General features: G+C 68.3%; 43 protein-coding genes and 1 tRNA gene (1 of these 44 running past the window's edge). 25 read left to right on the forward strand and 19 right to left on the reverse strand.

Annotation, left to right across the window (positions count from 1 at the left end):
* Positions 1-1,658, forward strand: a 1,658-nt coding sequence (locus tag ACFUTU_RS05140) for a DUF5719 family protein (protein WP_377961463.1), incomplete at its 5' end; no start/stop codon positions are given.
* Between the two features lie 6 nt (positions 1,659-1,664).
* Here the strand turns inward: ACFUTU_RS05140 and ACFUTU_RS05145 are convergent.
* Complete coding sequence (locus tag ACFUTU_RS05145; protein ID WP_377961466.1) at positions 1,665-2,177, reverse strand: metallopeptidase family protein; 513 nt, start codon at positions 2,175-2,177, stop codon at positions 1,665-1,667.
* A 122-nt stretch (positions 2,178-2,299) separates the two neighbouring features.
* Between ACFUTU_RS05145 and ACFUTU_RS05150 the strand changes: the two genes are divergently transcribed.
* The 4 genes from ACFUTU_RS05150 (at position 2,300) to ACFUTU_RS05165 (ending at position 6,022) form a co-directional block, all read left to right on the forward strand.
* On the forward strand, positions 2,300-2,683 hold the full coding sequence (locus ACFUTU_RS05150) for a DUF3499 domain-containing protein (protein ID WP_377961470.1): 384 nt from the start codon (positions 2,300-2,302) through the stop codon (positions 2,681-2,683).
* A 113-nt stretch (positions 2,684-2,796) separates the two neighbouring features.
* Positions 2,797-3,036: a Trm112 family protein gene (locus tag ACFUTU_RS05155; protein WP_377961472.1), complete on the forward strand. Its 240-nt coding sequence runs from the start codon at positions 2,797-2,799 to the stop codon at positions 3,034-3,036.
* Positions 3,037-3,088: 52 nt separating this feature from the next.
* Positions 3,089-4,570, forward strand: coding sequence for an adenosylhomocysteinase (gene ahcY, locus ACFUTU_RS05160; RefSeq protein WP_377961475.1), 1,482 nt, complete (start codon positions 3,089-3,091; stop codon positions 4,568-4,570).
* A gap of 219 nt (positions 4,571-4,789) precedes the next feature.
* Positions 4,790-6,022 (forward strand): Ig-like domain-containing protein, encoded by a 1,233-nt coding sequence (locus ACFUTU_RS05165; protein WP_377961478.1) that lies wholly within the window; start codon positions 4,790-4,792, stop codon positions 6,020-6,022.
* A 5-nt stretch (positions 6,023-6,027) separates the two neighbouring features.
* Here the strand turns inward: ACFUTU_RS05165 and ACFUTU_RS05170 are convergent, their stop codons facing one another.
* Positions 6,028-6,843, reverse strand: coding sequence for an RDD family protein (locus ACFUTU_RS05170; RefSeq protein ID WP_377961480.1), 816 nt, complete (start codon positions 6,841-6,843; stop codon positions 6,028-6,030).
* Positions 6,844-6,910: 67 nt separating this feature from the next.
* Between ACFUTU_RS05170 and ACFUTU_RS05175 the strand changes: the two genes are divergently transcribed.
* Together ACFUTU_RS05175 and ACFUTU_RS05180 are read left to right on the forward strand one after the other, a co-directional pair.
* The gene (locus ACFUTU_RS05175) at positions 6,911-7,903 is read left to right on the forward strand and encodes a stage II sporulation protein M (RefSeq protein ID WP_377961483.1); all 993 of its coding nucleotides are present in this window, start codon (positions 6,911-6,913) and stop codon (positions 7,901-7,903) included.
* Positions 7,904-8,058: 155 nt separating this feature from the next.
* On the forward strand, positions 8,059-9,333 hold the full coding sequence (locus ACFUTU_RS05180; protein WP_377961485.1) for a TIGR01906 family membrane protein: 1,275 nt from the start codon (positions 8,059-8,061) through the stop codon (positions 9,331-9,333).
* A 39-nt stretch (positions 9,334-9,372) separates the two neighbouring features.
* On the opposite strand, the gene ACFUTU_RS05185 is transcribed toward ACFUTU_RS05180, so the two are convergent.
* Positions 9,373-11,202 carry an AMP-dependent synthetase/ligase gene (locus tag ACFUTU_RS05185; RefSeq protein WP_377961488.1) on the reverse strand — a complete coding sequence of 610 codons (1,830 nt, stop codon included), beginning with the start codon at positions 11,200-11,202 and terminating at the stop codon, positions 9,373-9,375.
* Positions 11,203-11,257: 55 nt separating this feature from the next.
* Complete coding sequence (locus ACFUTU_RS05190; protein WP_377961491.1) at positions 11,258-12,964, reverse strand: dolichyl-phosphate-mannose--protein mannosyltransferase; 1,707 nt, start codon at positions 12,962-12,964, stop codon at positions 11,258-11,260.
* A gap of 194 nt (positions 12,965-13,158) precedes the next feature.
* Between ACFUTU_RS05190 and rsmI the strand changes: the two genes are divergently transcribed.
* Together rsmI and ACFUTU_RS05200 are read left to right on the forward strand one after the other, a co-directional pair.
* On the forward strand, positions 13,159-13,980 hold the full coding sequence (rsmI, locus tag ACFUTU_RS05195) for a 16S rRNA (cytidine(1402)-2'-O)-methyltransferase (protein ID WP_377961732.1): 822 nt from the start codon (positions 13,159-13,161) through the stop codon (positions 13,978-13,980).
* Positions 13,981-14,210: 230 nt separating this feature from the next.
* On the forward strand, positions 14,211-15,710 hold the full coding sequence (locus ACFUTU_RS05200; protein ID WP_377961493.1) for an NAD-dependent succinate-semialdehyde dehydrogenase: 1,500 nt from the start codon (positions 14,211-14,213) through the stop codon (positions 15,708-15,710).
* A 90-nt stretch (positions 15,711-15,800) separates the two neighbouring features.
* On the opposite strand, the gene ACFUTU_RS05205 is transcribed toward ACFUTU_RS05200, so the two are convergent.
* The 4 genes from ACFUTU_RS05205 to ACFUTU_RS05220 all read right to left on the reverse strand — a co-directional run bounded on the left by ACFUTU_RS05205 (position 15,801) and on the right by ACFUTU_RS05220 (position 22,482).
* Entirely contained in the window at positions 15,801-17,210 is a 1,410-nt protein-coding gene (locus ACFUTU_RS05205) for an MFS transporter (RefSeq protein WP_377961496.1), read from the reverse strand.
* 243 nt (positions 17,211-17,453) lie between these two features.
* Entirely contained in the window at positions 17,454-19,937 is a 2,484-nt protein-coding gene (locus tag ACFUTU_RS05210; RefSeq protein ID WP_377961498.1) for a DUF3488 and DUF4129 domain-containing transglutaminase family protein, read from the reverse strand.
* Positions 19,934-21,358, reverse strand: a complete 1,425-nt coding sequence (locus tag ACFUTU_RS05215) for a DUF58 domain-containing protein (protein ID WP_377961501.1) — start codon at positions 21,356-21,358, stop codon at positions 19,934-19,936. The genes ACFUTU_RS05210 and ACFUTU_RS05215 overlap by 4 nt, the downstream gene beginning before the upstream one ends.
* 14 nt (positions 21,359-21,372) lie before the next feature.
* A complete protein-coding gene (locus ACFUTU_RS05220; protein ID WP_377961504.1) occupies positions 21,373-22,482 on the reverse strand; it encodes an AAA family ATPase in 1,110 nt (369 codons plus the stop codon).
* A 294-nt stretch (positions 22,483-22,776) separates the two neighbouring features.
* On the opposite strand from ACFUTU_RS05220, the gene ACFUTU_RS05225 reads away from it, so the two are divergent.
* From ACFUTU_RS05225 to ACFUTU_RS05245, 5 genes are all read left to right on the forward strand, one after another.
* Complete coding sequence (locus tag ACFUTU_RS05225; protein ID WP_377961506.1) at positions 22,777-23,664, forward strand: TatD family hydrolase; 888 nt, start codon at positions 22,777-22,779, stop codon at positions 23,662-23,664.
* A gap of 294 nt (positions 23,665-23,958) precedes the next feature.
* Complete coding sequence (locus tag ACFUTU_RS05230) at positions 23,959-25,122, forward strand: ubiquitin-like domain-containing protein (RefSeq protein ID WP_377961509.1); 1,164 nt, start codon at positions 23,959-23,961, stop codon at positions 25,120-25,122.
* A gap of 179 nt (positions 25,123-25,301) precedes the next feature.
* The gene (gene rsmA / locus ACFUTU_RS05235; protein WP_377961512.1) at positions 25,302-26,183 is read left to right on the forward strand and encodes a 16S rRNA (adenine(1518)-N(6)/adenine(1519)-N(6))-dimethyltransferase RsmA; all 882 of its coding nucleotides are present in this window, start codon (positions 25,302-25,304) and stop codon (positions 26,181-26,183) included.
* Positions 26,183-27,151 carry a 4-(cytidine 5'-diphospho)-2-C-methyl-D-erythritol kinase gene (locus ACFUTU_RS05240; protein WP_377961514.1) on the forward strand — a complete coding sequence of 323 codons (969 nt, stop codon included), beginning with the start codon at positions 26,183-26,185 and terminating at the stop codon, positions 27,149-27,151. Before rsmA ends, ACFUTU_RS05240 begins: the two co-directional genes overlap by 1 nt.
* Positions 27,152-27,182: 31 nt before the next feature.
* The gene (locus ACFUTU_RS05245) at positions 27,183-29,024 is read left to right on the forward strand and encodes an ATP-binding cassette domain-containing protein (RefSeq protein WP_377961517.1); all 1,842 of its coding nucleotides are present in this window, start codon (positions 27,183-27,185) and stop codon (positions 29,022-29,024) included.
* A 224-nt stretch (positions 29,025-29,248) separates the two neighbouring features.
* Here the strand turns inward: ACFUTU_RS05245 and ACFUTU_RS05250 are convergent, their stop codons facing one another.
* The gene (locus ACFUTU_RS05250; RefSeq protein WP_377961735.1) at positions 29,249-29,848 is read right to left on the reverse strand and encodes a TetR/AcrR family transcriptional regulator; all 600 of its coding nucleotides are present in this window, start codon (positions 29,846-29,848) and stop codon (positions 29,249-29,251) included.
* Positions 29,849-30,094: 246 nt separating this feature from the next.
* Here ACFUTU_RS05250 and ACFUTU_RS05255 point away from each other — a divergent pair.
* The 9 genes from ACFUTU_RS05255 (at position 30,095) to sufU (ending at position 42,394) form a co-directional block, all read left to right on the forward strand.
* Positions 30,095-30,166, forward strand: a tRNA-Gln gene (locus ACFUTU_RS05255).
* A 122-nt stretch (positions 30,167-30,288) separates the two neighbouring features.
* A complete protein-coding gene (gene glmU, locus ACFUTU_RS05260; protein WP_377961519.1) occupies positions 30,289-31,779 on the forward strand; it encodes a bifunctional UDP-N-acetylglucosamine diphosphorylase/glucosamine-1-phosphate N-acetyltransferase GlmU in 1,491 nt (496 codons plus the stop codon).
* Between the two features lie 5 nt (positions 31,780-31,784).
* A complete protein-coding gene (locus ACFUTU_RS05265) occupies positions 31,785-32,765 on the forward strand; it encodes a ribose-phosphate diphosphokinase (RefSeq protein WP_377961522.1) in 981 nt (326 codons plus the stop codon).
* 292 nt (positions 32,766-33,057) lie between these two features.
* Positions 33,058-33,672, forward strand: a complete 615-nt coding sequence (locus tag ACFUTU_RS05270) for a 50S ribosomal protein L25/general stress protein Ctc (protein WP_377961524.1) — start codon at positions 33,058-33,060, stop codon at positions 33,670-33,672.
* A 118-nt stretch (positions 33,673-33,790) separates the two neighbouring features.
* Positions 33,791-34,375, forward strand: a complete 585-nt coding sequence (gene pth, locus ACFUTU_RS05275) for an aminoacyl-tRNA hydrolase (protein ID WP_377961527.1) — start codon at positions 33,791-33,793, stop codon at positions 34,373-34,375.
* A 174-nt stretch (positions 34,376-34,549) separates the two neighbouring features.
* Complete coding sequence (locus tag ACFUTU_RS05280) at positions 34,550-37,288, forward strand: LuxR C-terminal-related transcriptional regulator (protein WP_377961529.1); 2,739 nt, start codon at positions 34,550-34,552, stop codon at positions 37,286-37,288.
* Positions 37,266-40,004, forward strand: coding sequence for a LuxR C-terminal-related transcriptional regulator (locus ACFUTU_RS05285; RefSeq protein WP_377961532.1), 2,739 nt, complete (start codon positions 37,266-37,268; stop codon positions 40,002-40,004). Before ACFUTU_RS05280 ends, ACFUTU_RS05285 begins: the two co-directional genes overlap by 23 nt.
* Positions 40,005-40,580: 576 nt before the next feature.
* Positions 40,581-41,906, forward strand: a complete 1,326-nt coding sequence (locus tag ACFUTU_RS05290; protein ID WP_377961534.1) for a SufS family cysteine desulfurase — start codon at positions 40,581-40,583, stop codon at positions 41,904-41,906.
* Positions 41,907-41,944: 38 nt separating this feature from the next.
* Positions 41,945-42,394, forward strand: a complete 450-nt coding sequence (gene sufU / locus ACFUTU_RS05295; protein WP_377961537.1) for a Fe-S cluster assembly sulfur transfer protein SufU — start codon at positions 41,945-41,947, stop codon at positions 42,392-42,394.
* Between the two features lie 27 nt (positions 42,395-42,421).
* Here the strand turns inward: sufU and nhaA are convergent, their stop codons facing one another.
* From nhaA to ACFUTU_RS05315, 4 genes are all read right to left on the reverse strand, one after another.
* Positions 42,422-43,798 (reverse strand): Na+/H+ antiporter NhaA, encoded by a 1,377-nt coding sequence (gene nhaA, locus ACFUTU_RS05300; protein ID WP_377961540.1) that lies wholly within the window; start codon positions 43,796-43,798, stop codon positions 42,422-42,424.
* Between the two features lie 155 nt (positions 43,799-43,953).
* Entirely contained in the window at positions 43,954-44,175 is a 222-nt protein-coding gene (locus ACFUTU_RS05305; protein ID WP_377961542.1) for an SCO4848 family membrane protein, read from the reverse strand.
* Positions 44,176-44,179: 4 nt separating this feature from the next.
* Positions 44,180-44,677 (reverse strand): DUF2505 domain-containing protein, encoded by a 498-nt coding sequence (locus ACFUTU_RS05310; RefSeq protein ID WP_377961545.1) that lies wholly within the window; start codon positions 44,675-44,677, stop codon positions 44,180-44,182.
* A gap of 83 nt (positions 44,678-44,760) precedes the next feature.
* Positions 44,761-46,239 (reverse strand): SDR family oxidoreductase, encoded by a 1,479-nt coding sequence (locus ACFUTU_RS05315; RefSeq protein ID WP_377961738.1) that lies wholly within the window; start codon positions 46,237-46,239, stop codon positions 44,761-44,763.
* 283 nt (positions 46,240-46,522) lie between these two features.
* Here ACFUTU_RS05315 and mfd point away from each other — a divergent pair, with 283 nt between their 5' ends.
* On the forward strand, positions 46,523-50,272 hold the full coding sequence (mfd, locus tag ACFUTU_RS05320; protein WP_377961547.1) for a transcription-repair coupling factor: 3,750 nt from the start codon (positions 46,523-46,525) through the stop codon (positions 50,270-50,272).
* Between the two features lie 5 nt (positions 50,273-50,277).
* On the forward strand, positions 50,278-51,099 hold the full coding sequence (locus ACFUTU_RS05325; protein ID WP_377961550.1) for a metal-dependent hydrolase: 822 nt from the start codon (positions 50,278-50,280) through the stop codon (positions 51,097-51,099).
* Between the two features lie 63 nt (positions 51,100-51,162).
* On the opposite strand, the gene ACFUTU_RS05330 is transcribed toward ACFUTU_RS05325, so the two are convergent.
* From ACFUTU_RS05330 to nirB, 6 genes are all read right to left on the reverse strand, one after another.
* The gene (locus tag ACFUTU_RS05330) at positions 51,163-51,396 is read right to left on the reverse strand and encodes a hypothetical protein (RefSeq protein ID WP_377961552.1); all 234 of its coding nucleotides are present in this window, start codon (positions 51,394-51,396) and stop codon (positions 51,163-51,165) included.
* Positions 51,397-51,442: 46 nt separating this feature from the next.
* The gene (gene deoC, locus ACFUTU_RS05335; protein WP_377961555.1) at positions 51,443-52,186 is read right to left on the reverse strand and encodes a deoxyribose-phosphate aldolase; all 744 of its coding nucleotides are present in this window, start codon (positions 52,184-52,186) and stop codon (positions 51,443-51,445) included.
* Positions 52,187-52,255: 69 nt separating this feature from the next.
* A complete protein-coding gene (locus ACFUTU_RS05340; RefSeq protein WP_377961557.1) occupies positions 52,256-53,116 on the reverse strand; it encodes an FAD-dependent oxidoreductase in 861 nt (286 codons plus the stop codon).
* 248 nt (positions 53,117-53,364) lie between these two features.
* Positions 53,365-54,525: a uroporphyrinogen-III synthase gene (locus tag ACFUTU_RS05345; RefSeq protein ID WP_377961560.1), complete on the reverse strand. Its 1,161-nt coding sequence runs from the start codon at positions 54,523-54,525 to the stop codon at positions 53,365-53,367.
* An 11-nt stretch (positions 54,526-54,536) separates the two neighbouring features.
* Positions 54,537-55,571 (reverse strand): uroporphyrinogen-III C-methyltransferase, encoded by a 1,035-nt coding sequence (gene cobA / locus ACFUTU_RS05350; RefSeq protein ID WP_377961563.1) that lies wholly within the window; start codon positions 55,569-55,571, stop codon positions 54,537-54,539.
* 2 nt (positions 55,572-55,573) lie between these two features.
* On the reverse strand, positions 55,574-57,671 hold the 3' portion of the coding sequence (gene nirB, locus ACFUTU_RS05355; RefSeq protein WP_377961565.1) for a nitrite reductase large subunit NirB. The gene runs 566 nt beyond the window's last position; 2,098 of the gene's 2,664 nt are visible here — the last part of the coding sequence; its start codon lies off the right edge, out of view; its stop codon occupies positions 55,574-55,576.

A 57,671-nucleotide genomic window follows, 5' to 3' on the forward strand; every position in this document is an offset into this window, starting at 1 on the left:
GTTCCGGAAACGGCGCTTCCGGCGCTTCCGGCGCCCGGTCCGCCGGAAGCACGGCCTCCGGGGTGCGGTCCGGCGGTGCCAGCCGCATTGCCGGCCGCCGTGGCGCTGTGGCCGGGCTGCTCTCCGGCGCCGTCATCCTTGCCGCCGGCGGCGGTCTGGTTGCGGCGGCGGCACTGGCCCCGCAGCCGTCCGCTGCCCGGCCGCTTGACGTCGCGGAAGCGGCTGTGCCGGCCGGAAGCGTCCAGGATGTCTGCCCGGCTCCGGCGCGGCTGCTCGAAGGAACACCGGTAGGGACCGACCCCCAGTTCAGCCCCGAATCCGCGACGGCCAAAAGTTCCGTGTCCGCTCTGGTGGTGAGCGCGGCGGGCGGGAACCTGCCCGGCAGTGCGCTCTCCGCGCTGAAGGGATCCGAGCTGCAGCGGATTGCCAAGGCACCCGGCTCGGCGACGGCACCCGCGGGCTCCTCCGGGTTGCTTGCCGGGGCCCTCGAGGGCCGCAGCGTGGACGACGTCAGCGTGCTGTCCGCGGACGCGCTGGGGAACCGGCAGCCGGCCGCGGCAGGCCTCATGGCTTATACCGCGTCCGACGGTGACCTGCGCGGTTCTGCGGCAGCCGCCTGCCAGCCGCCGTCGAACGACCTCTGGCTTAGCGGTGCCAACACCGCCGTGGGCCGCAGCAGCGTCCTTCACCTCACCAATGCCTCCACCACACCCGCAACGGTGAACCTCGACCTGTTTGGGAAGGCCGGCCAGGTCAAGGCCTCCGGCAGCCGCGGCCTGCTGGTGGGGCCGAAGTCGACGCGCTCCATCATCCTGGCCGGTCTGGCGCCCGGTGAAGAACGGCTGAGCGTGCACGTCCGAAGCTCCGGCGGTCCCGTCAGCGGTTTCATCCAGCAGAGCGTGCTGCGCGGGCTGACCCCGGGCGGCGTGGATTTCATCGCACCCGGAGTATCCGCTGGCGCATCGCAGGTGATGACAGGCCTCGACATCCAGGACGCCGGGGATGTGAAGTCTCTGACCGGGGAGTCCGGTTTTGGCGACGCCGGCCCGGCGCTGCAGATCACCGTTCCCGGCCCGTCCGACGCCGTGGTGGAGGTCAAGCTGTTTGGCCGGGCAGGGCAGCAGGCGCTTCCGGGTGGAGGCGTGGTTACCGCCAAGGCCGGAACCGTCACGGAGATCCCGCTGTCCGGCGTTCCCGCCGGCCAGTACACCGTTTCGGCCACATCTGACGTCAGTATCGTGGCCGCTGCGCGTGTGAGCCGGGGCCTGAAAGCCAGCCAGAGTCTGGACTTCGCCTGGTCGCCCGCCACCGCCCAGCTGGGCAGTCAGCACGTGGTGCCGCTTCCGCAGGGCGGGGAGCGGCGGCTGGTTTTCGGAGCTTTGGACGGCAGGGCAACCATTTCCTATACGCCGGTTACGGCCGACGGGAAGCTCCACGCCGCGGCCACCGCGGACATCGCTGCCGGTACCACCACTGCGCTCAAGGCGGCCGACCGGATCGGGGACACGGCCGTCGTCGGCTACGTGGTGTCAGCTTCCGGCGGAGCGGCCTACGGCGCAGTCCTGCTGGAGCGGGAAGGCGGGAACGACATCTCCACGGTGGGCATCACCGCGGGCGCGGAGGGCCAGGAAAAAGTGGCGGTGACGCTGGGCTACTAGCAGCCTCTAGTAGCGCCGGCGGTACACGGGGTCGAGCGTCTCCGGAGCCACCCCGAGCATCTCGGCGGTGTGCTCCACCACCACGTCGTGCACCAGGTCCTGCAGTTCCTCCTTGACCGGGCAGGCCTGCTCAACCACGCGGCGGTACAGCGTGATGATGGGCCCCTCGTCCTCGGTTCCCGGGGTGTAGCAGCCCAGGGGAGCGGGTGAGCCCTCGGCCAGCAGCTGTTCCAGGTTCGGCGGGATCTCATCGACGGCGAAGCGGACGCCGTCGAGCGGCTTGCCCCAGATGTCGTGGAGCCGCTGCGCGGAGTCCATCACGAACTCATCGAACCGGTCCGAGCGGCTCCGGTAGCCGGGGAGGGTGGGCAGCAGCAGTTCGCCCCGCAGGCCGCGGCCGTGCCGGTTGCGGCGGCGCTGGGCGAAGCTCCGGCCAGCGGGAATCCCGGCGGCGTCCCGGGGCGCATCCGGGTCAGCCAACCGGACCGTGAAACCCGAAGAATGGTGCGATGACTGCATATACAGACTCTAGACCCGCCAAATGATTTGCGCGACATAACCGGACCGGGGCCCGGCTGCCGTGGCGCGGACCGTTCGTCAATGTCGGGAAATCTGCCGGAAGCGGAGTATTCTGTGTTGTCGTGGGTGCAATACGTCAGTGTTCCAGATCAGCCTGCCGCCAGTCCGCGGTGGCCACGTTGACGTACGTCTACGCGGACTCCACTGCTGTTCTTGGACCGCTGGCAACCTACGCGGAGCCGCACTGTTACGACCTCTGCGAGCAGCACGCCGGTTCGCTGACCGTTCCGCGCGGCTGGGAAGTGCTCCGTCTTGCCATGCCCTCGCAGCCGCCCCAGCCCGGTCCTGATGACCTGCTGGCCCTCGCTGACGCCGTCCGTGAGGCGGCGTCCCGCCCGGCGTCCCCGCCTCCGGGGCAGCGCGCCGCCCACTCGGCGCTGGAGGCACCGGCCGCAACGGAAGGCACCCGCCGCGGCCATCTGCGTATCCTGCGCGAACCGTCCTAGCCCCCGCGGCCCCGTTCCATTTGTTCGCAAAGCGTCCCCGTACCGAAGTGGCGGTAGGCTGGAGGCTGAAATCCGTCAGCCACAGCGCTTGTGCCCAGCAGGGAGCATCCACCATGCCAAAGATCAGTCCTGAACTGTTGTCCGTCCTGCGGTGCCCGGTCACCGGATCGGCTCTGACCCAGGAGGGCGAGGAGCTCGTCTCGACGTCGGCGGCGGAGAACGGCGAACGGCTCCGGTACGCCATCGAGGACGGCATTCCGCTGCTGCTTCCGCCGGAACTCCGCGCCGCAGCCACGGCCGCCCGGTCGGACCAGCACGACGCCGGGCCCGCAGCGGCTGCCCCCACCGCCTAACACCCAGCCAGCACCGCAGAAGGCTAGACGCCGGATACAGCAAAGGATTCCCATGACGTTCGATTACAAGGTTGCCGACATCTCCCTGGCCGAAGCCGGGCGCCACCAGATCCGCCTCGCCGAGCACGAGATGCCGGGCCTGATGTCACTGCGCCGGGAATTCGGACCGAGCCAGCCCCTCAAGGGCGCCCGGATCGCAGGTTCGCTGCACATGACGGTGCAGACCGCAGTCCTGATCGAGACTCTCACGGCACTTGGCGCTGAGGTCCGCTGGGCCTCCTGCAACATCTTCTCCACGCAGGACGAGGCCGCTGCGGCCGTCGTCGTGGGAACCGGAACCGTTGAGGACCCGCAGGGCGTTCCCGTGTTCGCCTGGAAGGGCGAAACCCTGGAGGAATACTGGTGGACCGCCGAGCAGATCCTCACCTGGCCGGGCGCTGACACCAACCCTGAGCTGGGCCCGAACATGATTCTCGACGACGGCGGCGACGCCACGCTGCTGCTGCACCGCGGCGTGGAGTTCGAGGCTGCCGGCGCCGTTCCGGCGGCCGGGGCCAACGATCCCGAAGAGTACGGAATCGTTCTGGACGTCCTGCGCCGGACCCTGGCCGAGGACCCGAAGAAGTGGACCCGCATGGCGGCCGGGATCCATGGCGTCAGCGAGGAAACCACCACGGGTGTGCACCGCCTGTACCAGCTCGCCGAACAGGGCAAGCTGCTCTTCCCGGCGATCAACGTCAACGACTCCGTGACGAAGAGCAAGTTCGACAACAAATACGGCATCCGGCATTCCCTGCCGGACGGCCTCAACCGGGCCACGGACGTCCTCATCGGCGGCAAGGTCGCCGTCGTCTGCGGCTACGGCGACGTCGGCAAGGGTGCCGCAGAGGCCCTCCGCGGCCAGGGCGCCCGCGTGATCGTCACCGAAATCGATCCCATCTGTGCACTGCAGGCAGCCATGGACGGCTACCAGGTGGCGAAGCTGGAGAGCGTGCTGGACCAGGGCGACATCTTCATTACCACCACGGGCAACAAGGACGTCATCATGGCCGAGCACATGGCGGGCATGAAGAACAAGGCCATCGTGGGCAACATCGGGCACTTCGACAACGAAATCGACATGGCCGGCCTGGCCCGGATCCCGGGCATCCGCAAGGTCGAGATCAAGCCCCAGGTGCACGAATGGGTCTTCGGCGGCGACACGGCGGACGACACCAGGTCCATCATCGTCCTGTCCGAGGGGCGCCTGCTGAACCTCGGCAACGCGACCGGCCACCCGTCGTTCGTGATGAGCAACTCCTTCGCCAACCAGACCATCGCCCAGATCGAGCTGTTCACCAAGAAGGACCAGCCCGAGGGTGAGCGGGAATACGAAAACCAGGTTTACGTTCTCCCCAAGATCCTGGACGAGAAGGTGGCACGGCTGCATCTCGATGCCCTCGGCGTCGAACTGACAGAACTGTCCAAGGACCAGGCCGACTACCTGGACGTGGACGTGGCCGGCCCCTTCAAGCCGGAGCATTACCGCTACTGACAGCGGCTGGCCGCTGCCAACAGTGACCGGCCACGGCGTGCCGCAGCACGCCGTGGCCGCCGCCGTCTGATATGGAAAACCCAGGCCGCCACGCCCGGCGCGCCGGGACTCCAAATCAGGGGCAGCACTGCCGTGCGATAAAATCGACTGGTCAGCGTTACCGCTGGGCACACGGACGGATGCCGCTTGGCAGCCCGGTGGGACACGGAGAAACCAGTCATGACGGAAAAGAACAACCGGAAAACCGGCAAAATCATCGCCGTCGTTGCCATTTGCGCGGCGGTTGCTGCCGGCGGAATTGGCGTCGCCACCGCTCCTGGCTGGGCCAACCCAGTGCCCCGGTCTGAGGCCTCCAGCCCCGTCCGCAACGAACCTGGCCTCGCCGCGCCCGTGGTGAAGGCCGTGGAACTGGGGGTGACTCCGCTCGACGGCGCCAAGGGCGTCAACCCTGCGGTGGCGCCCTCGGTTAAGGCGGTTAACGGCCGCGTCAAGGACGTTGTGCTCGTGCCGGCTGCCGGGGGAGAGGCAGTCAAAGGCACTGTCAGCGCGGACGGCAGCACCTGGACGGCCGTGGACCCGCTGGAGTTCAACACACCGTACAAGTACAGCTACACCATCGTTGACGAAGCGGGCCGGGAAACCCAGAAGTCCCAGACCTTCACCACCGTGGAGCCTGCCAATGAGGCGGATGCCGCCGTGTACCCGGAGAACGGCTCCACAGTGGGAGCGGGTCAGCCCATCGACATCGTGTTCAGTGAACCGGTCACCAATAAGGCTGCGGTTGAAAAGGCCGTCAAGATCAGTGTCTCTTCCAAGCAGCCGGTTGCCTGGCACTGGTATTCCGACCAGAAGGTCCGCATCCGGCCAGAGAAGTTCTGGGCGTCCAACAGCCAGGTCACCGTTGACATGAAGCTGTTCGGAGTGGACTTCGGCAATGGCATGATCGGCAATTTCAACGCCAAGGTGCAGTTCAAGGTTGGCCAGCAGCGCCTGGCGGTGGTGGATGACAACACCAAGACCATGAAGGTCTACTTCGACGGCAAGCTGGTCAGGACGGCGCCGGTCACGCTGGGCGGCTCCGACTGGCTGTCCCCGTCCGGTTACGCCGTGATCATGGAGCAGGAACGGCATTCGAAGTTCAACGCGGGAAGCATCGGCCTGAAGCCCGGCGACAAAGGGTACTACCCGCCGCTGACCGTGGAGTACGCCAACAGGCTCACTTCATCGGGTGTCTATGTGCACCAGGCGCTCGAATCGGCATGGGGCTATGTGGGTGTATCCAATGTCTCCCACGGGTGCGTCGGACTGCTCCCCGCGGACGCTGCCTGGTTCTTCAACAACATGAAGTCCGGCGACGTCGTCCAGGTCCTGAACACCGGCGCCGCGCCGGTCGAGCCGCTCGAGGGCTACGGTGACTGGAACATTCCCTGGGCCCAGTACGCCAAACGCTAGAGGCACTACTGGCTGTCCCTGCCCGCCGGGAACGGCAGCCGGTGCAGCCGTTCCCCGATGCGGTCGCTATGTGTTTTGGCCGCACTGAGGCGGCGGAGTTCCCGGGTGCGCCGTTCAGCCAGAACAGCCGCCAGATAGTCATCGGGAGTGGTCCCGGGCGGGGGCGACGGCGCCACATATCCAGACACTTCGGTGGCGAGGGCCGCGGCCATGCCGCTGCGCGACAGCGGGGCCATCCGCGGCGCCTGGCGCATGAACTGCGCGGCCCGCCGCCCCAAGGCATCCGGAATCCGGCCGATGTCCGCAGCCTCCGCCCAGGCGGCGAGGTGCCGGGGAGCGAGCGGGACGATTGTGGGTTCCACCGGGACGCGGCGCCGCAAAGAGTAGGTGCCGGCCACGATGTCACCCAGCCGGCGGGACCTGCCGTCGAAGAGTGCCACCGCGATGGCGACACCGCCGAACGTCAGGTAGATCTCCAGGAACCCGATCAGCGCCCGGATGACGGCGTGGCGGAACCGGATGGCCCCGCCGTCGTCACGCACGATCCTCAGCCCGGCCGCCAGTTTCCCGAGCGAGAGTCCGCGGGTCAGGGTCTCCAGGGTTGCGGGAACAATGACGAAGCACAACACCACGGTGACCAAAGTGAGCGCCCCGGCGGCGGCCTCGTCAAGCTCGTCGAGGGCGGTACCCAGTCCCATCAGCAGGGCTATCAGCAGTGCGGAATGCACCAGGACGTCGAGCAACAGGCCGAGGGCGCGGGCGGCGAAGGATGCCGGGCGGAGTTCCAGGACGACTGCCTCGCCTGTGATGAGTGGACTCAATTCCTGCCCCTTCGTGGTTCCGGCCACCGTTCGCCTAAGTCTATGCTTCGCAGGCTAGGGTAGGAGCGTGGACATGGACGCCTTCTCCGCCGTCAACGCCGACACATGGTCGCGGCTGCATGACCTGGCGAACAAGCGGCGCCTGAGCGGTGCCGACGCGGATGAGCTGCTGCGCCTGTACCAGGTGACGTCCGCCCACCTCTCCCTGCTGCGGTCAACCGGGCCGGAGAGCGGGCTGTCGGCGACCCTGTCTGCCACGCTGGCGCAGGCGCGCACCCGGTTCACCGGCGCCCGGTCCAACTTCATGGCAGACCTCGCGCAGTTCTTCGTCCTGGCCCTTCCGGCCGCCCTGTACCGGATCCGCTGGCTGACCCTGGCCTGCGGCGCCGCGTTCTGCCTTGTTGGCTTCGCCTACGCCTTCTGGATCGGCACCTCGCCCGACGCCCTGCGGGCCGTAGCCTCGGAAGCGGAAGTCCAGCGGTATGTCACGGAAGACTTCATCGACTACTACTCGGAGAATCCGGCGGCGTCGTTTGCAGGCGCCGTCTGGACCAACAACGCCTGGATCAGTGCCCAGGCGGTGGCCCTGGGCATCACCGGATTCTGGGTGCCGATGATTCTGTTCGCCAACGCCCAGGGCGTGGGGGTGGCCGCCGGGATGTTTGCCGCGGTGGGCAAGACGGAGGTCTTCTTCAGCTACATCCTGCCGCACGGGCTGATGGAGCTGACAGCAGTGTTTGTGGCCTGTGCTGCCGGACTGCGGATCTTTTGGGCCATGGTGTCGCCGGGGGCCCGGACGCGGTCCCGCGCCGTTGCGGCAGAGGGCAGGTCCATGATCACGGTGGCGCTTGGCCTGGTCCTGGTGCTGTTTGTTTCGGGCCTCGTCGAGGGTTTCGTGACGCCGAGCACGCTGCCGGTGTGGGCGAAGATCAGTATCGGTGCGGCGGTGCTGGCCGCATACTGGTTGTATGTGCTGGTCTGCGGGGGACGGGCCTACCGCGCCGGCGCCCGCGGCGACCTGGGCAGCCAGGACGCCGGCTATTCAGAACTTGCAGCATGATTGTTACTGCCAGCCGATAATTCCGCAGGTGGCGGGGTGGCACATCGCGGTGCCGGAGTGGCTGACGGTAGGCTCTTGGAGAGATACGAAGCGCTGCCTGGCCCCGGTTCATCCCGGTACGACAGTGCATGGACGCCTACGGAAGTGAAGCTGCAGTGAAAGACAATACTCCGACCCCGTCCGGACGCCTTGACCCGCGCCTGGACCCGGCGGCGGGCCCTGCGCTGGATCCCACGGAGGACACCGACGAGCCGGCGTTTGAATGGATGAAGCCCGCGCCTGCAGCCCGCGCCGCGGAAGGCGACAGCGCCCCCGGTCCTGAAGTCCGTCCGGAAGCAGCTTCGGCCGGAGCCCAGCCGGAAAGCCGCGCCGACCGCAAGGCGGCTGAGGCGGCGGCTGCCGAAAACGCGGGAAAGGACCAGCGCACGCAGGCAGGCCGGAACGCGGAGACTGACGGGAGTGCAGCCGAGGCCGACGTGCCGGCCCGATCGGGATCAACGCTGGCGGGCACCCACTTCAGTGAACCCAAGCCCTTCAGTGAACCCAAGCCTTTCAGTGAACCATCGCCTTTCAGTGAACCATTGCCCACCTCCGCCCTGCAGGTCCGCCCGCCAGAGGAGGAAGTGGAGCGCCGCAATGCCGAGCGCGAGCAGGCCGCCAAGGCCAAGCCCGTGCTGCCGCGGTTTCTCCAGGTCCTGCTGGCTGTTTTCTACCCCATCATCCTCCTGGTCCTGGCCGTGCGTGCCGTGACCAGCCCGCTTTTCCTGTGGGTCGAGTACCACCGGCCCGGCTTCCCGGGCGACGGGTATGGCTTCAACGCGGACGACCGCATGACCTACGGCTCCTACGCCGTGGACTACCTCAGCAACTGGTCCGGTCCGCGCTACCTGGGTGAACTGGTCAACCGCAGCGGCGAAAAGCTGTTCAAGGACGGCGAGGTCAGCCACATGGCGGACGTAAAGCTGGTCATCCTGTCCGCTTTCGGCGCCGGGGCCCTGCTCATCCTGATCAGCATCATTGCCGTCATCTATCTGCGGCGGCGTACCCAGGGCGGAGTGCGCCGGGGACTGTTCGCCGGCTCCATTGTGACGCTGGTGCTCATCATCGGCCTGGGCACGCTGGCCGCCCTCGGCTGGCAGCAGTTCTTCACCGAGTTCCACCGCATCTTTTTCGCCGCCGGCTCCTGGACGTTTGCGCTCGAGGATACCCTCATCCGGCTGTTCCCCGGGCAGTTCTGGATTGACGCCGGCCTGGTCATCGCAGCACTGGTCCTGATTACGGCCATCGTGACGCTGATCCTGACCTGGCCCACCCGCAGGCGCCGTGGGCTGGCCCCGGCACGGAAGGGGCGCAAGGGCGGCAAAACCGAAGAGGCAGCGGATGCCGACGACGCCGCGGAAGCCGGCACCACACGTCCCGCCAACCTGTAGCCGCCCGCCGGCAGCCACTGGTTCTCCGGCAATGCCTGTCTAGCTGTACAGCTGCTCAATCTCGGCGCCGAAATCCCTGACGACGGCGGCCCTCTTGAGCTTGAGGGACGGCGTCAGGTGCCCGGAGTCCACAGTAAACGCGGCATCCAGGACGCGGAACTTGCGGATGGATTCGGCCTTGGAGACGAGGCTGTTGGCCGCGTCCACGGCCTCCTGGACTGCACTGCAGACAGCGCTGTCCGTGCGGGCTTCGGCGGGGCTCAGCAGCGGGACACCCCGTGCCGTGCACCATTGCTCCAGGCCCTGGGGGTCCAGGCTGATCAGGGCAGCAACGAAGGGCTTCCCGTCACCCACCACCACGGCGTGGCCCACAAGCTGGTGTTCCCGGATCTTCTCCTCGAGCGGCCCGGGAGCGACGTTCTTGCCGGCAGCCGTAACCAGCAGGTCCTTCTTGCGCCCGGTGATGGTGAGGAACCCGTCGGGATCGAGGAAACCGAGATCCCCGGTGCGGAAGAAGCCGTCGGTGAACGCCTCGGCGTTGGCAGCTGCGTTGGCGTGGTAGCCCTTGAACACGCCAATGCCCCGGACCAGGATTTCGCCGTCCTCCGCGATGCGGATGGTGGTGCCCGGCGCCGGGATGCCCACCGTCCCAACCCGGGTGCGGCCCGCGGTGTTCACCGTGCAGGGCGCCGTGGTCTCGGTCAGGCCGTAGCCTTCGAGCACAGTGATCCCCGCACCCCTGAAAAAGTGTGCGTCGCGCACATTCAGCGGGCTCGCACCGGAAACGGCGTAGGTCATGCTGCCGCCGAACACCTGCCGCAGCCAGGGGTAGACGAGGCGGTCGAAAAGCGCGTGCTGCGCCCGCAGCGCCAGGCCAGGTCCGCCGCCCTCAGCGCGTGCGGCGGCATCCAGCGCTTCCGAGTACCGGATTGCCGCCCGCGATGCGGCGCTGAACAGCCGGGACTTCCCGGCGTCCTTCGCCTTCTGCTCCGCGCCGGCCCGGATCTTCTCGAAGATGCGGGGCACCGCGAGCAGGAAGGACGGTTTGAAGGTGCCCAGGTCATCGAGGAGCTGCGCGTTTCCGGAGGTGTGGCCGAGAGTCACCCCGGCGCTGAGGCACACCACCTGGACCGCCCGGGCCAGAACGTGGGCCAACGGCAGGAACATCAGTGTCCGGGCGTTCTCCTGCTGCAGGAGTTCGGGCAGGAAGGCCACCATGTTCCTGGCCACCAGGGCGAAGTTTCCATGGGTGATCTGGCAGCCTTTGGGCCGGCCGGTGGTGCCGGAGGTGTAGACCAGGGAGGCCACGTCCGAGAGCACTGCCGCCGAGCGGTGCCGCTCCAGTTCTGCATCCGTCACCCCGGCCCCCGCGGCGGCGAGGCTGGCAAGGTTGGGGGCATCGCCGTCGTAATCCATGCGGACCACCGGAACCAGGCGGCCGGCGAGGACACTGGAGGCGGCGAGGACCTGGTCCATCAGCACCGCCTTCTGGCGGTCCTCAACGAAAACGCGAACGGCGCCCGAATCGGACAGGATCCACTCCACCTGGCTCGCCGAGGAGGTCTCGTAGATGGGCACCGTCACACCGCCGGCAAACCAGATGGCAAAGTCGACGAGTGTCCACTCGTAGCGGGTGGCCGAGAGGACCGCGACGGCATCGCCGGGTGCGAGGCCGCCGGCGATGAGGCCCTTCGCCAGTGCCGTGACCTGGTCCAGGAAATGCCCGGCGGTGACGTTCTGCCAGCCGGTGGAGTCCCGCCGAGCGTAGACAGCGTGCGAAGGATTGTGCCGGTAGCGGTCCAAAAGCAGGTCGGTGACGTTGCTGCTGTCCTCCAGGGCAACCATCAGTTCCGTGCTTGCTTCCCTCACAGGCGGGTCTCCATTTCGTTCATCATCACGTCCGGGTTCCACCTGCCATCGTGCCTCAGATCCAGGAAGGCATCCACATCCTGAACCGCCAGTCCTGGTACGTGATCATTTCGGCGGTCCAGACGGGGTAGAAGAAGGCGGAAATCAACACCGAGGCCACGAGGAACAGGGCCACCCCGTACAGCCCGGAGCGACGGCGCCACGGCGGGTCGGTGCTCTTCCCCAGGACCAGGCCAAGGCAGTACACGAGCGCCAGGACCAGGAAGGGTTCGAAGGACACCGCGTAGAAGAAGAACATGGTGCGTTCGGGGTACATGAACCACGGCAGGTAGCCGGAGCCGACGGCGGCCAGCACGGCGCCGGCACGCCAGTCGCGCCGGCCCGCCCACCAGAAGAGGAGGACCACCAGCGCGATGGTGGCGCTCCACCAGATCAGCGGGTTGCCGACCGACAGGATGGCCGAGGTGCAGTTTGCGAAGTCACAGCCCGGCGTGCCCTGCTTGGGGGACTCGTAGTAGAACGAGGTGGGCCTGCCCATCACCAGCCAGCTCCAGGCGCTCGCCTCATACGGATGCTCCGAGCTGAGCCCCTGATGGAACTTGTACGCCTCGAGGTGATAATGCGCCAGGGACCGCACTGAGTCCGGCAGCCACCCCCATTCGGCGCTGGGGTTCGTCTCCGCCCACCGCCGGTAGTAGGCGTCGGTGGAGCGGAACCACCCCGTCCACGTGACGGCGTACGTCACGGCGGCCACCGGCACCATGCTGACGAAGGCCAGGAGTCCGTCCTTGATGATTCCGGCGCTGATCCAGCCGCGGACGCCGGCGGTCCGGCGCGCGCTCAGGTCCCAGAACACGGTCAGGAGCCCGAAGCCTGCCAGGAAGAACAGCGCCGACCATTTCGTGCCCACGGCCAGGCCCAGGCAGACGCCTGCCACGATCCGCCACCAGCGGACCCCCAGCCATGGCCCTGACAGCAGCTGGAGGACGGACGGCCTGCCGGTGGGGGAGGACGCAGCCTGGCGTCCGAGCCTGGCGGCCAGCCGGCGCCGGCCGTCGTCGCGGTCCAGCAATAGCGCACCGAACGCCGCCAGGACCCAGAACATCAGGAAGATGTCCAAAAGCGACGTGCGGGACAGAACGAGGTGGTGACCGTCGACGGCGAGCAGCAGCCCGGCCGCCGCCCCCAGGATCAGCGAGCGGAACAGCTTCTGGGCGATCAGTGCGAGGAGGGCGATGGACAAGGTGCCGGTCAGCGCAGCGGCGAAGCGCCAGCCGAAGGGGTTGTCCGCGCCGAACAGCCACATCCCTGCCGCAATCATCCACTTGCCCACGGGCGGGTGCACCACATATTCAGGAGTGTTCAGCAGGACGTTGGGGTTGCCGGCAATGAACGCGTCGTTGGCCTTGTCCGGCCAGCTCCGTTCGTAGCCGCTCACCAGCAGCGAGTAGCCGTCCTTGACGTAGTACGTCTCGTCAAAGACCAGACTGCGGGGAACGTCCAGCCTCACGAAACGCAGGAATCCGCCCACGGCGGCTGTCAGCGCCGGAACCAGCCAGAACCAGAGACGGAGCGACGGCGGGTAGTCCCGCCAGGTGCGGATGCCGCCGATCAGGCGCAGGGCGAGGGCATCTGCGGTGAACGCTTCCGAGGGCCGGCTGATCCAGCGCTTCCCGTGCACGCCGCGGCCTTCCGTGGCGGGTGCGGGAGCCGGGGTGCTTGCTGGTTCGGCCCCGTCAGGCCGCACGGAGGTCTGCGTCACGTGCCCATGCTACCGTTTGCGCCTTGGGGAGCGGGGTGAAGAAGCCCTTGGGGAGTGCCGGGCAGCAGTAGGCTGGACCTGTGGACCATGAAGCGAGCACCGCCCCTGACAGCAGTTCCGGCCCTTCCGGCGATTCAGAACCGGCCGCCGGCGGCGACGGGGAGCGGGACTTCCGCGCCGGCGGGCCGGGACGGATCGTCCTGGCGGCAACACCGATCGGCAATGTGGGAGATGCTTCACCCCGGCTGCTCGAACTGCTCGGGACAGCGGACATCGTCGCGGCGGAGGACACCCGGCGCCTGCACCGCCTGGTGCAGGCCCTGGACGTCGCCGTGCGCGGGCGGATCATCAGCTATCACGAGCACAACGAGGCCGCCAAGACGGCCGAACTTTTGGAACAGGTCCGTTCCGGTAAAACCCTTGTCATGGTCACCGACGCCGGCATGCCGGCAGTCTCCGATCCAGGCTTCCGCCTGGTCGAGGGGGCGGTGGCCGCCGGTCTCACAGTCACGGCCGTCCCCGGTCCGTCCGCCGTGCTCACCGCCCTGGCGCTGTCGGGGCTGCCCACCGACAGGTTCTGTTTCGAGGGGTTCCTGCCGCGGAAGGCAGGCGAACGCGCCACCCGGCTGGCGGATCTCGACGCCGAACGCCGCACCATGGTCTTCTTCGAGGCCCCGCACCGGCTCGAGGCCATGCTGCGGGCGCTGCACGAGCGCTTCGGACCGGACCGGCGCGCGGCGGTGTGCCGGGAACTGACCAAGACGTACGAGGAAGTCCTCCGCGGGTCGCTGCGGGAGATGCTGCAGTGGGCGGAGGCCAACGAGGTGCGCGGCGAGATCGCGGTCGTGGTGGCAGGGGCGCCGGAACGCGCGCCGGGATCCCCGGAGGACGGCGTCGCCGCCGTCAACGAACTCGTGGCCAAGGGCGTGCGCCTCAAGGAAGCCGTTGCGGCGGTCGCCGAGGAGACCCGGGTGAGCAAGCGGGAACTGTACTCAGCGGTCCTCGCTGCCCGGTGATGCAGAGCCTTTCGGGGCTGCCGTAACCGCCCCTGATCGTGCCCTCCTGCGGCTGTGCAGCTGCACAACGAAAGCCCCGACTGGCAGTGCGCCGATGCGTAGACACTGCCGAGATTCGGGCAGTACGGTGGCTTTAATCCAGCCAAGCAAGCAGCGGGCGGCAGGCGGCGGTTAGCCGTGTGCAGGAGCTGCACATAACCGGCAATCCGATTGCTGACGAGGGAGTCACCGTGTCTGTTACAACACAGTCCACTGCTACCGCAGAACGCGAAAGCGAATTGCTCGCGTCTGTTCCCACCGGCCTGCTCATCAACGGCGAGTGGCGCTCCGCGGCGTCGGGCAAGACGTTCGACGTCGAGGATCCCGCCACCGGGAAGGTGCTGCTGAGCATCGCCGACGCCTCGGCCGAGGACGGCGCCGCCGCCCTGGATGCCGCCGCCGCAGCCCAGGAGTCCTGGGCGAAGGTGCCGCCGCGGGAGCGCGGCGAGATCCTGCGCCGTGCCTTTGAGCTGGTGACCGAGCGGGCCGAGGACTTTGCCCTGCTGATGACCCTGGAGATGGGCAAGCCGTTGGCCGAGGCCCGCGGCGAGGTCACTTATGGTGCCGAGTTCCTGCGCTGGTTCTCCGAGGAAGCCGTCCGCGCGTTCGGCCGCTATTCCGTCTCCCCGGACGGCAAGTCCCGCCTGCTGGTGACCAAGAAGCCGGTGGGCCCGTGCCTGCTGATCACGCCGTGGAACTTCCCGCTGGCCATGGCCACGCGCAAGATCGCACCCGCCGTCGCGGCCGGCTGCACCATGGTGCTCAAGCCCGCCAACCTGACGCCCCTGACCTCCCACCTCTTTGCCGCAGTGATGCAGGAGGCCGGCCTGCCGGCCGGCGTCCTCAACGTCATCAGCACCACCAGCGCCGGCGCCACGACCGGTCCGCTGATCAAGGACTCCCGGCTGCGGAAGCTGTCCTTCACTGGCTCCACCGAGGTGGGCCGACGCCTCCTCTCCGACGCGTCCGAGACGGTGCTGCGTACATCGATGGAACTCGGCGGCAACGCCCCGTTCGTGGTGTTCGAGGACGCCGACGTCGACGCGGCAGTTGCCGGTGCCATGCTGGCCAAGCTGCGGAACATGGGCGAGGCCTGCACCGCCGCGAACCGCTTCATCGTGCACGAATCCGTCGCGGACGAGTTCGCGGAGAAGTTCGCCGCGAAGATGAAGGACATGACCACCGCGCGCGGCACCGAGCCCGAATCCAAGGTCGGCCCGCTCATTGACGCCAAGAGCCGGGACAAGGTCCACGAGCTGGTCAGCGACGCCGTCTCCTCCGGCGCCACCACGGTACTTGGCGGAGCGCCGGTCGAAGGGCCGGGCTACTTCTACCAGCCCACCATCCTCAAGGGCGTCACCGAGGGCACCCGGATCCTGTCCGAGGAGATCTTCGGGCCGGTCGCGCCCATCATCACGTTCTCCACCGAGGACGAGGCCGTGCGCCTGGCCAACAACACCGAATACGGGCTGGTGGCCTACGTCTTCACGAAGGACCTCAACCGCGGGATCCGTATGGGCGAGCGGCTCGAGACGGGCATGCTCGGCCTGAACGCCGGCGTCGTCTCCAACGCAGCAGCACCGTTCGGCGGCGTCAAGCAGTCCGGCCTGGGCCGCGAAGGCGGGCTCGAAGGCATCGAGGAATACCTCTACACCCAGTACATCGGCATCGCGGACCCCTACGCCGGCTAAAGCCTGCCGTCGGGTACAACGGGCAAACGCACTGGCCTGCAGGAATCCTGCAGGCCAGTGCGTTTTCCGTGTGAGGGCGCTGTGCCCGATCTAGCGGGCCGCGGCCCGGATGTCCGCATACTCCTCGCGGGAAACGGGGGTGGCATCCGGCGTCCCCAGCTCATGGAGCGGAATCCGGTGCGTCTCCCTGGCGGACCAGGCAGCAACTGCCCCGACCACCGTGATCCCGAAGCAGATGGATCCGACGGTGAGCGGAACGTTGGCCGAACCCGGGGGCGCGACCACCGTGAAGAGGCTGGGCAGGAAGGACGTGATCAGCAGGCCGATGTTCTGGGAGATGGCGAAGCCAGTAACGCGGGTGTGGGAGGGGAAGAGCTCCTGGAAGAAGCTGGCGAAGGTGGCGTTCCAGACCTGGTACAGCGTGCCCCACATGAGGATCGCCAGGACGATGGTCAGCGGAACGTTGTTCTGGCTGACCGCGTAGAGGTATCCGTAGGCCAGCGCGCCGGAGCCCAGCGAACCGACGATCATCAGGGGCCGGCGGCCGAACCGGTCCGAGAGGTCGCCAAACCAGGGGATGAGGGCCAGCGCGATGACATTGGCCAGCACGGGGATCCACAGGTAGACGGTGGTGCTCATGCCGATGCCGTATCCGGGCTGCGTGGCATAGGCGGCACCAAAGACGGCCACGGTCACGCCCACGACGTTGACCAGCGTCATGCAGACGGCCCGCACCACGTTCAGCCCGCTTTCGCGCAGCACCTGGACCACCGGCATCCTGGGAACGTCGCGGTGCGCCTTCTCCTCCACGAAGACGGGTGTCTCGTCAACGCGGCGCCGGATCATGTAACCGGCGAACACCACCAGGGCGCTGAGGAGGAACGGGATCCGCCAGCCCCAGGCGTGGAAGTCCTCGGCTGACAGCACCGCCGAGAGCGGAAGGAAGACGGCAGCGGCGATGATCTGTCCGGCCTGGGTGCCCTGCAGCGCGAAGCTGGCATAGAAGCCGCGCCGGCCGAAGGGCGCATGCTCCACGATCATGGCGCTGGCGCCGCTCAGTTCCCCGGCCACGGCGAAGCCCTGGACGAGCCGAAGGACCAGCAGCAGGACCGGGGCCAGAATGCCCACCTGGTCGTAGGTGGGAAGCAGGGCCACCGCGAAGGTGGAGACACCCATCAGCAGCATGGCCAGGACCAGGACGTTCTTGCGTCCGTGCTTGTCGCCCCACTGTCCGAGGACGAATGCCCCGATGGGGCGGGCGACGTATCCCACGGCGTAGGTGCCAAGCGAAGCGATCAGGGCGACGGTCGGATTTCCGGCCGGAAAGAACACCGTGGGGAAGACCAGGGCAGCGGCCTGGGCGTAGATGAACCAGTCGTAGTACTCCAGGGCGCTGCCCACCCAGCCGCTTGCCGCAGCCTTCCTGGTGCTGCTCGGCCGGCCATTGCCTGGTTGAATCGATTCACTGTAGGTCGGCAGCTTATGTGTCCCGCTCTTCATGTCGTCCTCCTTTGGACAAGTCGTCTGTCCCGCGGATCCATCCGTCGCCGGACGACCGGAATCCCGCGGGAAAGGTTGCGCCTCGCGCCGCCCCGCCAGGGCTGCTGCGGTCCGGTTTATGCGATGGTTCCCATCAGGGGAGCCGGACTGGCCGCTGCATGGAATGCGCTTTCCCGATTCCTAACGATAAGGTGGTGGCCGTCACATGTCAAACCTGGGAAGTCCTTCACGGCCGCGCGGCAATTAACCCTGGCGGAGCCGGCGGATTCCGCTGCGGGTCCTGTGCCACAGTGCCGAAGCGGAGCGCCCCACCCGGAGCGCGGCGCGAGCCAGGATGCGCAAAGGCCAGCCCCCCACAGTGCCCCAGCGGGAGAGGACCGACGGCGGCAGCCAGTCGGCGCGGAGCCGGCCGGTGACGCCGGCCTTGTGGCGCAGCGCCCGCCGCACCTGGCTGATGTGCTCGACGGCGGCCTCCTCCAAAAGTCCGGCGGGCACGGAATCCTGGCCTGAGGGGCGGCCGTACTGGTGCCGTTCGTAGGCGTCGGTCAGTACAGCCACAGCCTGGGAGGTCCCGGCGTCGAGCGGTCCCGCGGCCAGGGAGTTCCGCAGCCGGGCAGAGAACGTCCTCGGGGTTTCGCTCGGTCGCGGGCGCACGCCGTAGTCCATGGCCGTGTCCTGGAGTTCGGACCAGACGAGTGGAGGTTCGGCCAGCCGGTTCCGGCCGCTGCCGGTTCCCCTCAGGCGCCGGGACCGGAGACCCCCGCGCACCAGGCGGGGTGAAGCGGCCAGGAGGACCAGCAGCAGCAGCCCGGCGGCGGTGTAGAGCGCAGGCATTGCCTGGCTTCCGCCGTCGGCCGTGCCGGCTCCCGGGAGGGGCAGCGGCTCAGGGGCCGGAGCCGAAGGTGCCGTGGCACCGCCGCTCGGTACCAGGCCGTCATTGTTCTGGTCGTTGGTGCTGGCCCCGCCGGACGCCGAGGAGTCCTGCGCGTAGGCCGGCACGACGCCGCGTGAGGGGGTGGGCTCAAACGGAACCCAGCCGAGGCCCTGGAAGTACAGCTCGGGCCAGGCGTGCGCGTCACGGGCATCGACTTCGTATTCCGGGAGCGTTCCCTGGCCGGCCACGGAGACCGTGGCACCGGTCAGCCGGCCCGGCGCGTAACCGACGGCTATCCTGCTCGGAATGCCTTCCAGCCGGGCCATCACGGCCATGGCGGAGGCGAAGTGGATGCAGTAGCCGCTCTTCTGAGTCAGGAAATCCGCCAGGACCGACAACCCGTTGCCGTCGTATCCGCCCTGGACCGGGGACTCCAGGGAGTAGGTGAAGTCCGGCCCGCGCAGGAACCGCTGGATCGCCATCGCCTTGGCGTAGGCGGTCCGGCCGTTTGCCGAGACGGACTCGGCGGTGGTCCGGACGATGTCCGGAACGTTCGACGGCGGCCGGATGAACTCCTCCGGTACGCCCCGTACGGGGGCGGAGGACGCGTCCAGCAGTTCCGTGGTGAGCTTCGGCACCGAGGACTGCACCAGATACTGCTGTTCGCGGGAGTTGGTGTCGGTGCCCTTAATGCTCAGAGTGGCAGGATCCCAGCTCCACCGTCCGCTCAGCCCGTTGACGGATTCGGGGGCGTACGGGACGGGAAGGTAGGGGCTTGTGAAGTCGCCGGTGTTGACCACTGTCACCTGCCGGATCTGTTCGGGCGCCAGGATCTCGTGCCCCGCGTCCATCCGCCCGGTGCCCGCCCGGCGGCTGGCATTGCGGTCGTCGGGGGACCACGATTCGCCGTCGAAGCGGTCCACCGTCACCGAGCGCAGGTAAAGCGGGGTGGTGGCGTTGGTGGCGTAGGTGATCCGGCCCTCGCCCGTCGGGGTGCGCAGGCTGTTCCCGAGGCTGATCATGGGGTTCAGCCCGGAGGCGGAACCCCAGGGGTTGAGGCGGGAACCCTGGGGGAACGTGCCCTGGTCGAAGCCGGGAACCACAAGCTGCAGCAGCAGGGTGACCACCAGCGCCACGGCACCGGTCAGTGCGGCGCGGCTGATCTGGCCCGGGTTGCGGGCCGTGTCCGCCTGAGTCCGGGCGTCGGGTGCGAACCATTGGCTGCACGCCAGGATCACCAGGTAGCCTGCCGCCGTCACCAGGAACCCCAGCCATCCCACGCTCTGCGGCTTGATCATGGCCGGCACCACCAGCACCGCCAGCAGTCCGAGTCCGCTCGTGGCAGGCATGCCCAGGGGGAGGGCCAGCGCATCAACGAGGATGACGACGAGCCCCAGCGCGGCGCAGGTCACCAGGACGATCCCGGCGTTGGGCGCCACCGGCGAGCTCTCGGCCAGGACAGTTTCGCTGGCCCGCCGCAGGTGCCGGCCGAGAGCGTCGAAGGTGGCCTGCGACGGGAGGAACCCGGCGATGCTGTCGTGGCGGAAGAACGTGAAGGTCAGGATGAAGGCCAGGGACACGAGGCCGCCCGCGGCCACCAGCAGTGGCGGGACACGGAACGTGCGCAGCAGGGCCATGGCCAGCGAGACCACCACCACCACGGTCACGACAGGCAGGAACCATGCCCAGCCCCGAAGGACCCCGTTGAGGGACAGCGACGCCCCGAGGACTGACACCGCCACCGCACCGGACATGGCCCAGGGATATGCGCCGGCGCCGAATCTGCCGCCGCCGGGGGAGCCCGGAGCGGATTGCGGCCGGGCCTCCGCCGGCCGGTGGGACGTCAGTGTCATGGCCCTACCTCCGCACCGCGGCGGACGTCCGCCGCTGCCGTCCACATGGCGGCGTCTCCCTCATCGAAATACGTCCACGCCGCGGGCAGCGAGGTTGCCGCCTCGACCGCAACTGCCCGCCAGCCGCCCAGGCGCAGGGCCTCGAGCGCTTCGTGGCACTCCGCCGGCTTGTCCGTGATCACCACGGCAAACGCGTTGGCAGCGTAACCGGCAGCAGGTGCCAGTGCCCTCGCTTCCGCGAGTGAAATCTTCCCGAGGAGCGCGAGGACCGGTCCGCGCATCCGGTGGGCCACGAGCTTGTCCATGAGCCTGTCGTCAAAGACGGACTGGGCCGGATCCGCGCCACCGGCATGCTCGCGGCGGACGGAGTCGTGGTCCCTCCGAGCATGGTGCGGTCCCGTCAGCTGGATCGCGGCGAGGCTTTCGGCGATGGACTGCAGGCCGGTCGCGCCGCTGTACTCCTCGCTGTCGGGCTCCGGCGCCGAGGACGAACGGTGGAATGCAGGCTCTCCGGCTGCATCCAGGAACCGCAGCGAGTAGTTGAGCTCGGCAAGGTGCGCGGCCACGGACATGGCGGCGGTGACAGCCCACTCAAAAGTGTCACTGGTGACGAGTTCGCTCCCGTCGTCGCCCGTGCTGCCGAACACCGGGCTGTATCCCGACGAGTGGGCAACGTACCGGTGGTCGAGGATGACGGTGGCTTCGGGTGTGGTGACCGACTCCTCCTGCCGCACCATGAGGGCACCGTGCCGGGCCGTGGCCGGCCAGTGCACCCGGCGCATCGGGTCGCCGTGCCGGTACTCGCGGGTCATCACGTCGTCGTCGCTGGGATTGGCCCTGGTGCGGGTGGCCGTGATGCCGTCATTGCCGCGCGCACCGGCCAGGCCGGTGACCGGGAGCTCGACGGCGGCCGGCGTCACGGTGAGTGTGTCGCCGTCGTCGATCGCGTGCCTGTGGAGTGAGAGCCCAAAGGGGTCCGTGAACTCGGCGGTGACTGGGCCGATCGTGAACTGTCCCCGCTTACCCGAGCGCAGGTGGTACTCGTAACGGCTGGTGCCGCCGGACGCGGACCTGGCGGGGAAACGGAACGCAGGGGATTCACCGAACCGCGGAGGCAGCCGCTCCTCCATGATGACCCGGCCCGTGCCCACACCGGTCCGGGCCACGGCGAGCCGGACCGTGGTGATGGAGTCTGTCTCAACGGTAGAGGGGCTGAACTCCCGGTACACCCGGAAGCGCGGCTTGACCACGCGGATGCCGGCCAGCGAAATGAGCGGCAGGACCAGCAGCAGGACACCAAGGACCAGAAGATCGCGGCGGCCCATGACCTGGGCGCAGAGCAATGAGACCGCACCGGCCGCCAGGAGCCCCCAGCCCCGGGAGCTGAAGATATGTCGGGGGAGGCTGTCCAGCAGTGCCACGGCCAGGGTCCTGCCTAGCGGCTGTGCCTGAGTTCGGGCGGGGTCCGCCGCGAGTTTGCCGTGTCCGTCATCTCCTGGCTGACGGGGATCCGGGCCAGCACTCCGCGGATGACGCCCTGCGGGGTCTCGCCCGTGCTGGCTGCTTTGCGGTCCAGGATGATCCGGTGTGCCAGCACCGCCTCGGCGACGGCCACCACATCATCCGGCAACACGAAATCACGGCCGTCCAGTGCAGCAGTCGCCTTCGCCGCCCGGAGCAGCTGCAGCAGGGAGCGCGGGCTTGCACCAAGGCGCAGCATGGCGCTGTCGCGCGTGGCCCGGCCGACGGCCACGGTGTACTCCTTTACCGCCTCTGAGACGAACACCTGCTGGACGGTGGCGATCATGGCAGCGACGTCCGCCGCGGTAACCACCGCCTTGACCCGGGCCAGCGGGGAGGTGGCCTGGTGGGTCTCGAGCATCTCGATTTCGGAGTCCTTGTCCGGGTATCCCATGGAGATCCGCGCCATGAAGCGGTCGCGCTGGGCCTCGGGGAGCGGATACGTCCCCTCCATCTCGATCGGGTTCTGGGTGGCCACCACCATGAACGGCTCGCTGAGCCGGTAGGAGTGTCCGTCCACCGTGACCTGGTGCTCCTCCATGCATTCGAGCAGCGCGGACTGCGTCTTGGCCGAGGCCCTGTTGATCTCATCGCCGATGACGATATTGGCGAACACGGCACCGGGGCGGAACTCGAACTGGCGCGAGGACTGGTTATAGATGGAGACGCCTGTCACGTCCGAGGGAAGGAGGTCGGGCGTGAACTGGATGCGGCTGACGGAACAGTCGATGGTGCGCGCCAGCGTCTTGGCCAGCAGCGTCTTGCCCACCCCGGGGACGTCCTCCAGCAGCAGGTGCCCCTGGGCGAGGAGAACGGTCAGTGCCAGCTTCGCGGCCTCGGCCTTGCCGTCGATGACCGTGTTGATGGCGGAGAGGATGCGTTCGCTTGCCGAGCGGAAAATCGGGGCTTCCATCGGCACGGACTTGTGCCCGTTGAGGGGGTTGACGCCGCGCGCAACACTGCCGGTGAAGCCCTGTCCGTGCGGGAGTGCTTCGTCGACCGTGATGCGTCCGTGCGGTTCCATCGGCAACCTTTCAGCCCAGAGTGAAGCGGAACGGACCGGCGGAGGCCTGCCGTTGCCCTCGTTTGGGCGCTCACATCCGTCGGTACCAGCGTACTAACACAACTGCCGTGGCTAACAGAGAGTTCCCCGTTAATCTGCGGGGAATGCCAAGCATGGAACGGCGCAGTGCGGGCGGTGGGAAACGTGCAGCGCGAACGTACAGTTGTGGTCCCGTTTTCACCCGGATTCGGGGCCGCAACTGTACGTTCGCGCTCCCGTGTCCAAGCACAGCCGGGGGCCGGATAGGCTGGATGGATGCGGCATTCCCTGACTCCCCGTCCCTACCGGACTCCCGGCACCGACGGTTCCGGCAAGCGCGGTTTCCCGCCGGCCCCCGAACCCCTGCCTGTCCCCGTGATGGACAACCACACCCACCTCGACTTCCCGACCGATGATGTCCGGGTGGACATTGCGGCTGCCCTGGACGCCGCGGAGGCCGTGGGTGTCTGTGGCGCCGTGCAGGTGGGCTGCGACCTCGAGTCCTCGCGCTTCACGGTGCGTGCCGTCGACCTCGATGCGCGCCTGCTCGGGGCGGTGGCACTCCACCCCAATGATGCGCCGGAGTACGCGGCCCGCGGTGAGCTTGAGGATGCGCTCGCGGAAATCGAGCAGCTCGCTGCCCACCCACGCGTGCGCGCCATCGGGGAAACGGGCCTGGATTTCTTCCGCACAGAAGGGGAGGGGCTGGCCCACCAGCGTTACTCCTTCCGCCGGCACATCGACATCGCGAAGCGGCTGGACCGGACGCTGCAGATCCACGACCGGGACGCCCACGACGACGTCGTCCAGGTCCTGCGCGAGGAGGGCACCCCCGGGCGGGTGGTGTTCCACTGCTTTTCCGGCGACGCGGAGCTTGCCCGCATCTGCAACAGCGAGGGATGGTTCATGTCGTTCGCGGGGACGCTCACGTTCAAGAACGCCAGCAATCTCCGCGAAGCGCTCGCCGTAGCCGATCCCGAGCTGGTGCTGGTTGAAACCGATTCGCCGTTCCTCACCCCGCACCCGCACCGCGGACGCCCCAACGCCAGCTATATGGTGCCTTACACCGTCCGGGCGATCGCGGAATTGACAGAAAAAGACCTCGCCGAACTGTGCAGCCAAATAAGCGCAAATACCGTGCGGGCGTACGGATCCTGGGACTAGCGGCCCCCGCGGTGCCAATCTCAAAATACATACCTGGTAGGCAACTTTTTTGGCCCCTTTATAACGCTACGGTTACAGTAAAAAACTATTAGCCGGGGTCGGGGAAGGCCTCCGGATGATAAAACTCATGTTCGTGACCGGCAGGGCGCCTCTTGTGGCCCTGCCATGTGAGTGTGGCGACGCACATGCCTGCGGCCTGCTCCGGTCTGTCCGGAGCCACCACTTAGGTGACCGCCGCGGGTACCCCTGTGCGTTTTTCCCCGTGCCCGGATGGCTCAAAAGTTACGGGCAATCGTGGTCAAGTTCTTCACGTCAGACGGCAAGTTCAGTTTCATCAAGGTCGGCACGCAGGTGCTGGTGCTCGCGGCCCTCGTGCTGGGGCTCGTGGCCTTCGTGGGCAACAACAAGACAGTCACCCTGAACGTCGACGGGAAAGTCAGTTCCGTCCAGACATTCGGCGGCACCGTCGAACAGGTGGTGAAGAGCGCGAACGTGGAGCTGCACCCGGCCGACCGCGTTTCTCCGGCGCTGGACGCCAGTGTTGAAAACGGATCCGTCATCAACGTGAACATGGCCAAGGCCGTAAAGGTCAGCCTGGACGGCGCCGAGAAGACTGTCAGCACCACCGCCCAGGACGTGGCCGGGCTCGTGACCCAGCTTGGTGTTGCCAGTTCCTCCGAGCTCTCCGTGCCGAAGGACGCTCAGCTGGCGGTGGACGGATCGTTCGTGGCCATCTCGACGCCGAAGGCCGTCAGCATCATCGCCGACGGCAAGGCCAGGAAGACCACCACCACCGCCGCCACCGTCGGCGAGGTCCTCAAGGATGCCGGCATCCGGCTTGCCGCCGCGGACCGGACGTCCCAGCCGGCCCACGCCCCGGTGGTGAACAACATGGTGATCAAGGTGTCACGCGTTGACACCGGCAAGACCGCCACCGTCACCCAGGAAGTGGCTTTCCAGACGCTCACCACGGACAGCGACACCCTGCCCAAGGGCGAGGAGAAGGTCACCCAGGAAGGCGTTCCCGGCATTACGACCCTGACGTACAAGCTGGTTCTGGTCGACGGCCGTGAGGCGTCCCGGACCCTTGTCTCCAAGACCGCCACCCGTGAGCCGGTGACCGAGAAGATCACGGTCGGCACCAAGGAAGCCCCCAAGCCGGCAGCCGCCGAACCGGAAAGCGGCAACACCGGTGCGGCCGCCCCGGCCATGATGAACGTGGCCATGTGGGACAAGATCGCCCAGTGCGAATCGGGCGGCAACTGGTCCATCAACAGCGGCAACGGCTACTACGGCGGACTGCAGTTCGACATCCAGACCTGGATCGGCGCCGGCGGTGGCGCCTACGCCCCGAACGCCAGCCAGGCGAGCAAGGCGCAGCAGATCGACATCGCCAACCGTGTCTACGCGGAGCGCGGCCTGCAGCCATGGGGCTGCGGCTGGGCCGCGGGCAGCTAGCCGGCGGCTCCGCACCACAGTCACAATAAGATCCCTTGCCGCTGCGGCAGCTGACCACGGCCGCAGCGGCCGCGAAGGCCGGACCCGGATTGCTCCGGGTCCGGCCTTCGCCGTCCCTGGGTTCATGCGGCCGGACCTCGGACCCGTTCCATCCGGAATCGCCGGGATAGGATACCTAGGTGACTGACCCGACCCCCTCCGGCACTGCGCCCGCTCCACTGTTCGGTGCCTCCGATATCCGCAGGCTCGCCGGGGAGATAGGCGTCCGCCCCACCAAGACGCTTGGCCAGAACTTCGTCATCGACGGCAACACCATCCGGCGGATCGTGGCCGCGGCCGGTATCGGCCCGGAGGAGACGGTCCTCGAAGTCGGACCCGGGCTTGGCTCACTGACGCTGGGGCTCCTCGACGCCGCCAAGACGGTGGTCGCCGTCGAAATTGATCCCGTCCTGGCTGCAAAGCTGCCGGACACCATCAGCCAATGGCGGCCAGACTCCGCCGGCGACTTCCACCTGGTGCTCGCCGACGCCATGAAAGTGACGGAGCTCCCCGCCGAGCCCGCTGCGCTCGTTGCCAACCTGCCCTACAACGTGGCGGTGCCGGTGGTGCTCCACCTGCTGCAGCACTTCCCGTCGATCCGCCACGGCCTGGTCATGGTGCAGGACGAAGTTGCCGACCGGCTTGCCGCCGAACCGGGATCCAAGATTTACGGCGTGCCCTCGGTCAAGGCGGCCTGGTACAGCAGCATGCGCAAGGCCGGCATCATCGGCATGAACGTCTTCTGGCCCGCGCCGAAGATCCAGTCGGGGCTTGTGGCCTTCACCCGGCGCGAGCCCCCCGCCACCACCGCCAGCCGCGAGGAGGTCTTCGCCGTGGTGGACGCGGCATTCGCGCAGCGGCGCAAGACCCTGCGGGCAGCACTTGCCGGGTGGGCCGGCAGCGCCGCCGAAGCGGAGCGCTGCCTCGTGGCCGCCGGCGTCGACCCCACCGCGCGGGGCGAAGTAATCGACATTGCCGGGTTCGCGCGGATCGCCGAAGCCCGCCGGGCCGCGGATTCCTGATGGCGGTCCAAGGCCTGAAGGGCCGCTCCGCAGCAAGGACCGTCCGCGTCAAGGCGCCGGGCAAAGTCAACGTCTCGCTGGACGTCGGGCCGCTGCGTCCGGACGGCTATCACTCCGTGGCCAGCGTCTACCTGGCAGTGTCCCTGTACGAGGAAGTAGCGGCCACCACCACGGCCTCGGACGGCATCACCGTCAGCATCAGCCCCGACAGCACGCTGGACCTCGACGGCGTGGACATCCCGCTGGACGAACGGAACCTCGCGTACAAGGCAGCGGCCCTCATGGCGGACGTGTCCGAACACTCCACCGGCGTGCACCTTGAAATCACCAAGCGGGTGCCGGTAGCGGGCGGCATGGGCGGCGGGTCCGCGGATGCCGCCGCCACCCTGCTGGCCTGCGATGCGCTGTGGAACAGCGGCCTCTCCCGGGACGAGCTCGCCCACCTCGCCGCCGAGCTGGGGGCGGACGTGCCCTTTGCCCTGCTGGGCGGCACGGCCGTGGGGCTGGGCGTGGGTGACGATTTGTCACCCGCCCTGGCCAAGGCACAGATGGACTGGGTACTCGTGACGGCCGAGTTTGGGCTGTCCACCCCGGAGGTCTTCCGCACCCTTGACCGGCTCCGGGATGCCGAAGGCCTCGACGCGGAGGAGCCAACGGCGGTTGACCCGAAGATCCTGCAGGCGCTGCGCAGCGGCGACCCGGATGCCCTGAGCCGGGTGCTGGTCAACGACCTCCAGCGGGCCTCCATCGAGCTGGCGCCCGGGCTCCGGGACACCCTTGGCCTGGGCGAATCCTGCGGGGCCATCGCCGGGATCGTTTCCGGCTCCGGACCCACCGTGGCCCTGCTGGCGCACAATCCCGAAGCGGCGGAGAACCTCGCCGGGGAGCTGCAGCACAAGGGCCTGAACGCACTGGCCGTCCACGGCCCCGTGCCCGGTGCGCGGATCATCTCCGATACGCTCCTTTAATACCTTCCACACCAGCAGAAAGCAGTTCCCCGTGGCACACCTGCTCGGCGGCGAGAACCTCAAAGTCTCGTACGCAACCCGCACCGTCCTGGACGGCATCACCCTTGGGCTCGAAGAGGGCGACCGGATCGGGATGGTGGGCAGGAACGGTGACGGCAAGTCCACCCTCATGCGGCTGCTGGCGCTGCGCTCCACGCCGGACTCCGGCCGGGTCACCAAGCGCGGGGACGTCAACATCGGCTACCTGGACCAGAGCGACGTCCTCGACGCCGACCTGACGGTGGGCGCCGCCATCGTCGGCGACAAGGCGGACCACGAGTGGGCGGCCAATCCGCAGATCCGCGAGATCATGGGCGGCCTGGTGTCCGACGTCGACTGGCACGCCAACGTGCACGCACTCTCCGGCGGCCAGAAGCGGCGGGTGGCGCTGGCCAAGCTCCTCATCGAGGACCACGACGTCATCATGCTCGACGAGCCCACCAACCACCTCGACGTCGAGGGCGTGGCCTGGCTCTCCCGGCACCTGAAGACCCGGTGGCGGCCCAACCAGGGTGCGTTCCTCGTGGTCACCCACGACCGCTGGTTCCTCGACGAAGTCTGCAACAAAACCTGGGAAGTCCACGACGGGATTGTTGACCCGTTCGACGGCGGCTATGCCGCCTACGTGCTGGCGCGCGCCGAGCGCGACCGGATGGCCGCCGTCGTCGAAAGCAAGCGCCAGCAGCTGGTGAAGAAGGAACTCGCCTGGCTCCGCCGCGGCGCCCCCGCCCGGACGTCCAAGCCCAAGTTCCGGATCGAGGCAGCCAACGCGCTGATCGCCGACGTCCCCGAACCGCGCGATTCCATGGCCTTGAACAAGATGGCCACGGCGCGGCTGGGCAAGGACGTGCTCGACCTCGAAAACGTGTCGCTCGACTTCGAGGGCGGCGACCCGGCAGAGGACGCGGGCAGGAAGCTGTTCAACAACATCACACTGCGGCTCGCCCCGGGGGAGCGGCTGGGAATCGTCGGCGTCAACGGTGCCGGGAAAACCACGCTGCTCAGGCTGCTCAACGGCGAAATCCAGCCCTCGGCCGGAAAGGTCAAGAAGGGCAAGACGGTGGTCACCGCCGTGCTCACCCAGGAGGTCAAGGAGCTCGACGACGTCGCCGACCTGCGCGTCATCGAGGTCATCGAGCGCGAAAAGCGGTCCTTCAACGTGGGCGGCAGGGAGTTCACGGCCGGCCAGCTCGTGGAGCAGCTCGGCTTCACCAACCAGAAGCAGTGGACGCCGGTCCGGGACCTGTCCGGCGGTGAGCGGCGCCGCCTGCAGCTCCTGCGGCTGCTGGTGGGCGAGCCGAACGTGCTGATGCTGGACGAACCCACCAACGACCTCGACACCGACACCCTCGCCGCCGTCGAAGACGTCCTGGACGGCTGGCCGGGCACGCTCGTCGTGGTCAGCCACGACCGTTACCTGCTCGAGCGCGTCACCGACCACCAGATGGCGCTCCTTGGCGACGGTAAGATCCGCGGCCTTCCCGGCGGCGTCGACCAGTACCTCGAACTCCGTGAGGCTGCCCTGGCCGGCTCCACCGTCACCGGCGGCGGAAACCCCGTCACCAGCGGCAGCCAGGCACAGGCCGCCACCGAACCGGCGGGCCCCTCCGAAGCCGAGAAGCGCGAGGCCCGCAAGGCCCTCAACAGGATCGAGCGGCAGCTGAAGAAGCTGGATCAAGAGGAAAAGAAGCTACACGACCTGATGCTGAAGACCACCGAGGCCGGCGATTTCGACAAGCTCGCCGATCAGAACAAACAGCTCAAGAACCTGACGGACGAAAAGGACGCCCTGGAAATGGAGTGGCTCGAAGCCTCGGAACTACTGGGGGACTGACAAAGGCGACGCGGGCACGAGCGGTGCAGGAGACCTTCGTGTAGTCGCGCATCGCGGCGCATCGGGCACCGGAGGTCGCCCAGCGACCGCAGGTGCCCCTATGTGCCGTAAGCGTCGTCCCGAGGGGCCCGACACGAGCTTGCGAGCGTTGGGAAGGGACCTACGCGCTAAGCGACGGCGAAGGGCTCCTGTGCCGCGGAGGCGGGCCGGACGAAGGTGACCACCTACGGCTCGCTGCGCAGCTCCGGGTCCTTCTTGAGCCCGGTCAGGCCGTTCCAGGCGAGGTTGACGAGGTGCGCAGCGACGGCGCGTTTGTCGGGTTCGCGGGCGTCCTGCCACCACTGGCCCGTCATCGCCACCATGCCGACGAGCATCTGCGCGTACATGGCTCCGTCGGCCGCGCTGAACCCGCGGCGGGCGAATTCGTCGGACAGGATGTGTTCCACCCGGGCCGTCACGTGCGAGAGCAGGGTGGAGAAGGCGCCCTCTGGCTGGGACGGGGGAGCATCCCGCATGAGGATGCGGAAGCCTTCCGTGCGTTCCTCGATGTACGTGAGCAGGGCCAGGGCGGCGCGTTCCACGAGGACACGGGGCTTGGCCTCCTCGGCCAGTGCGTCGTTGATGGCGGCAAGCAGAATACGGAACTCGAACTCGACAACCTGCGTGTACAGGCCTTCCTTCGAGCCGAAGTGTTCGTAGATCACGGGCTTGGAGACGCCGGCCGAGGCGGCGATCTCCTCGATGGTGGTCCCGTCCAGTCCGCGCACCGCGAAGAGGGCCCGTCCTACCTCAATGAGCTGGGACCGCCGCTGGGGGCCGGTCATCCGTGAACGGGGAATCCGCCCCGCCGCTGCATCGGGCCGTGCCGGCAGGTTCCCCGGACCGTCAGTTGTCCCTGTGCTGTTGCTCACCGTCCCATCATGCCTTACTCCCCGCCGCGTGCCGGGGCGGCGGCGGGTCGCGGCGCGCTGTTCCGGCAGGTGCCGGAGCGCCCCGGAGGCCGAGGTCGCACGAGCGTCAACGTTCGTGGCAGAATTGGTTCTCGTGTCCAGGCTTAGCGCCGGGCACGGTCCGCTCTGGTGTAACGGCAGCACCCCGGCCTTTGGAGCCGTGGAGTATAGGTTCGAATCCTATGGGCGGAACAGCTGCATCAGAGGCGTCCAGTAGGATGAACCCTGTTGCCGGTTCCGGGCACAGGCCAGGACACCGCCGCGCACGCAGCCGCGGATGCAGTACAGCGCAACCGAGCAAGGAGAGCCCGTACGTGAGCCCCGAGAAATCCGGCCCAGCCGCCGTTATCGTCCTAGCTGCAGGTGCCGGTACCCGGATGAAATCCCGTACCCCCAAGATCCTTCACGAAATCGGCGGCCGCTCCATGGTGGGCCACGCCCTGCTCGCCGCCCGCAGCATCAGCCCCGAGCGGCTGGCCCTGGTGGTCCGCCACGAGCGGGACCGCGTCGCCGCGCACCTCACCGAACTCGACCCGGACGCCCTGATCGTCGACCAGGATGAAGTTCCCGGCACAGGACGCGCGGTGGAAGTTGCCCTCGAAGCCCTGGACGCCAAGGAACCGGTGGCCGGAACGGTCGTCGTCACGTACGGCGACGTTCCCCTGCTCACGGGTGAAATGCTGTCCGAGCTGGTGTCCACCCACGAGCGCGAGGGCAACGCGGTCACGGTCCTTACCGCGATCCTCGACGACGCCACCGGCTACGGCCGCATTCTCCGCGGCGGGGACGGCACGGTGACCGGCATCCGCGAGCACAAGGACGCCACCGACGCCGAGCGCGCCATCCGCGAGATCAACTCCGGCATCTACGCCTTCGACGCCGCCGTCCTCCGCGACGCCCTGGTCCACGTCACCACCGACAACTCGCAGGGCGAAAAGTACCTGACCGACGTCCTCGGACTGGCACGCGAGGCAGGCGGCCGCGTGGCCGCCGTCGTCACCGCCGACCGCTGGCAGGTGGAAGGCGCCAACGACCGCGTGCAGCTCGCAGCCCTGGGCGCTGAGCACAACCGGCGGATCGTGGAAGCCTGGATGCGCGCGGGCGTCACGGTCGTTGACCCCGCCACCACCTGGATCGATTCCACAGTGACGCTGGCGGAGGACGTCCGGATCCTGCCCAACACCCAGCTGCACGGGACCACCACGGTGGCGAGGGACGCCGTCGTCGGCCCCGACTCCACGCTGACGGACGTCAGCATCGGTGAGGGCGCCAAGGTGACCCGGACCCACGGCTCCGGTGCCGAGATCGGCGCGGGGGCCAGCGTTGGCCCCTTCACTTACCTGCGCCCGGGAACGGTGCTGGGCGAGACCGGCAAGATCGGCGCCTTCTACGAAACCAAGAACGTCCGGATCGGCCGCGGCTCCAAGCTGTCCCACCTGGGTTACGCCGGGGATGCCGAAATCGGTGAGAACACCAACATCGGCTGCGGCAACATCACGGCGAACTACGACGGCGAGAAGAAGCACCGCACGGTGATCGGCTCGGGCGTCCGCACCGGATCCAACACAGTATTCGTCGCTCCGGTCACGGTGGGGGACGGTGCCTACAGCGGCGCCGGTGCCGTGATCCGCAAGGACGTGCCCGCCGGGGCACTGGCGCTGTCCATGGCAGCACAGCGCAACGCCGAAGGCTGGGTCGCGGCCAACCGGCCCGGTACGCTGTCCGCCGAGCTGGCGGAGGCCGCAGCGGCGCGCGAAGGCCACACTGACTCCTCCAATTCCCCCGCATCGACAGAAGAGGCATAGCAACCATGACCGAAATTACGGCTCACGGCGAGAAGAAACTGGTGCTCGCCACCGGGCGCGCGCACCCGGAGCTTGCCCGGGAGATCGCCAAGGAGCTGGGCACGGAACTGCTGCCTGTGGACGCCTACGACTTCGCCAACGGCGAGATCTACGTGCGCGCGGGGGAGAGCGTCCGCGGCACCGATGCCTTCGTCATCCAGGCACACCCGGCACCGCTGAACAACTGGCTCATGGAACAGCTGATCATGATTGATTCGCTGAAGCGCGCCTCCGCCAAGCGGATCACCGTGGTTTCGCCGTTCTACCCGTACTCGCGCCAGGATAAGAAGGGCCGCGGCCGCGAGCCGATCTCCGCCCGCCTCGTCGCCGACATGTACCGGACGGCAGGCGCCAACCGCATCATGAGCGTGGACCTGCACACCTCGCAGATCCAGGGCTTCTTCGACGGCCCGGTGGACCACCTCATGGCCATCCCGCTGCTGGCCGACTACATCCGGACGCGTGTTGCCGCCGACAACATCACCGTCGTGTCCCCGGACACCGGCCGCGTGCGCGTGGCCGAGCAGTGGGCAGAACGCCTCGGCGGCGCGCCGCTGGCATTCGTCCACAAGAGCCGCGACCTGACCGTGCCCAACCAGGCCGTCTCCAAGACTGTCGTGGGCCAGATCGAGGGACGCACCTGTGTGCTCATCGACGACATGATCGACACCGGCGGAACCATCTCCGGCGCCGTGCAGGTGCTCAAGAACGCCGGCGCGAAGGATGTCATCATCGCCGCCACGCACGCGGTGTTCTCGGACCCCGCCGCACGCCGCCTCTCCGAGTCCGGCGCCCGCGAAGTGGTGGTCACCAACACGCTGCCCATCCCCGCGGAGAAGCAGTTCCCGCAGCTCACCGTGCTGTCCATCGCGCCGCTCATTGCCCGGGCCATTCGGGAAGTGTTCGACGACGGATCGGTCACCAGCCTCTTCGACGGCAAAGCCTGACACCGGTTGAGCTTGTCGAAACCCGAAGCCCGGGTTTCGACAAGCTCAACCAGCGGTGCCAGTGATATTCCCGTTTTCAGTAAACGGGCCGGGCGCTGGTAAACTTTTTCCCGATACCTTGGCGAGGGAGAGCACCGGACATCCGCAGGCGCGGATCGCCGGACTGCTGGTCTCCGTTATCGACTGGGTCTGAATCACCCTTCTAGTGGGGCCGCCTGCGGGCCGCCCGGCGTTGAAGGTCGCTTCCAGACCTCCGCCCTTGCTGAACCAACAAAAGCACCAGGAGATTCACATGTCTGAGCAGAAGCTCGCAGCAGAAGCACGCACCGAATTCGGCAAGGGCTTCGCCCGCCGCGCCCGCGCAGCCGGCCAGATCCCCGCCGTCATCTACGGCCACGGCGCCGAGCCCGTTCACATCACCCTGCCGGCCAAGGCCACCACCCTGGCCGTCCGCGTCCCCAACGCCCTGCTGTCCCTGGACCTCAACGGTGAAGGCCACCTGGCCCTCGTCAAGGACGTCCAGCGCGACCCCATCAAGCAGATCATCGAGCACATCGATCTCCTGACCGTCCGCCAGGGCGAGAAGGTCACCGTGGACGTTCCCGTTCACACCGCCGGTGAAACTGCCGCAGGCACCGTCCACAACCTGGAACTCACCGTTGTCTCCCTCGAAGCCGAGGCCACCCACCTGCCCGAGGCCGTCGAGGTCAACATCGAGGGCCGCGCTGCCGGCGAGCACATCCACGCCAGCGACCTCGTGCTCCCCAAGGGTGCCGTCCTGCTGACCGACGCCGAGGCCCTGGTGGTCAACATCTCCGAGGCCGCAGCTCCGGCTGAGGAAGAAGAAGGCGCAGCCGAGGAAGCCGCCGCGGAAGAGGCTCCGGCCGAAGAAGCCGCTGCCGAGTAATTCGGGCGCATCCTTTCCCGCGTTTCATACAGCGCGGACCGGTGGCCGGGCCCTTTCGGGCCCGGCCACTGCCGTCCCCGCACCGCAAGCGTGCAAACCCCCGTCTTAGGATTGATTCATGACTGACACCTGGCTGGTCGTAGGCCTTGGCAACCCCGGACCCGAATACAGCGGCAACCGGCACAATGTCGGCCAGATGGTGCTGGACGGGCTGGCCGGACGGATCGGCGGGAAGTTCAAGACGCACAAAGCCAGGGCCCTTGTGGTCGAGGGCCGGCTGGGCATTGGCGGCCCCCGCCTCGTGCTGGCAAAACCCAGCACGTACATGAACGTCTCCGGCGGGCCGGTGTCGGCACTCGCCAAGTTCTACGACGTGGAGCCGTCCCGCGTGGTTGCGGTCCACGACGAGATCGACATTCCCTTTAATACTGTCAAGCTCAAGATCGGCGGCGGCGAGGGAGGGCACAACGGCCTCCGTGACATCTCCAAGGCCCTCGCCACCAAGGACTACCTCCGCGTACGGGTGGGAGTGGGCCGGCCGCCGGGCCGGATGGACACCGCCGACTACGTGCTCCGGGACTTTGGCACCGCTGAAAAGAAGGAACTGCCCTTCCTGCTCGATGACGCGGCCGATGCCGTCGAGCTCCTCATCCGTGAGGGACTGACCGCCGCGCAGCAGCAGTTCCACTCGGCCAAGGTCTAGCCGCGGCAGCTGCGCTTTTCCCCCGGCGCCGTCCAAACCCTCAAGGTCGCCTCAAGGTCTGCGAAATGTGAACGCAGTGCCCTGTATCCCTGCAATGTAACGGGGTAGTCTACTTTCTAAGCGGGGGAGGCGATGGGGCCTTTATCCTGCCGGGCGGGATGTAAGGAAAAGTTCATGTCAATTGAGCCACTGAGCTGGGGACGTGGGTCTACGGCGGGCGTGCTGGCGGGGCCGGCTGGCGTCGCGGGCGGAACGGACCTCCAACGATGGTCGGTTCCGGCGCGCAGCGCAGACCTGGAGGCCATCCGCACTGCCCTGACAGATCCTGAGTCCCTGGGCGTTGTGATCACCGGTGCCCGCGGCGTGGGGAAATCCTCACTGGCGCGCACCGCTGTTGCTGAGCTGGGTCCTGATGTCTGGGCGCTTCAGCTCCGCAGCCCCCTGTCCGGTTCGCAAACCTCCTATGGCTGCCTCGCATTCCTCCTGGCACGGCTTCCGCAGTCCGCGCTGGCCTCGCCGACTGCCATCCTCCAAGGGATCACCTCACTGATCCGGTCCGACGCCGCGGGCCGGGACTGCATCATCACCCTCGACACCACCGGCCCGATCGATGACATGAGTGCCGGCGTCATCCTGAACATCATGCTGACGCACACTGCCCGCGTCATTGCCATTGCACCCAGCACCAGCGACCTTCCGGCGGACTTCCACTGGCTGCTTACCGACCGGCGGCTGACGGAAGTCCGGCTGGACAACCTCAACGAACTGCAGACCCGCCAGGTGCTGCTGACCCTGCTGGGCCACCGCGTTTCGGCCTCGCTCGTGAGCACCTACCACGCCATCGTGGGAGGCAATCCGCTCCTGCTCAAGGCGCTCGTTACCGAGCAGCAGCAGTCAGGAAACCTCGTCCTGTCGGATTCCGTCTGGACCCTGCGCGACAGGGTGGTGCTCGACGGCGCCACCGGACTGGATGACATCGTCCGGTCCCGCTGGTCCCGGGAGGAGCCGGAAACCCGCGAGGTCATCGAGATGCTGGCCTGTGCGCGGCGTGTTCCGCTGGCCAGGCTGACCGATATCTACGGCACCGACACCGTGGCCGACATGGAGGACGCAGGGCTGCTGACGGTCGCCGACACCGGGGAACGGTGGGTCTCCGTGCGCGAGCAGTACCTCGGGGACGTGGTGCGGTCGTGGCTGAGTATCTCCCGCCGGCGCGAACTCCGGGCTTTGCTGCTGGGGGGCCAGGAACCGGAGCTGTCCGCCCTGAGCATGGAGGAGCGGATCGAGTTCGCCGCCTGGACCAGGGAATGCCAGGCCGAGCTCAGCCCTGCCATGGCGGTGGCCGCCGCGGAGGCGGCGGTGCACCTTTTCGACCCGAGGTTCGCGATCACCTGCGTTGAAGGCATCAAGAGGACCGACGACGTCTGGGTGGATGCCCAGCTGCACAAGGCAACCGCCTACCTGCTGCTCGACCTGCCGCTGCAGGCCATGGCCGCGCTGGAGGACATTTCCCAGGCGCAGCTGGACGCGCTCGACGTGGAGGCCTTCGCCCGCGTGGTGGCCGCCAAGAGCCGGGTCATGGTGTGGCTGCCGGAGCTGTGCGGCAAAGTGCCGGACGAGCTGGCGGCCGCCCGCGAACGGCTGGGCGTTGCCGCCGGAGTGGCAACCACCTGGCCCGATCCGCTGGGTACGGCAACCAACGTCATCACGCTGGCCGAATTCGAATACAAGTCCTTCATTGGCGACTACGCATCCATGGTCGGCGAGCTGGAGGCGGCCGCCGACCCCGCCGTCAACAAGGACCCCGGCTTCAGGATCCAGGCAGCACTGCTCCTGATGCATGCCCTGTCCGCGGTCGGCCGGGAAATGGATGCCCTCCAGCTGATGCGGCGCGTGGGCGGGCAGCTCTCGGACTCAGGCCCGCTGACAGGACTGCGGGAGCGGTTCACGCTGACCGCGTTCAACGTGCTGCTGCAGGCCGGCCAGTGGAAGCGGTGCCTGGAACTCGTGGGCCCGCCCAAAGGGCAGGAAGAACGCCGGCTGGCTTACCGGACGTCCGCCACGGAACTGGCCGCCGGCATCGCCTACGTTTTCTCCGGCCGGGGTGCGGTGGCCCTGGATTCGCTGCTGTCCGCCGTCGCCCAGCTCGAGCTCCGGCCGGTGCTGAACATGCTCCAGGCCGCCTACGCCGCCACGGCCTTTGCCTACGCCCAGATCGGCAACGCCGGGCAGGCGCACAAATACCTCGACAAGCTGCGCGGCGCCCGCGGCCACTGCAACTTCCGCACCCTGTTCGTCACGGACTTCTGCGCAGACATGGCGGGCCGGTGGCTGGGCGACACCGACGCCGTGAAGCGGCTGCTCGAGGCGGCGCACCGTGACATCGCGGCCGGGCGGTACACCCTGGCGGGGATCAGCCTGCTCGGAGCGACCGTGAACGGGACGGACGAGGATCTCCGGCTCATGGAGGACGTGGCGGGCCACCGCCAGGGCACCCTGGCCGAGATCTCCCGCCTCATCGCCGTCGGCACCCGCACCAGGGACGCCAAGGTCCTCCTGCAAGGCGCCCACCTGTCCGCCGAGCTGGAGCTCGACGCGGTGGAGGCCCGGTGTGTGGCGCTCGCTGTCGACTTTGCCCGCCACTCCGGTGATTCCGCATCCGCCCGGATCGCCCAGGCCCGGCTGGACAGCCTCACCGCCACCGTTCCCAGTCTCCCGATTGTCCCCAGCAGCGGAAGCCCGCTCCTCACCGCCCGTGAGCGGCAGATCTCCCGGCTGGCGGGACGGGGCGTATCCAACCGGGACATCGCCCTGGAGATGGGCGTTTCAGTCCGGACCGTTGAAGGGCACCTGTACCAGGTCTTCACCAAACTCGGCGTGACTTCCAGGGGTGATCTGCCTGGCCTCGTCTAACAGCTCCTCACTCACCACTGCCGCAACCAACGGACGCAGCGCCAAACCGGAATCCGAAGTCCGCCGGCTCACGGGGCGCCGTGAAGCCATCGAGCACGTCTGTACTGTCATCCGCAGCCGCGCCAGCCAGGCCGTCTACCTGATGGCAGGTCCCGGCGTCGGAAAAACGTCGGTCACGGACGCGGTGCGGGAGAAGCTGGCGGCCGAGATGACGGTGCTTCGGATCCACGGCAGTTCCTCGCTGGCCAAAGTACCCTACGGCGTGCTGGCGCCTTACACCTCCGGGCTCGCCCCCGAAGAAGCGGACTCGCCCGTTGCGGTGCTGAGGGCGGTCTGGGCCCACTTCCAGGAGCTGAAGGGCAACAGCAACCTCAAGGGCGGCACTGACGCCCCCGTGCTCCTGGTGGTGGACGACGCCCATCATCTGGACGACGCCACCGCCAGCATGGTGGTGGACATGACGTCGGCCGGATGGGCGACCGTGCTGGCCTCCGGACGGCCGCGGCCCGGCCTGCCGGCGGCACTGAACCAGCTCTGGTATGACGGGCTGGCTGAACGCATCGACCTCCGGCCGCTCAGCGGCGAGCAGGTCCGCGAGGTTGTGGAACACAAGCTCCAGGGGACGGTTCCCGTCAGCACAGTCCAGTCGTTGTGGTCTGCATCCGGCGGCAACCCGCAGCTTCTGGACTGCCTGCTGAATGATGCCACAGCCGCCGGAACCCTGGTGCAGCGGAACGGGATCTGGGTACTGCTCGGACCGTTGCCGGCAGACGGACCCCAGCTCTCGGACCTGGTGGTCAAGGATCTTCTCCGGCGGACGCCGGAGGAACAGGATGCGCTCAAGGTGATCGCATTGGCCGAACCAGTACCCAGGCGCCTGATCGAGGACGTCTGCGGTGCCGGCGTCGTGCGTTCATTGCTGGACAACCAGGTGGTGAGCGAATCAGCCGCGACACAAACCGAGCTGCGGCTCACGCACGCCATCCTGGGCGAATCGACACGGCGCCAGGTGTCCGTCTCGCGCAGCCTGCAGCTGCGGCAGAAGCTTGACGCCCACCTGAATACCGCGGCCGCCAGTGCCGAGGGCCGGCAGCGGCTGGTCGAATGGTCGCTGGAATGCGGCCTGGAAGTGCCCGACCCGGATCTGCTGGACGCGGGCCTGCTGGCTGCCGCCACATTCAACAACGCCGGCGCCCGCCTCATGGCAGGCCACGTGCGCGCCCCGGAGCTGCAGGCGCGGGCGCTCGCCATCACCGCGCGGGCCTATTTCAATGAAGGAAAGTACCGCGAGGCGGCTGACCTCCTTGACGGCTGCTGGCTCGATGTGGCGGAAGAACCCGAAGCTCCGCAGGTGCTGATGCTCAGGGCCTCCTCGCACATGGCGCTGGGAAAGTCCGTGCCTGCGCTCAGGATGGAGTCCCGGCATCGCCTGGAGGAGGCCGGGATAGACCCGGGCAACTCGTGGCAGGACAGCATCCATGCCCTGCTGGAGATGGCCGCTGCCGGAGATGCTGAAGGCATCGCCGGAGTCATCGCCTCGCTCGGGGCGCCGGATCCGGACACCGCCTCGGCCGTCGAGGCAACCCGGCATGCCGTGGCGCAGGCGCTGCTTGCCCAGGCCCTGGTTGCCGCCGGCCGGTCACACCAGGCCCACGCCGCCGCCGCGGCGGCCGGCCCCTTCCTGCCGGCGCTCAACGGCGGCCTGTATTTCTTCAACGAGTTTGTCCTGACCCGGCTTGCCCTCAGCACCCTCGCCGCGGGCAATTGGGAGTCCGCCGAACATGAGCTCTCCGCTTACCCCGCTGAGCGCACCGAGGGCGCTTCGACTTTCGGCGGCGGCATCCAGGCGCTGCGCGGCCTCGGACTCCTGCGGCAGGGGCAGCTGGAGCGCGCCTACCAGGTCCTGCTGCCCGCGGTTGAGGCGCTCAGGGTCAATGACCCCCTGCAGGAATTCAGGTTCGGCTCCTCACTGGCCTTCTATGCCGCAGCCCGGCTGGGCGACACTGCCCAGGCCAAGCGGCTTGAACAGGACTTCATTTCGGCCAGGCACGCCAGCGGACCCGGGTGCGACACCGTCGCGGAGGCCTATGCTGCCGCCGCAGCCGAATACCTCGACCGGAAAGGCAGCGGACTGGACAGGCTCCGGGAGCTTGCGGCATCAGAATCCGTGGCGGAACACCCCGGCACCCGGATGGAGTGCCTGATCCTCTGCTCCGATCTCGGCGAACACTCGCTGGCGAAGGAGCTGGCTGCCCTCGCCGCCTCCGTGGAGGGCCGCTGGGCTGCCGGCTGGCGCCAGCTGGCCCAGGCCTGGGCCTCCGAAGACGCCGACGTTCTCATGGAAACGGCCGCCGCCCTGGAGGAGGCCGGCCTGGTGAACCTGGCGCGCGAAGCATACGCCAGGGCCGGCGCCCTGTTGGATGCCGCAGGGGAGCGGCGCCGTGCCCGGCAGGCCATCGCGCACCGGGAGAAATGCGACCAGGAGCTCGGCGAGCGGTTCCGGGAAAGCCCCTTCGTCGCCTCCGTGCCCAGCGTGCACCTGACGCGGCGCGAGCGGGACATTGTGGAACTGGCGGTGCAGGGCTTCTCCGACCGCGAGATCGCCCAGCAGCTCATGGTGTCCGTGCGCACCGTCGAGGGGCACCTGTACCGCAGCTACGTCAAGCTCGGCGTCCGGCGGCGCGACGAGCTCGCGCTGGCCCTGCCCAAAAAGTAGCGCTTCGCCACCTCATTTTCTGCCGGGCCCGCCGGGCGCTGCCCGCGCCGCTGCGCTGCACCTTCCGGGCCCCGCCCTGTGCTTTCCGGCGCCGTCGTGCGCCGGACAGCACCATCTGCGCGAACCAGTAGTTAAGTACTCAGAAAAACGAGTACCGGGTACTGGTGCCGTCCGGGCCAGTACGCGATTTACTAATAGTGGCAGCGGAAGCAGGGCTGATTTCCCCCCGAAGCTGCCACCAGATTCTCCAGGTCTCGCCACCAGATTTCCGGCCCCCAGGGTCCGGGCAAGGCGGGGCCGGCGACGTCAGAGCCTTCTGAGACCGAGGCTCTCCCCCCAGCCGTCGCCGGTCCTCTCAAGTGAAGAAAACGCAACAACCGAAATAGCCGGCTTTCCGGCATCCTGAAAGGGCGGCCCGCAGCGACGAGGGCCGCCCTTGGCGTGCCCCCTGCCGCAGCCCGGCAGCATCCCGGGCCAGGCGCAGCGGCCGCTGCCGTGCTGCACACGGCTGCCATGCTGCGTACACAGGCGCTGTGGGACAATTGAGAGGTACCCCGAGGCACCCAAGGAGTCCCATTGGCCGTAGTATCAACGCCGACCACGCTGACGCGTGCCCTTTCTGCGATGGACAACACCGAGGTCCTGCGGATCCGCAACGACTTTCCCGTGCTGAACCAGACGGTCAACGGCCGGCCGCTGATTTACCTGGATTCCGGCGCCACCTCGCAGAATCCGCTGAGCGTGATCGAGGCGGAACAGGAATTCTATGAGCAGCGGAACGCAGCCGTGCACCGCGGAGCCCACCATCTTGCCGTGGAGGCCACCGAGGTTTTCGAGGACGCCCGGCAGACCGTCGCCGACTTTGTCGGGGCGGAGTATGAGGAAGTCGTGTGGACCTCGAACGCCACCGAGGGCCTCAACGTCATCAGCTATGCGCTGTCCAACGCCGCGCTCTGGGCGGCGCAGGGGCGCGGTGACGCCCGGCTGCGGGACCTGGCGCTGGGGCCGGGCGATGAAATCGTGGTCACCGAGATGGAACACCACGCAAACCTGATTCCCTGGCAGGAGCTGGCTTACCGGACAGGTGCCACGCTGCGGCACATTCCGCTGGACGACGCCGGGACGCTGCGGATGGATGAAGCCGCGGGGATCGTGGGGGAGCGCACCCGGCTGCTGGCCTTCACCCACGCATCCAACGTGCTGGGAACCATCAACCCCGTCAGCGGACTCGTCGCCCTCGCCCGGCGGGCGGGTGCCCTGGTGGTGCTGGATGCGTGCCAGTCCGCACCGCACCTTGCCCTGGACGTCAAACAGCTGGACGTCGACTTCGCCGTGTTTTCCGGCCACAAGATGCTGGGCCCCACCGGCGTCGGTGTGCTGTATGGCAAGCAGGAGCTCCTGGACGTGCTGCCTCCGGTCCTGACCGGAGGTTCCATGATCACCACCGTGACCATGGAAAGGGCTGAGTACCTCCCCGCGCCGCAGCGGTTCGAGGCCGGGACCCAGAAGATTTCCCAGGCGGTGGCACTCGCCGCCGCGGTCAACTACCTGACGGAAACCGGGATCGACCGGGTGCACCGCTGGGAGTCCGAGCTGGGCCAGCGGATGGTGGCAGGGCTGGAAGCCATCGACGGCGTCCGCGTGCTGGGGCCGGCTGCCGGCCAGGACCGCATCGGCCTGGCGGCCTTCGATGTGGCGGGTGTCCACGCGCACGACGTCGGCCAGTTCCTTGATGCGCGCGGCATTGCCGTCCGCGTGGGCCACCACTGTGCGCAGCCGCTGCACCGGCGCCTGGGGCTGACCGCCACCACCCGCGCCAGCGCCTATCTGTACAACACCACCGACGACGTGGACGAATTCCTGGACGCGGTGTCCGGTGTCCGCGCCTACTTCCGGGCCTAGCCCGGGAAGACCAGCCTCCCAACGACAGGTACCTGAGCATGAGCCTCGACCAGCTTTACCAGCAGATCATCCTGGACCACTCCAAGGCCCGGCACGGGAGCGGACTGGCCGCGACCGCTGCTCCTGACGGTGCCTCCACCGGCCAGTCGCACCAGCTCAACCCCGTGTGCGGCGATGAAGTCACCCTGCGCGTGGCCGTGGACCACGGCACGGTGACGCAGCTGGCATGGGACGGGGCAGGCTGCTCGATCTCGATGGCCTCCGCCTCCGTGCTGAGCGAACTGGCCGAGGGGATGAGCGTGGACGAGCTCCGCTCGGTGATCGGAAACTTCCGTGACGTCCTGCGGTCCCGCGGGAAAATCCCTGCCGATCCCGAAATCCTGGGCGATGCCGCGGCTTTCGAGGGCGTGGCCCGCTACGCCGCACGGGTGAAGTGCGCCATGATCTCCTGGGTCGCGGCCGAGGACGCCCTGAACCAGGCGGCCTGACGGCCGGTCTCCGGAGGAGGTGCCGGTTCAGCCCTCCTGCCCGGACCGTTCGAAGACATCCGGCACGCCGTCGCCGTCGTCGTCCCTCGCCTCTTCCGCTTCCAGGCGCCGGTAGTGCCTGTTGCGGGCTTTAAGTACGACGGCGGCCAGCACCGCGGCGGTCAGGGAACCCGTGAGGATGGCAACCTTGGCGTGGTCGTCGTGGGCTGAGCCCGGGCCGAAACTCAGTTCGGCGATCAGCAGCGACACCGTGAAGCCGACGCCGGCCAGGAGGGACAGCCCGGCAACATCGACCCACTTCAGCCCGGCGTCCAGCTGTGCGCGCGTGGTCTTCGTGACGAGGAACGTCGCCCCGAAAACGCCGAGGGCCTTGCCCACGATCAGGGCAGTAACGATGCCCACCGCGACCGGGTCCGACAGCGCGGAGGCCAGCCCCGAGGCGCCGCCCAGCGCGACGCCGGCGGAGAAGAACGCGAAGACCGGGACGGCGAACCCCGCAGACAGCGGACGGAGCCGGTGCTCCAGGCGCTCGGCCATGCCGGTCTCGCCGCCGCCGGAATGAGCAGCGCCGGACGCGCCGCCGTCGGAAATGGCGCGGTCCCGCCGCGAGGCCGCTACCGGGACCGTGAAGCCGAGCAGGACCCCGGCGACCGTGGCGTGGATGCCGGAAGCATGCACGAGGGCCCACGTGGCCGCTGCCAGCGGCAGGAGCAGGAACCAGTGGCTGATCCGTTTCTGCACCAGCCAGGCGAAGAGCGCCAGCGGGACCAGCGCAGCGAGCAGCAGGACCGGCTGGAGCCCGGAGGAGTAGAAGAAGGCAATGATGCCAATGGCAATCAGGTCATCCACCACGGCGAGGGTGAGCAGGAACGTTCTCAGCGCCGACGGCAGGTGGGTGTTGATGACCGCGAGCACAGCAAGGGCGAACGCGATGTCGGTGGCGGTGGGGATCGCCCACCCCCTCAGGGCCTCGGCACCCTGGTTCCAGACGATGAGGGAGTAGATGATGGCCGGCAGGGCCACGCCGCCCACCGCGGCCGTCACCGGGACCACTGCCCTGGAGGGCCGGCGCAGGTCGCCGGAGACGAACTCGCGCTTGAGCTCCAGGCCGGCGATGAAGAAGAACAGGGCGAGCAGCCCGTCGGAGGCCCAGTGACCCACGGTTAACTGCAGATGCCAGGGCTCGTAGCCAAACTTCAGGTCACGCAGCCCGAAGTAGGCGCCGGCGGCGGGGGAGTTGGCCCAGATCAGGGCGGCGGCCGTGGCCACCAGGAGCAGCGCGCCGCCTACGGTCTCGGTCCTGAGGATGGCGGCAATGCGGAGGTACTCAGGGTAGGTGGTACGGCTGAATACCGGAAACTTGAGGGAAGGGAACTTGCGGGACGGGCGGGACGGCTTGGGCACTGAAGCTCCTCGCGAGGGGTCGGCTGACGTATTGCCGACCAGACTTCCCGGCGCACCCTGAGTAGCCAGCTTACCCCACTGGCGAGGGTCCGCTGGTTGAGCCCGCGGGTTTCAGCGGGCGCAACCAGCGGACAGCCCAACCAGCGGAGCGCCGGTCAGCTGGCGAGGGCAGCGATGCCGATCGCTGCCGTTGCGGCTCCCAGCACCATGGAGACCGTCACCAGGACCACGTGGACAGTGAGGAACTTCGTGGCCTTGCCGGCGGCGTCCCGTGCCCGCGGATCTTTCATGACGCGGCGCAGGAACTGCGGCCACACCACCAGGGACCACACGCCCGAGACGATCAGGACCAGGGCAAGGAAGGCAGGGACGTCCACCCGGCTAGTGGCTTTCGAGCCAGGCCTGGGCCTGCTGCGACTGGATGTTCAGGGCCTTGCCCACCATGGGCTCGGCGGCGTCGGCGATCTTGCCGCCCAGGAACGGCACGGAGGACGTGACGTTTCCTTCCAGTTCAACCCGCGTGCTGCCGCCGTCGGCCACGAGCCGCTGGACCGCGGTCACGTCGATCGGCGCACCGGCGATCTTCAGGGAGATGGTGCTCTGGCGCGAACCGTCGGCGGCCGGTGCCTCCCAGTTCTCCACCTGGGTCACCTTGAGGCTCTCGCCGACGAACTTGCGGGCGATTTCCGGCAGGCGCGTGGTGGGGAGGGTGCGCACCGAGGTGGTGCTGAACTCGCCGGCGATATCGCCCGCCACCGTGAAGGACTCGAGGCTGCCGCCGACGTATTCGCTGGTGTGGCGCTGGAAGTCTTCGTTCGCGAAGACTGCGGTGACGCTGTCGACGCCGTGGGGAAGGGTGGTGGATGCACTCAGTGCCATTGATCCTCCGTCGTTGTGGGGTCAGAACGCTTTTTGCTCACCACATCCTACGGGGTTGGCCGCGCTTCCCCGGCACCGGGTGGTCAGGCACCAGGCCCGGCAGGTGCCTTGCGGTCCTCGGCGGCGAGTCTCCGGGCGGCCGCTGTAATGTTACGGGACATGGCCGGAAAAATGATGCCGTGGAAGGGAAGGACGGCCAGCCAGTAGAGCCGCCCGCTGAGGCCCTTGGGAAAGAAGATGGCGCGCTGGCGGTAACGGCTTCCCGGGCCGTCGGGCTCCACGCACAGCTCCAGCCAGGCGCGGCCCGGGGCGCGCATCTCGGCCCGCAGCCGGAGCAGGTGACCGCGCTCGATCCGTTCCACCCGCCACCAGTCCACCACCTCGCCGGCCACCAGGTGGTGCGGATGCCGCCGGCCGCGGAGCAGCCCGGCCCCGCCCCAGAGCTTGTCCAGCCAGCCGCGGACGCTCCATGCCAGAGGCAGTGAGTACCAGCCGTTGCGGCCGCCGATGCCCTCGATGATCGTCCACACGTGCAGCGGGTCCACGTCGCTGGCGAAGGTCCGCTCGTCCACGTACACCCGGTGCCCGGCCCAGCCGGGGTCGCTCGGCAGCGGATCGGCGTCGGCACCCGCATTGGCCCAGGTGGTTTCCACCTGCCCGTCGCGTTCCTTGCCGAGTGCCAGGGCCACGGCCCTGCGGTAGCCGGTGAGGCCGCCGTCGGGCTGTTTGATGTAGTTGTCGATGTCGTGTTCGGCGGAGACAGCGTCATGCTGCAGGGACTGGACCAGAGGCACCGACATGGACAGCGGAATCGGGGTCACCAGGGCAACCCACAGCCCGGCCAGCCTGGGTGCCGGCACCGGCAGTGCCAGGACCGGGCGCGGGGGCAGCCCCGCCTCGGCCGCGTACTCCTTCATCATGCCGGCATACGTGAGGACGTCCCGGCAGCCGATGTCGAACGTGCGGTTGAGGGGTTCCGACAGTGCGGCAGCCCCGACGAGGTAGTGGAGCACGTCCCGGACGGCGATGGCTTCGATGCGGTTGCGGACCCAGCTGGGCGCGGGCATGAGGGGCAGCGTTTCGGCGAGGTGGCGGATCATTTCGAACGACGCCGAACCGGACCCGATGACCACCCCGGCCTGGAAGACGATGGCGTCCACCGGGCCGGAGAGGAAGACCTCGCCGACCGCCTCGCGTGAGCGCATGTGCGTTGAGAGTGCCGTGTTGCGCGGGTGCAGGCCGCCAAGATAAACGATCCGCCGGACAGAGGCCGCCGCGGCCGCACCGGCCACCAGTTTGGCCATGGCCTTTTCCTTGGCCTCGAACCCGGAGCCGGCTGCCATGGAGTGGACCAGGTAGTAGAGCACGTCCACGCCCTGCAGCGCTTCCTCCAGGGCAGCGGCGTCGTCAAGGCTGCTGCGGACCACCTCCACGTCCCCGAACCATGGGACGCCGGCGATTTTTTCCGGAGACCGGACCAGCACCTTGACGCGGTGCCCGGCATCCAGCAGCCGGGGGACCAGGCGGCCCCCGATGTACCCGGTGGCGCCCGTGACCAGCACGGTCCGGGCATCGGGGCTTCCGCCGGCTCCAGCCGTGCCGTCCGTGCCGCTGCGGTTTCCGCTGCTGTTCTTTCCGGTCTGGTCGCTCACGGGAGTCTCCTTGGGGGCGGCATGCGGGTGTGAATGGGCTGATCAGTACCTGCTCAGCAAGCTTAGCAATGCGCCATTCCGGACCCGGATGCCGCCGCTGTGTCCGCAGGGGTAGGCTGGAAGCCCCGGCATTCGCTACGAATCCCGGGTTTTCGTGTTGCCTGCGTTCGAATGATTCCAGGAGATCCTGCCCATGAGCTCCAAAGGCCAGAGCCCCCAAAGCCATTCCGCCAATGGCCAGCCCTCCCACGGACTGCCCCTCAACGGCCTGCGCCGCGTTCTTCATGCGGACGCTACGTTTGCCCGGGTGCAGGCCGCGGCAGCGCGGAGCTTCAGCGTCCGCAGCGAGGACTACCAGATCAGCGCGCCGGCAGGCCTGCGGCCCGTGCTCCTGGCGGAGATGGCCGACGGCCTGCTGGCTGCCGCGGGCGGCGCTGCTGATGAAAAAGGCGCAGCCGGCCCCGCCGCGCCGGGCGTGGTGCTGGCCGTCACGGCCACAGGACGCGAGGCCGAGGATCTTGCCGCCGCGCTGCGCGCCTACCTGCCCGCCAGTGCCGTGGCCGAGTTCCCCAGCTGGGAGACGCTCCCGCACGAGCGGCTGTCCCCGCGCTCGGACACAGTGGGCCGCCGCCTCTCGGTGCTGCGGCGCCTGGCCCATCCGGAAGACTCGGCCCACCCCGCCAACCCGGAAAGCCCGACGGCGGGACCCCTCCGCGTCGTCGTCGCTCCCGTGCGCGCCGTGCTCCAGCCGATTGTGGCCGGCCTGGGGGACCTGGTTCCGGTGACGCTGAAGGTCGGCCAGGAAGTGCCGTTCACGGACGTGATCAAGAACCTGGCGGCCGCCGCCTACTCCCGGGTGGACATGGTGACCCGGCGCGGTGAGTTCGCCGTCCGCGGCGGCATGCTCGACGTCTTTCCCCCCACCGAGGACCACCCCATCCGGGTGGAATTCTTCGGCGACGAGGTGGACCAGATGCGCTGGTTCGCCGTTGCCGACCAGCGCTCGCTGTCCGCCCCCGGCGTGCACCACCCCACCGAACTCCATGCCCCGCCCTGCCGCGAAATCCTCATCACGCCGTCGGTCATGTCCCGGGCCGCGACATTGAAGTCCCAGCTGCCCGCTGCTGCCGACATGCTGGAAAAGATCGCCGGCGGCATTGCCGTGGAAGGCATGGAATCGCTGGCTCCGGTCCTGGTTGACGCCATGGTCCCGTTCGTGGAGCAGCTGCCGGCAGGCTCCATCTCGGTTGTTATCGAACCGGAGAAGGTCCGGACCCGCGCCCACGACCTTGCGGCCACGAACGAGGAGTTCCTGGAGGCGGCGTGGTCCACGGCGTCCGACGGCGGAACGGCTCCTTTGGATCTCAGCTCACAGGCCTCGGCGGCCCTGCATTCCGCGAGTTTCCGGTCGCTGGCCGAGACCCGTTCGTCGGCTCTCGGCAACGAGGTGTCGTGGTGGTCCGTCACGTCCCTGGCCACCGACGAGGAACTGACCCCGGACATCGACGTGCTCAACCTCCACGCCCGTGAACCGCGCGGTTACCAGGGCGACGTGGCGGAAATGATGGACTTCATCGGCTCGCACGTGCGGGACCAGTGGCGGATCGTGGTGGCCACCGAAGGCCCCGGCCCCGCCCAGCGCCTGGCGGAACTGTTCCACGACGCCGACATCCCCTGTTCGCGTGTGGACACGCTGGACCACGAACCCCAGGCGGGAATCATCGAGGTGACCACTGCCGCCGTCGGACGCGGTTTTGTCCTGGACGGGCTCAAACTCGGTCTCCTGACCGAGGCCGACCTGCTGGGCCGCACGTCCGCGGGCTCCACGAAGGACATGCGCCGCATGCCCTCCAAGCGGCGGAACGCCGTGGACCCGCTCCAGCTGGTGGCCGGTGACCATGTGGTGCACGAGCAGCACGGCATCGGCCGGTTCGTCGAGTTGCTGCAGCGCAAGGTGGCCGGCGGCAGCGATGGCGTGCGCGAGTACCTCGTGCTGGAGTACGCGCCGTCCAAGCGCGGGGCGCCCGGGGACCGGCTGTTTGTGCCCACCGACCAGCTGGACCAGGTGACCCGTTATGTCGGCGGCGACACTCCGGTCCTGAGCAAGATGGGCGGCGCGGACTGGGCCAGCACCAAGTCCAAGGCCCGCCGTGCGGTCAAGGAAATCGCCGGCGAGCTGATCCGGCTCTACTCGGCCCGGATGGCATCGCGCGGCCACGCCTTCGCGCCGGATACGCCCTGGCAGCGCGAGCTGGAGGAGGCCTTCCCGTACGTGGAGACGCCGGACCAGCTGACCACCATCAACGAGGTCAAGGCCGACATGGAGCGGGAGATCCCCATGGACCGGCTGGTCTCCGGCGACGTCGGCTACGGCAAGACCGAGATCGCCGTCCGCGCCGCGTTCAAGGCCGTGCAGGACGGCAAGCAGGTGGCCGTGCTGGTGCCCACCACCCTGCTCGCACAGCAGCACTACGAGACGTTCACCGAGCGGTTCTCCGGCTTCCCCCTCCGGGTGAAGCCGCTGTCCCGGTTCCAGGCGTCCAAGGAAGCCAAGGAAACGGCCGAAGGCGTGAAGAACGGGTCCGTGGACGTGGTGATCGGCACGCACCGGCTGCTGTCCAAGGACTTTGAGTTCAAGGACCTCGGCCTGGTGATCGTGGACGAGGAGCAGCGCTTCGGCGTCGAGCACAAGGAAGCGCTGAAGAAGATGCGCACCAATGTGGACGTCCTGGCCATGAGCGCCACCCCGATCCCGCGCACGCTTGAGATGTCGCTGACCGGAATCCGCGAGACCTCCACGCTGGCCACCCCGCCGGAGGAGCGCCACCCCGTGCTCACCTACGTGGGGCCGTACACGGACAAGCAGACCTCGGCCGCCATCCGCCGGGAGCTGATGCGCGAAGGCCAGGTGTTCTTCGTCCACAACCGCGTCTCCACGATCGAAAAGACGGCGGCCAAGATCCGCGAACTCGTCCCCGAAGCGCGGGTGGAGGTGGCGCACGGCAAGATGTCCGAGAGCCGGCTGGAGCAGATCATTGTCGACTTCTGGGAGAAGCGCTTCGACGTCCTGGTCTGCACCACCATCATCGAAACCGGCCTGGACATTTCCAACGCCAACACCCTGATCGTGGACGGGGCCGACAAGTACGGCCTGTCGCAGCTGCACCAGCTGCGCGGACGCGTGGGACGTGGCCGCGAACGGGCGTACGCCTATTTCCTCTACCCCTCCGAGAAGCCGCTGGGCGAGGTGGCGCTGGAACGGCTGAAGGCCGTGGCCACCCACAACGAACTCGGCGCAGGCATGCAGCTGGCCATGAAGGACCTCGAGATCCGCGGTGCCGGCAATCTGCTCGGCGGCGAGCAGTCGGGCCACATCCAGGGTGTCGGCTTCGACCTCTACATCCGGCTGGTCGGCGAAGCAGTGGCCGAATACCGGGGCGAGGCCGAGGAGAAGGCCGCCGAGATGAAGATCGAGCTGCCCGTGAACGCCCACCTGCCGCACGACTATGTGCCGGGCGAGCGGCTGCGGCTGGAGGCTTACCGGAAGCTGGCGTCCGCCGTCACCAACGAGGCCATCGACGAAGTCCTCGCCGAACTCGTGGACCGCTACGGGGAGCCGCCGCTGCCCGCCCAAAACCTGGTCGCCGTCGCACGCTTCCGGGTGGGGGCCCGCGAAGCCGGGCTCTCCGACGTCGCCCTGCAGGGGAACTTCATCCGGTTCTCACCGGCGCAGCTGCCGGAATCCAAGACCATGCGGCTCAACCGCATGTACCCGGGCGCGCAGGTCAAGCCGGCCCTCGACGCCGTGCTCATCCCGAAGCCGAAGACCGCCCGGATCGGCGGCCGGGACCTCCAGGACGCCGAGATCCTGGAATGGGCCGACGGCGTCATCCGCAACATCTTCTCGGACGCGCCCGTCCCGGCCGAAGCCGCCAAGGGCTAGCCGTGATGGGAGGACACCACGCCGCGTCAGGTGCCGCGGCGTGGGTGGCTGTTGCCTCGACGGGGCCGTACACCCTGGGCTGGTACCCGCTGGACGCCACCGGCGTGCTGATCGGGGGAATGGCGACGGCGGGCACCGCCCTCGTGTGCGACTGGGACCACCGTTCCAGCACGGTGGCGCACTCGCTGCCGCCGCTGTCGAACGTGATCGCGGTGGGCATCGAGAACGCCAGCGGCGGCCACCGGCAGGGGACCCATTCGGTGCTGGGCGCCGCCATGTTCGTGCTGCTTGCAGCGGTTGCCGCGCAGATCCAGGTGGACACGCCGTGGGGCGTGCTGTCGGTCGGTGCCGGGCTGCTGTGCATGTTCATGATCAACATCGCCGCCAAGGCGCTGAAGCTGTTTCCGAAGTCCGGCTGGATCACCAACTGGGTTTTCGCCCTGGCCATGGCCGGCCTGGTGACATGGTTCGCCCCGCACCAGTGGACCTGGCTGCCGATGTCCATGCTGATCGGCGTCGCGGTCCACATCATCGGTGACATGGTGACCACCGGCGGCGTTCCGCTGCTCTGGCCGCTGGTGATCAAGCCGCCCCGGTTCCTGCGCCGGCTGTGGGTGCTGAGAAACTTCTGGCGGCCCAACGGCGCCTTCTCCATTCCTCTGCTGGGCCGGGCCGGGTCACGGCGGGAATGGCTGGTGCTGATCCCGGTGAGCGGTTATGCCATGGTGGGCATGAGCCTCGCAGCGTGGTCACTGGCGGGAACGCACTTCCCGGCGGCGCTTGCCCTGGCCGGCCGGCTGGTCAGCAGCCTGCTGGGACTGCCCTGAAGTTTGACTTAAAAAGCCGAAGCCCCGGACTTCCGGGGCTCGGCCTTTCAGGTTCTGGCGGGTTTAGTATTCGCCGGCGCTGTCCGAGCGGCCGGTGATGGTCTGCGGGATCCAGAAGGCCAGCGCGAACAGGCCAAGGCACACAGCCATCGGCCACGGGTTGCCCAGGGTCAGGAAGGACAGCGAGTAGATGGAGCCCAGGAACAGGGCCATGATCACCACGAAGAGGATGATGCTGCCGGCCAGGGTGTTCTCGTTCTGGGGCGTCTTTACCTGCTGGTCAATCTTGCTGGACATTCATTCCTCCTCGGCCCCGGGGGGCTCAAACTGTGGCTGCCGCCGGTCAGTACGCAGACGAACCCTGTTCGCCTTTGACGATTGCAATACCGGAGCTGGCGCCAATACGTGTTGCACCTGCAGCAATCATAGCCTGTGCGTCCTTGAGGGACCGCACGCCGCCGGACGCCTTGACGCCCAGGTCCGGACCCACCGTGCGCCGCAGCAGCGCGACGTCCTCCACGGTCGCGCCGCCGCCGTTGAAGCCCGTGGAGGTCTTGACGAAGTCAGCCCCGGCCTCCACGGCAGCCTCGCAGGCCATGACCTTCTGGTCGTCGCTGAGCAGGCCGGTCTCGATGATGACCTTGAGGATGGCCTCCCCGGCGTGCACGGCCTCGGCGACGGCCTTGATGTCGTCCACCAGGGCTCCCTTGTCCGACGCCCTGGCCGCAGCGATGTCGATGACCATGTCCACTTCATCAGCACCGTCAAGCACCGCCCCGCGGGCCTCGAACGCCTTCACGTCGCTGGGCGTGGCGCCCAGCGGGAAACCCGCCACCGAGCAGGTCAGCACGCCGGTGCCCTTGAGGGCGGTCTTGACCGTCTTGACCCACACCGGGTTCACGCACACCGACTTGAAACCGTACTCTGCGGCCTCGGCGCACACCTTGAGGATTTCGGCCTCGCTGGCGTCCGGCTTAAGGAGTGTGTGGTCGATGAACGAAGCGATGCCCGGCGAGCCGGCACGGTCACCGGGGGATCCTGCGGGGCTGGTCGCGGTGCCCGTGGGGGCGCTTGCGTCGTGGCTCATGATGGTCCTTTCCAGGCCGTGGCCCAGGGTGCGGCGTCCTTCCCGAACCATCCTGCCACAGCAGGGGCGCTACGCCGCCGTGGCCAGCTGCCCCACGGAAAGCGCCGCCATGAGCTCGGCCGCGCAGGCGCCGGCAGCGGATCCGGACGCCACCAGCAGACCGAGCCGCACGCCGTCGAACGCCGCAGCATCCCCGATGGCCCAGATGCCGGGGACGGAGGAACGGAAGTCACGGCCGACGACGATCCCTCCTGAGGCTGCCGTCTTCACTCCCGCTGCGGCCGCGAGGCCGTCCCGGGGCGTGCGGTCCTCGGCGAGGACCACGAGGTCGCCGCTCATCCGGCTGCCGTCCTCGAACACAATGCCGGCCGCCGGCAGCACGGAACCGGCCAGGGTGGGCACGACGGCGGCCGGCCGGGCGGTGGTCCGGACCGGCCGCACGCCGCGGGCGCGGAGCACCGCTTCGGCCTGGCCGGCTGCCGGCCCGGTGCCCACGAGGATGCCCAGCGGCCGGCGGCCGAGGACGCGGGTGACTTCCCTGACGGCGCGGCCGATCGTGTCGGCGTCGTCGATGGTGGAGTAGCTGAGGCAGCGGCCGGCGCCGTCGACAGGGGAGTCCGCGGGGGCCGAACCGGTGGCGATGACCAGCTCGTCGTAGCCGAACTCCATGCCGTCGGCGGTGGTGACCGTTTTGGCGGCGGCGTCGATGTGGCTGGCGGGCTGCCCGAAGCGGACGGAGACGAACGGCAGGGCGGCCAGTTCCATGAGCTCCTCGGGCGCATCATCCCGGCTGCTCAGGACGGTGACGGTGCCGGCGAACCGGGCTGCAGCCAGCCTGGCCACGAGGGCCTGGGCGGCCGGGCCTGCACCGGCGATGAGGATCTTGGCGGAAGCGGTGGCGTTGGACGGAAACTGTGCCGGAGCGGACATGTGCGGGCCCTTTCGAATGCTGCACCAGGCGGGCCGGTCTGGGGCCCTGTTGTGCTGATGGGACCCAGCCTAGGGGGAGCGTTTTTCGCGGGTGTTTCCCTGCCGTTGCGGAATTGTCCCCGCCCGTTCCCTGCTTTTTACCACCCGGTAACAAAGAGGGAGTTTTTGTACAGATACCGCGCCCTAAACACGTTTAGCGGCCAATACCTGTACAAAAACTCCCTCTGTTATTCGGGACACACCGTCCCTTAGACGCGGATGCGGTAGCCGCGCTTCACCACGGTTTCCACGAGCTTGCCGTCCGGCAGGGACGAGCGGAGCCGGCTGACCGTCATGTCCAGCGCGTGCACCGAGCCGCGCAGTTCCAACAGCTCAGAGAGGGACTCCCGGGACAGGACCGCCCCGCCGGCGCCCAGGAGCGCGCGGAGCAGCAGCAGCGGGGCCGGGGCGATCTCCACCGGTTCGCCGTCGATGCGCAGCGACCGGCCGCGCAGTTCCACGCTTCCGGAGCGCGTGTCCAGCCGGCGCACATGGTTCAGGGCGAGGTGCTCGCACACCAGGCGGATCAGCGCGCCCATCCGGAACCGCTCCGGCACCAGCGGCGTGATGCCGGCGTCCAGCAGCGGCTGTGCGGTGACCGGACCCACGACGGCGGTGGTCACCGTGGTCTTGAGGCTCTCCACGAGCTGCTTGTACAGTCCCATCTCGTGCGCGGTGCTCCACATGGCGTCCACGGCCGGGGCGCTCGTGAACGTGAGCACGTCCAGGTTCCCGCTGCACGCAGCCTCGATGAGGCGGGGGAGGCGGTCGGCGCCGTCGGGCTTCACCCAGCGGTACGGGGTGACGGTCAGGACAGTGGCGCCGGACATCCGCAGCCGTTCCAGCTGGCGGACGTCGGTGTAGCCGTGCAGCTGCACGGCCACGGTTTTGCCGCGCACGCCCTCGGCCAGGAGCATGTCCACGAGCGTTGCCGTGGTCTCGTCGCTGCTGATTCCGACGTCGGCCAGGCCGGCGGCGCGCACGGCGCCGCGGGCCTTGGGGCCGCGGACGAACATCCGGCAGGCACCCAGCGTTTCCAGCAGCTCCTCGCCGATCCCCGAGGCGTCGGCGGCCTCGCACCAGCGGCGCATGCCGTAGGCGGTGGTGGCGATGCAGAGGTCGGGTTTGGCCGCGATGATCGCCTTGGTGTCCTCGATGAGGCTGATGTCCTCGTTCACCGGGGCGATCTTGAGGGCGGGGGCGTGCAGTACCTCGGCGCCGCGGCGTTCCAGGGCCTCGATGAGGTCCCGCGAGCGCCGGTGCGAGGTCACGCCGATCCGGAATCCCTCCAGCGGGGCTTCGGCGGCCGCCTCCGGGGCGCTTTCGGGCGCCGCTTCGGGGTGTGCTGTTTCAGGGGCGAGTGCATTCATTACGTTCATTATCACGAACCCAGCAGCGAGGCCGCCAGACGGTCCAGCTCCGCCGCGGCCTCGGCATGCCCGCGGTTGGCCTCAGCCACCCGCACCACCTCGCCGATTACGAGGACGGCGGGGTTGCTGCAGCCGGCGGCGGCCGTGGCGATGGTGCCCAGTTCCGCGATGGTGGTCTTCTGGCCCGGCCGGTAGCCGCGCTCCACCACCGCCATGGGCATGTCATTGCGCATCCCGGCGCGGCGCAGGCCCGCGGCGAGGTGGTGCAGCGTGCCGATGCCCATCAGCACCACGATGGTGCCGCCCAGGCCGGCCAGGTGCGTCAGTTCCTTCTCCGTGAGCGGTGCGTGGCCGGACACGACGGTGAACATGTGGCTGACTTCACGGTGCGTCACGGGGATGCCGGCGGCGGCCGGCACGGAAATCGCGCTGGTCACGCCGGAGATGACGCGGACGGGAACGCCGGCGGCGACGCAAGAGGCGACTTCCTCGCCGCCGCGGCCGAAGACGTACGGGTCACCGCCCTTGAGCCGCACCACGTTGTTGCCCTCCAGAGCCGACGCGACCATGAGTTTTTCGATGTCGCCCTGGCTCACCTTGTGGTGCCCCGGGCGCTTTCCGACGTCGACAAGCTCGGCGGAGGTGAGGGACGCCAGCTCCTGGTACGGGGCCAGCCGGTCGTAGAACACGACGTCGGCATCCCGCAGGGCCTTGACGGCCGCCACGGTCAGCAGCTCGCCCGTGCCGGGGCCGCCGCCCACCAAGGTGACGTGGCCGGCCCGGCCGGCGGCCGGTTCGGCCGCCACCGGGATGCCGGCGGCGCGGCAGCGGTCCAGCAGCGGCTCCCAGCCGGGCTGGCCGTCGTCGACCGCCGCGACGAGGAACGGGCGCTCCGGCAGCGGGCCGTCGTGTCCGGTGCCCTGCGGGGAGCTGAGACGGTAGACGACGGCGCCGGCGGCCTCGTAGCGGCGGACGGCCTGCCGGGCGGCGAACTCCGAGCCGGTAACCAGGACGTCGCGGCCGGTGAGATCAATGCTGAGCTGCATGCCTATACCTCGTTCTCGTGGAGCAGTTCCGGCGCGGAGGGCAGTTCCGGCGTGGCGGGCCGCACGGGGATGGAGGCCCCGATCAGCACCTTCCCTTTTTCCTCGGCCGTTGCCGGGCGCATCTGTCCGCGCTCGTCCGGAACGAACGTGATGGAGTCGTCCTTCTGGTCCGGGGCGTTGACGAAGGAGCGGAACCGGCGCAGGCGCTCGGGGTCCTTCAGGGTGTCGGCCCACTCGTCGATGTAGGTGTCGACGTGCTTGGCCATGGCGGCCTCGAGGTCCTCGGCGATGCCCAGGGTGTCGTGCACCACGACGTCCTCGACGTGCTTGATGCCGCCGTCGAGCTCCTCCTGCCAGCGGGCGGTGCGCTGCAGGCGGTCGGCGGTGCGGATGTAGTACATGAAGTAGCGGTCGATGTACTTGATCAGCGTCTCGTCGTCCAAGTCCTTGGCCAGCAGCTGGGCGTGGGCCGGGGTGGCGCCGCCGTTGCCGCCGACGTACAGGTTCCAGCCGTCGGCGGTGGCGATGACGCCGACGTCCTTGCCGCGGGCCTCGGCGCACTCGCGGGCGCAGCCGGAGACGCCCATCTTGAGCTTGTGCGGGCTGCGAAGGCCGCGGTAGCGGAGCTCCAGCTGAATGGCCATGGCCACCGAGTCCTGGACGCCGAACCGGCACCAGGTGGACCCGACGCAGGACTTCACCGTGCGCAGGCTCTTGCCGTAGGCCTGGCCGGATTCGAAGCCGGCGTCCACCAGCTCCTTCCAGATTTCGGGCAGCTGCTCCAGCCGGGCACCGAACATGTCGATGCGCTGGCCGCCGGTGATCTTGGTGTACAGGTTGTACTTTTCGGCCACGGCCGCGATGACGCCGAGCTTCTTCGGGGTGATTTCACCGCCCGCGATGCGGGGGACCACCGAGTAGGTGCCGTCCTTCTGCATGTTGGCCAGCGCGCGGTCGTTGGTGTCCTGCAGCGTGCCGCGGCCGGCGTCCAGGACGTAGGCGCTGTTCTGGCTGGCGAGGATGTTGCCGATGGTCGGCTTGCAGATGTCGCAGCCGGCGCCGGTGCCGTACTTGGCCATGATCTCCTCGAAGGAGGTCAGTTCCAGGACGCGGATGGCGTCGAACAGTTCCTGGCGGGACAGCTCGATGTGCTCGCACAGGGCCTTCGAAACCTCGACGCCGGACTTGGTCAGTTCGGTCTCCAGCAGCTTCTTGAGCATCGGCACGCAGGAACCGCACTGGGTACCGGCGCGGGTGCAGCCCTTGAGTTCGCCGAGTTCCTGGACGGGGGCGTTGCCCTCGCAGGCGCCGCAGCCGTTGATGGCGTCGCGGATGGTTCCGGCGGTCACGTTGTTGCAGGAGCACAGGGTGGCGTCGTCCGGCAGTTCAGTCTCGGGGGCGTCGCCGCCGCCTGCAGCGCTGAGGAACGCTCCCGGCTCGGCGGGAAGCTCGCGGCCCAGGAGCGGTCGCAGGCTCATGTATGGCGAGGCGTCGCCGACGAAGATGCCGCCCAGGAGGGTCTTGGCGTCGTCGGTGGTGACGATCTTCTGGTAGACGCCGCGGGCGGGGTCAGCGTAGACGATTTCCAGGGCATGCTCGGTCTTGGCGAACGCGTCGCCGAAGCTTGCCACGTCCACGCCGGAGAGCTTCAGCTTGGTGGCCGTGTCGAAGCCGGGGAAGGTGGCGTCGCCGCCGTGCAGCCGGTCGGCCACGATTTCGGCCATGGTGTTGGCGGGGGCCACGAGGCCCAGGCACATGCCGCCGAAGTTCGCGACCTCGCCGATGGCCCAGATGCCCGGCACCTGGGTGGCACAGTAGTCGTTGATCACCACACCGCCGCGGGGCCCGAGATCGAACAGCGCCTCCTCGCCTTCAGCGGCGCGGAAGAGTTCATCGCGCGGCTTGACACCGATGGCCACGATGACGATGTCTGCGGGGATGATGCGGCCGTCGGCCATCAGCACACCGGTGACCTGGCCGTCGTCGTCCGCCTGGATTTCGGAGGGGAACACGCCGCCGTGAACCTCGAAGCCCTTCGCCTCGATGAGGCGGCCCAGTGCCTGCCCGGCGCCCTCGTCGAGCTGGGTGTTCATGAGCCAG

It is taken from the genome of Arthrobacter sp. NPDC057388, assembly GCF_042668165.1.
Classification (GTDB): domain Bacteria; phylum Actinomycetota; class Actinomycetes; order Actinomycetales; family Micrococcaceae; genus Arthrobacter.

Coding starts and splice junctions, on each gene's coding strand:
- ACFUTU_RS05325 (WP_377961550.1), top strand. CDS start 50,278: ATGGGAGGACACCACGCCGCGTCAGGTGCCGCGGCGTGGGTGGCTGTT.
- ACFUTU_RS05345 (WP_377961560.1), bottom strand. CDS start 54,525: ATGAATGCACTCGCCCCTGAAACAGCACACCCCGAAGCGGCGCCCGAA.
- ACFUTU_RS05225 (WP_377961506.1), top strand. CDS start 22,777: ATGCGGCATTCCCTGACTCCCCGTCCCTACCGGACTCCCGGCACCGAC.
- ACFUTU_RS05310 (WP_377961545.1), bottom strand. CDS start 44,677: ATGGCACTGAGTGCATCCACCACCCTTCCCCACGGCGTCGACAGCGTC.
- ACFUTU_RS05330 (WP_377961552.1), bottom strand. CDS start 51,396: ATGTCCAGCAAGATTGACCAGCAGGTAAAGACGCCCCAGAACGAGAAC.
- ACFUTU_RS05270 (WP_377961524.1), top strand. CDS start 33,058: ATGTCTGAGCAGAAGCTCGCAGCAGAAGCACGCACCGAATTCGGCAAG.
- ACFUTU_RS05145 (WP_377961466.1), bottom strand. CDS start 2,177: ATGCAGTCATCGCACCATTCTTCGGGTTTCACGGTCCGGTTGGCTGAC.
- sufU (WP_377961537.1), top strand. CDS start 41,945: ATGAGCCTCGACCAGCTTTACCAGCAGATCATCCTGGACCACTCCAAG.
- ahcY (WP_377961475.1), top strand. CDS start 3,089: ATGACGTTCGATTACAAGGTTGCCGACATCTCCCTGGCCGAAGCCGGG.
- pth (WP_377961527.1), top strand. CDS start 33,791: ATGACTGACACCTGGCTGGTCGTAGGCCTTGGCAACCCCGGACCCGAA.
- ACFUTU_RS05250 (WP_377961735.1), bottom strand. CDS start 29,848: ATGACCGGCCCCCAGCGGCGGTCCCAGCTCATTGAGGTAGGACGGGCC.
- ACFUTU_RS05280 (WP_377961529.1), top strand. CDS start 34,550: ATGTCAATTGAGCCACTGAGCTGGGGACGTGGGTCTACGGCGGGCGTG.
- ACFUTU_RS05205 (WP_377961496.1), bottom strand. CDS start 17,210: ATGAAGAGCGGGACACATAAGCTGCCGACCTACAGTGAATCGATTCAA.
- ACFUTU_RS05265 (WP_377961522.1), top strand. CDS start 31,785: ATGACCGAAATTACGGCTCACGGCGAGAAGAAACTGGTGCTCGCCACC.
- cobA (WP_377961563.1), bottom strand. CDS start 55,571: ATGCAGCTCAGCATTGATCTCACCGGCCGCGACGTCCTGGTTACCGGC.
- ACFUTU_RS05155 (WP_377961472.1), top strand. CDS start 2,797: ATGCCAAAGATCAGTCCTGAACTGTTGTCCGTCCTGCGGTGCCCGGTC.
- mfd (WP_377961547.1), top strand. CDS start 46,523: ATGAGCTCCAAAGGCCAGAGCCCCCAAAGCCATTCCGCCAATGGCCAG.
- ACFUTU_RS05340 (WP_377961557.1), bottom strand. CDS start 53,116: ATGTCCGCTCCGGCACAGTTTCCGTCCAACGCCACCGCTTCCGCCAAG.
- ACFUTU_RS05220 (WP_377961504.1), bottom strand. CDS start 22,482: ATGGAACCGCACGGACGCATCACGGTCGACGAAGCACTCCCGCACGGA.
- ACFUTU_RS05165 (WP_377961478.1), top strand. CDS start 4,790: ATGACGGAAAAGAACAACCGGAAAACCGGCAAAATCATCGCCGTCGTT.
- ACFUTU_RS05210 (WP_377961498.1), bottom strand. CDS start 19,937: ATGACACTGACGTCCCACCGGCCGGCGGAGGCCCGGCCGCAATCCGCT.
- ACFUTU_RS05240 (WP_377961514.1), top strand. CDS start 26,183: ATGGCGGTCCAAGGCCTGAAGGGCCGCTCCGCAGCAAGGACCGTCCGC.
- deoC (WP_377961555.1), bottom strand. CDS start 52,186: ATGAGCCACGACGCAAGCGCCCCCACGGGCACCGCGACCAGCCCCGCA.